The organism is Rhizobium sp. SRI_017 (genome assembly GCF_057586295.1).
This window is the reverse complement of sequence record NZ_JBYCZP010000007.1, coordinates 171,665-229,335: the sequence shown is the minus strand read 5'-3', so window position 1 is coordinate 229,335 and position 57,671 is coordinate 171,665. Positions and strand designations below refer to the sequence as shown.

General features: G+C 62.4%; 50 protein-coding genes (2 of these 50 running past the window's edge). 21 read left to right on the top strand and 29 right to left on the bottom strand.

Features of this window, described 5'->3' with window-relative positions; genetic code table 11:
- The 8 genes in view from AC2YI2_RS17550 to AC2YI2_RS17515 are tightly spaced (at most 39 nt apart) and all read right to left on the bottom strand, a layout consistent with a single transcriptional unit that may run on beyond the window.
- On the bottom strand, window positions 1–121 hold the beginning of the coding sequence (locus AC2YI2_RS17550; RefSeq protein WP_487387782.1) for a hypothetical protein. The gene continues 1,070 nt to the left of window position 1, outside the view; 121 of the gene's 1,191 nt are visible here — the first part of the coding sequence; the start codon lies at window positions 119–121; its stop codon lies beyond the left edge, outside the window.
- Between the two features lie 15 nt (window positions 122–136).
- Complete coding sequence (locus AC2YI2_RS17545) at window positions 137–1,726, bottom strand: N-acyl-D-amino-acid deacylase family protein (protein ID WP_487387781.1); 1,590 nt, start codon at window positions 1,724–1,726, stop codon at window positions 137–139.
- 12 nt (window positions 1,727–1,738) lie between these two features.
- A complete protein-coding gene (locus tag AC2YI2_RS17540) occupies window positions 1,739–2,083 on the bottom strand; it encodes a RidA family protein (RefSeq protein WP_487387780.1) in 345 nt (114 codons plus the stop codon).
- A gap of 39 nt (window positions 2,084–2,122) precedes the next feature.
- Window positions 2,123–3,433, bottom strand: coding sequence for an alanine racemase (locus tag AC2YI2_RS17535; protein WP_487387779.1), 1,311 nt, complete (start codon window positions 3,431–3,433; stop codon window positions 2,123–2,125).
- Between the two features lie 14 nt (window positions 3,434–3,447).
- Window positions 3,448–4,398: an ABC transporter permease gene (locus AC2YI2_RS17530; RefSeq protein WP_487387778.1), complete on the bottom strand. Its 951-nt coding sequence runs from the start codon at window positions 4,396–4,398 to the stop codon at window positions 3,448–3,450.
- Entirely contained in the window at window positions 4,395–5,354 is a 960-nt protein-coding gene (locus AC2YI2_RS17525) for an ABC transporter permease (RefSeq protein ID WP_487387777.1), read from the bottom strand. The genes AC2YI2_RS17530 and AC2YI2_RS17525 overlap by 4 nt, the downstream gene beginning before the upstream one ends.
- Entirely contained in the window at window positions 5,351–6,856 is a 1,506-nt protein-coding gene (locus AC2YI2_RS17520; protein ID WP_487387776.1) for a sugar ABC transporter ATP-binding protein, read from the bottom strand. The genes AC2YI2_RS17525 and AC2YI2_RS17520 overlap by 4 nt, the downstream gene beginning before the upstream one ends.
- Window positions 6,857–6,888: 32 nt before the next feature.
- Window positions 6,889–7,956: a substrate-binding domain-containing protein gene (locus tag AC2YI2_RS17515; protein WP_487387775.1), complete on the bottom strand. Its 1,068-nt coding sequence runs from the start codon at window positions 7,954–7,956 to the stop codon at window positions 6,889–6,891.
- Between the two features lie 188 nt (window positions 7,957–8,144).
- On the opposite strand from AC2YI2_RS17515, the gene AC2YI2_RS17510 reads away from it, so the two are divergent.
- Together AC2YI2_RS17510 and AC2YI2_RS17505 are read left to right on the top strand one after the other, a co-directional pair.
- A complete protein-coding gene (locus tag AC2YI2_RS17510) occupies window positions 8,145–8,936 on the top strand; it encodes an IclR family transcriptional regulator (protein ID WP_487387774.1) in 792 nt (263 codons plus the stop codon).
- Window positions 8,933–9,670, top strand: a complete 738-nt coding sequence (locus tag AC2YI2_RS17505; protein ID WP_487387773.1) for an MBL fold metallo-hydrolase — start codon at window positions 8,933–8,935, stop codon at window positions 9,668–9,670. The genes AC2YI2_RS17510 and AC2YI2_RS17505 overlap by 4 nt, the downstream gene beginning before the upstream one ends.
- 8 nt (window positions 9,671–9,678) lie before the next feature.
- Here the strand turns inward: AC2YI2_RS17505 and AC2YI2_RS17500 are convergent, their stop codons facing one another.
- From AC2YI2_RS17500 to AC2YI2_RS17465, 8 genes are all read right to left on the bottom strand, one after another.
- Complete coding sequence (locus AC2YI2_RS17500) at window positions 9,679–10,848, bottom strand: M20 family metallopeptidase (protein WP_487387772.1); 1,170 nt, start codon at window positions 10,846–10,848, stop codon at window positions 9,679–9,681.
- Window positions 10,849–10,967: 119 nt separating this feature from the next.
- The gene (locus tag AC2YI2_RS17495) at window positions 10,968–12,884 is read right to left on the bottom strand and encodes a beta-N-acetylhexosaminidase (RefSeq protein ID WP_487387771.1); all 1,917 of its coding nucleotides are present in this window, start codon (window positions 12,882–12,884) and stop codon (window positions 10,968–10,970) included.
- A gap of 47 nt (window positions 12,885–12,931) precedes the next feature.
- Window positions 12,932–13,405 carry a GNAT family N-acetyltransferase gene (locus tag AC2YI2_RS17490; RefSeq protein WP_487387770.1) on the bottom strand — a complete coding sequence of 158 codons (474 nt, stop codon included), beginning with the start codon at window positions 13,403–13,405 and terminating at the stop codon, window positions 12,932–12,934.
- Window positions 13,398–14,363: an ABC transporter ATP-binding protein gene (locus tag AC2YI2_RS17485; protein WP_487387769.1), complete on the bottom strand. Its 966-nt coding sequence runs from the start codon at window positions 14,361–14,363 to the stop codon at window positions 13,398–13,400. The genes AC2YI2_RS17490 and AC2YI2_RS17485 overlap by 8 nt, the downstream gene beginning before the upstream one ends.
- Window positions 14,363–15,172 (bottom strand): ABC transporter ATP-binding protein, encoded by an 810-nt coding sequence (locus AC2YI2_RS17480; RefSeq protein ID WP_487387768.1) that lies wholly within the window; start codon window positions 15,170–15,172, stop codon window positions 14,363–14,365. The genes AC2YI2_RS17485 and AC2YI2_RS17480 overlap by 1 nt, the downstream gene beginning before the upstream one ends.
- A 1-nt stretch (window position 15,173) precedes the next feature.
- Complete coding sequence (locus AC2YI2_RS17475) at window positions 15,174–16,082, bottom strand: ABC transporter permease (RefSeq protein WP_487387767.1); 909 nt, start codon at window positions 16,080–16,082, stop codon at window positions 15,174–15,176.
- Window positions 16,083–16,085: 3 nt separating this feature from the next.
- Complete coding sequence (locus tag AC2YI2_RS17470) at window positions 16,086–17,063, bottom strand: ABC transporter permease (RefSeq protein ID WP_487387766.1); 978 nt, start codon at window positions 17,061–17,063, stop codon at window positions 16,086–16,088.
- Between the two features lie 125 nt (window positions 17,064–17,188).
- A complete protein-coding gene (locus tag AC2YI2_RS17465; RefSeq protein ID WP_487387765.1) occupies window positions 17,189–18,859 on the bottom strand; it encodes an ABC transporter substrate-binding protein in 1,671 nt (556 codons plus the stop codon).
- 250 nt (window positions 18,860–19,109) lie between these two features.
- Between AC2YI2_RS17465 and AC2YI2_RS17460 the strand changes: the two genes are divergently transcribed.
- Window positions 19,110–22,508, top strand: a complete 3,399-nt coding sequence (locus tag AC2YI2_RS17460) for a response regulator (protein WP_487387764.1) — start codon at window positions 19,110–19,112, stop codon at window positions 22,506–22,508.
- 227 nt (window positions 22,509–22,735) lie between these two features.
- Here AC2YI2_RS17460 and AC2YI2_RS17455 read toward each other — a convergent pair whose 3' ends face one another.
- The 4 genes from AC2YI2_RS17455 to AC2YI2_RS17440 form a co-directional block, all read right to left on the bottom strand.
- The gene (locus AC2YI2_RS17455; RefSeq protein WP_487387763.1) at window positions 22,736–23,635 is read right to left on the bottom strand and encodes an amino acid ABC transporter substrate-binding protein; all 900 of its coding nucleotides are present in this window, start codon (window positions 23,633–23,635) and stop codon (window positions 22,736–22,738) included.
- Between the two features lie 39 nt (window positions 23,636–23,674).
- Entirely contained in the window at window positions 23,675–24,568 is an 894-nt protein-coding gene (locus tag AC2YI2_RS17450) for an amino acid ABC transporter substrate-binding protein (protein ID WP_487387762.1), read from the bottom strand.
- Window positions 24,569–24,617: 49 nt separating this feature from the next.
- Complete coding sequence (locus AC2YI2_RS17445) at window positions 24,618–26,978, bottom strand: putative bifunctional diguanylate cyclase/phosphodiesterase (protein ID WP_487387761.1); 2,361 nt, start codon at window positions 26,976–26,978, stop codon at window positions 24,618–24,620.
- Window positions 26,979–27,219: 241 nt separating this feature from the next.
- Window positions 27,220–28,152 (bottom strand): SMP-30/gluconolactonase/LRE family protein, encoded by a 933-nt coding sequence (locus AC2YI2_RS17440; RefSeq protein WP_487387760.1) that lies wholly within the window; start codon window positions 28,150–28,152, stop codon window positions 27,220–27,222.
- Between the two features lie 223 nt (window positions 28,153–28,375).
- On the opposite strand from AC2YI2_RS17440, the gene AC2YI2_RS17435 reads away from it, so the two are divergent.
- Together AC2YI2_RS17435 and AC2YI2_RS17430 are read left to right on the top strand one after the other, a co-directional pair.
- The gene (locus AC2YI2_RS17435; protein ID WP_487387857.1) at window positions 28,376–29,368 is read left to right on the top strand and encodes a LacI family DNA-binding transcriptional regulator; all 993 of its coding nucleotides are present in this window, start codon (window positions 28,376–28,378) and stop codon (window positions 29,366–29,368) included.
- A gap of 15 nt (window positions 29,369–29,383) precedes the next feature.
- Window positions 29,384–29,803, top strand: a complete 420-nt coding sequence (locus AC2YI2_RS17430; protein WP_487387759.1) for a GlcG/HbpS family heme-binding protein — start codon at window positions 29,384–29,386, stop codon at window positions 29,801–29,803.
- Here AC2YI2_RS17430 and AC2YI2_RS17425 read toward each other — a convergent pair.
- Both AC2YI2_RS17425 and AC2YI2_RS17420 read right to left on the bottom strand, forming a co-directional pair.
- Window positions 29,800–30,831: an L-idonate 5-dehydrogenase gene (locus AC2YI2_RS17425; RefSeq protein ID WP_487387758.1), complete on the bottom strand. Its 1,032-nt coding sequence runs from the start codon at window positions 30,829–30,831 to the stop codon at window positions 29,800–29,802. The genes AC2YI2_RS17430 and AC2YI2_RS17425 overlap by 4 nt on opposite strands.
- A gap of 9 nt (window positions 30,832–30,840) precedes the next feature.
- Entirely contained in the window at window positions 30,841–31,782 is a 942-nt protein-coding gene (locus AC2YI2_RS17420; protein ID WP_487387757.1) for a 2-hydroxyacid dehydrogenase, read from the bottom strand.
- A gap of 164 nt (window positions 31,783–31,946) precedes the next feature.
- Between AC2YI2_RS17420 and AC2YI2_RS17415 the strand changes: the two genes are divergently transcribed.
- The 9 genes from AC2YI2_RS17415 (at window position 31,947) to AC2YI2_RS17375 (ending at window position 42,792) form a co-directional block, all read left to right on the top strand.
- The gene (locus AC2YI2_RS17415) at window positions 31,947–32,708 is read left to right on the top strand and encodes an SDR family oxidoreductase (RefSeq protein ID WP_487387756.1); all 762 of its coding nucleotides are present in this window, start codon (window positions 31,947–31,949) and stop codon (window positions 32,706–32,708) included.
- Window positions 32,677–33,243 (top strand): gluconokinase, encoded by a 567-nt coding sequence (locus tag AC2YI2_RS17410; RefSeq protein ID WP_487387755.1) that lies wholly within the window; start codon window positions 32,677–32,679, stop codon window positions 33,241–33,243. Before AC2YI2_RS17415 ends, AC2YI2_RS17410 begins: the two co-directional genes overlap by 32 nt.
- The gene (locus AC2YI2_RS17405; RefSeq protein WP_487387754.1) at window positions 33,224–34,120 is read left to right on the top strand and encodes an NAD(P)-dependent oxidoreductase; all 897 of its coding nucleotides are present in this window, start codon (window positions 33,224–33,226) and stop codon (window positions 34,118–34,120) included. Before AC2YI2_RS17410 ends, AC2YI2_RS17405 begins: the two co-directional genes overlap by 20 nt.
- 96 nt (window positions 34,121–34,216) lie before the next feature.
- Entirely contained in the window at window positions 34,217–35,713 is a 1,497-nt protein-coding gene (locus AC2YI2_RS17400; protein ID WP_487387753.1) for a sugar ABC transporter ATP-binding protein, read from the top strand.
- Between the two features lie 14 nt (window positions 35,714–35,727).
- The gene (locus tag AC2YI2_RS17395) at window positions 35,728–36,780 is read left to right on the top strand and encodes an ABC transporter permease (protein WP_487387752.1); all 1,053 of its coding nucleotides are present in this window, start codon (window positions 35,728–35,730) and stop codon (window positions 36,778–36,780) included.
- Between the two features lie 50 nt (window positions 36,781–36,830).
- Complete coding sequence (locus AC2YI2_RS17390; protein ID WP_487387751.1) at window positions 36,831–37,928, top strand: substrate-binding domain-containing protein; 1,098 nt, start codon at window positions 36,831–36,833, stop codon at window positions 37,926–37,928.
- A gap of 128 nt (window positions 37,929–38,056) precedes the next feature.
- A complete protein-coding gene (locus tag AC2YI2_RS17385; RefSeq protein WP_487387750.1) occupies window positions 38,057–38,389 on the top strand; it encodes a hypothetical protein in 333 nt (110 codons plus the stop codon).
- A gap of 246 nt (window positions 38,390–38,635) precedes the next feature.
- Window positions 38,636–39,916, top strand: a complete 1,281-nt coding sequence (locus AC2YI2_RS17380; RefSeq protein ID WP_487387749.1) for a glucoamylase family protein — start codon at window positions 38,636–38,638, stop codon at window positions 39,914–39,916.
- Between the two features lie 293 nt (window positions 39,917–40,209).
- Window positions 40,210–42,792 (top strand): EAL domain-containing protein, encoded by a 2,583-nt coding sequence (locus tag AC2YI2_RS17375; protein ID WP_487387748.1) that lies wholly within the window; start codon window positions 40,210–40,212, stop codon window positions 42,790–42,792.
- Between the two features lie 153 nt (window positions 42,793–42,945).
- Here AC2YI2_RS17375 and trpA read toward each other — a convergent pair whose 3' ends face one another.
- From trpA to AC2YI2_RS17340, 7 genes are all read right to left on the bottom strand, one after another.
- Window positions 42,946–43,785 (bottom strand): tryptophan synthase subunit alpha, encoded by an 840-nt coding sequence (gene trpA / locus AC2YI2_RS17370; RefSeq protein WP_487387747.1) that lies wholly within the window; start codon window positions 43,783–43,785, stop codon window positions 42,946–42,948.
- Between the two features lie 2 nt (window positions 43,786–43,787).
- On the bottom strand, window positions 43,788–44,966 hold the full coding sequence (gene trpB, locus AC2YI2_RS17365; RefSeq protein WP_487387746.1) for a tryptophan synthase subunit beta: 1,179 nt from the start codon (window positions 44,964–44,966) through the stop codon (window positions 43,788–43,790).
- Window positions 44,967–44,971: 5 nt separating this feature from the next.
- A complete protein-coding gene (locus tag AC2YI2_RS17360; RefSeq protein ID WP_487387745.1) occupies window positions 44,972–45,904 on the bottom strand; it encodes an ABC transporter permease in 933 nt (310 codons plus the stop codon).
- Entirely contained in the window at window positions 45,901–47,415 is a 1,515-nt protein-coding gene (locus tag AC2YI2_RS17355) for a sugar ABC transporter ATP-binding protein (RefSeq protein ID WP_487387744.1), read from the bottom strand. Before AC2YI2_RS17355 ends, AC2YI2_RS17360 begins: the two co-directional genes overlap by 4 nt.
- 16 nt (window positions 47,416–47,431) lie before the next feature.
- Window positions 47,432–48,346, bottom strand: coding sequence for a sugar ABC transporter substrate-binding protein (locus tag AC2YI2_RS17350; RefSeq protein ID WP_487387743.1), 915 nt, complete (start codon window positions 48,344–48,346; stop codon window positions 47,432–47,434).
- Between the two features lie 37 nt (window positions 48,347–48,383).
- A complete protein-coding gene (locus AC2YI2_RS17345) occupies window positions 48,384–49,841 on the bottom strand; it encodes a xylulokinase (RefSeq protein ID WP_487387742.1) in 1,458 nt (485 codons plus the stop codon).
- Window positions 49,842–49,993: 152 nt separating this feature from the next.
- Window positions 49,994–50,944 (bottom strand): AraC family transcriptional regulator, encoded by a 951-nt coding sequence (locus AC2YI2_RS17340; RefSeq protein WP_487387741.1) that lies wholly within the window; start codon window positions 50,942–50,944, stop codon window positions 49,994–49,996.
- Window positions 50,945–51,206: 262 nt separating this feature from the next.
- Here AC2YI2_RS17340 and AC2YI2_RS17335 point away from each other — a divergent pair, with 262 nt between their 5' ends.
- The 7 genes from AC2YI2_RS17335 to AC2YI2_RS17305 all read left to right on the top strand — a co-directional run.
- Window positions 51,207–52,025, top strand: a complete 819-nt coding sequence (locus AC2YI2_RS17335; RefSeq protein WP_487387740.1) for an SDR family NAD(P)-dependent oxidoreductase — start codon at window positions 51,207–51,209, stop codon at window positions 52,023–52,025.
- An 81-nt stretch (window positions 52,026–52,106) separates the two neighbouring features.
- Window positions 52,107–53,405 (top strand): ABC transporter substrate-binding protein, encoded by a 1,299-nt coding sequence (locus AC2YI2_RS17330; protein ID WP_487387739.1) that lies wholly within the window; start codon window positions 52,107–52,109, stop codon window positions 53,403–53,405.
- Between the two features lie 86 nt (window positions 53,406–53,491).
- Window positions 53,492–54,220 carry an ABC transporter ATP-binding protein gene (locus AC2YI2_RS17325; RefSeq protein ID WP_487387738.1) on the top strand — a complete coding sequence of 243 codons (729 nt, stop codon included), beginning with the start codon at window positions 53,492–53,494 and terminating at the stop codon, window positions 54,218–54,220.
- Window positions 54,217–54,948, top strand: a complete 732-nt coding sequence (locus tag AC2YI2_RS17320; RefSeq protein WP_487387737.1) for an ABC transporter ATP-binding protein — start codon at window positions 54,217–54,219, stop codon at window positions 54,946–54,948. The genes AC2YI2_RS17325 and AC2YI2_RS17320 overlap by 4 nt, the downstream gene beginning before the upstream one ends.
- Complete coding sequence (locus AC2YI2_RS17315) at window positions 54,935–55,792, top strand: branched-chain amino acid ABC transporter permease (protein ID WP_487387736.1); 858 nt, start codon at window positions 54,935–54,937, stop codon at window positions 55,790–55,792. Before AC2YI2_RS17320 ends, AC2YI2_RS17315 begins: the two co-directional genes overlap by 14 nt.
- A gap of 4 nt (window positions 55,793–55,796) precedes the next feature.
- A complete protein-coding gene (locus AC2YI2_RS17310; protein ID WP_487387735.1) occupies window positions 55,797–56,846 on the top strand; it encodes a branched-chain amino acid ABC transporter permease in 1,050 nt (349 codons plus the stop codon).
- Window positions 56,843–57,671 carry the 5' portion of a zinc-dependent alcohol dehydrogenase gene (locus AC2YI2_RS17305; RefSeq protein WP_487387734.1) on the top strand. 185 nt of this gene lie beyond the right edge of the window, so the window shows 829 of its 1,014 coding nt (coding positions 1–829); its start codon is at window positions 56,843–56,845; the stop codon falls past the right edge of the window. Before AC2YI2_RS17310 ends, AC2YI2_RS17305 begins: the two co-directional genes overlap by 4 nt.

Genomic DNA, 57,671 nt, shown 5'->3' with positions numbered 1-57,671 from the left:
CGTGATAGGATGTCGCAAGGCTGATCGTGTTGAGCCCCGCGCGGTCGCGAAGGTCCGCGACGGTGCCGGCGATGCTCTGGTCCTGGATGTCCCAGGGATAGGTCCACATGGAATGCTGCATCGCGTCCTTATTCCTCTAGATCAGCCGCCCCGGCCGGTTTTTCGTCTGCTGCCGATCGCGGATCACCGCCACGCCATTGACCCAGAGATCGGAAACTCCAGACGCCAGTTGCGTCGAATCCGAGAAGGTTGCACGGTCGCTGATCGCATCCTCGAAAAGAACGAGATCGGCGGCGAGGCTCGGCCGGATCAGCCCCCTGTCATGCAACTGAAAACGCTGCGCCGCGACCGAGGTCATGCGTCGGACGGCATCCTCGAGGCTGAACCATTTCTTCTCGCGCCGCAGCGGTCCGGCGATGCGCGGGAAGGTGCCGAAGGCGCGCGGATGCGGCTTGGAACCCGGCCGCGGCAGGCCGTCCGACCCGGCCATGTAGAGCCGGTTGCAGCAGGCGGCGTGCAGGTCTGCTTCGTCGAGCTGGAACAGGATGATGCCCGTTTGCCCGGAATCTTCTTCGATGAAGCGCAGCATCAGGTCGAAGGGCGTGGTGCCAAGCGTTTGCGCCGCCCCGCCCATGTCGCTGCCTTCGAGATGCTTGAGCGCCGGCACACCTATGGCCGAGAGGCGCACGTTCTCCCAGCCGATCAGGTTGACCTTGCTCTCGCCGGGAAAAGCCTCGCCGCCATTTTCCACCCACTCGCGGATTGCGGCGCATTGTACGGGATCGGCGAGCCGGCGTTTCAAACCCTCCAGCCCGCCATCCATCACCGCCGGCGGCAGCAGTTGCAGCAGCCAGGTGCTGCCGGCCGGATAGGGATACATGTCGAAACTGATGTCCACACCTTCGTCCCGCATCGCCTCCAGCCGTTCGATGGCACGCGGGATCTGACCCCAATTGGGCCGACCCGCCGACTGCAGATGCGAGAGCAACCCTGCCGAGCCGGATTGCCGCAGCAGATCGCCGAATTCCTCGATCGCGTCGAACAGGCCCGCCTCATAGGAGCGGACATGGGCAGCCAGCAATTTGCCATGCGCAGCCACGGTCTTCGCAAGCGCCACCAGTTCAGAGTGGTCGGCAAAGGCGCTCGGCGGGTAGACCAGCCCGAGCGACAGGCCGCAAGCGCCCTGCCGCAGCTGTTCGCCGAGCAGTGCGCACATGGCCTCGATCTCCCGCGCTTCGGCCGGGCGCCGATCGAAGCCCATCACTGCCAGTCGCAGCGCGGCATGGCCGACCAGCGAGACAAGATTGAGGGCGGTCCCCTCGCCCTCCAGTGCGTTTCGGTAGCCATCCAGATCGGCGAATATCTCACTGTCTTTCGTCTCTCCGAGCAGTCCCGCGAAATGGTCGCGCAGCATCGGCGCGGATGCATCATTCGAGGGATAGAGCGAGAAGGAACAATTGCCGACAACAATGCTGGTGACCCCCTGCATCGCCTTTTCGGTGCGGCCCCGCTCGCGCAGGAAGATCAGGTCGTCATGGCAATGCGCGTCGATGAAGCCCGGCGCCAGATAGCGCTCGTCCGCATCGACAACCTCGGCATCCGGTCCAGCCTGCAAGCCATAGCCGATCTGCTGGATCTTTCCGCCTGCGATGAGAAGGTCGCCGCGATACCACGGGGCTCCTGTTCCATCGACGATACGCGCATTGCGAACCAGCGTTTCCGACATCGCGCTCTCCGGTCAGACCGCCGCGACCGCGGTCATTTCGACGCGCAGGTCGGGATCGGCAAGCCGTGCCTCTACGCAGGCGCGCGCCGGAGGATGGGCCTTATCGATCCACTTGTCATAGACAGAGTTCATCGCCTCGAAATCTGTGATCGCCGGCAGGAAGACATTGACGGCCAGCAGCTTCGATTTGTCGGTGCCGGCTTCCTTGAGGAGCGCGGCGATGGTCTCGAGCACATCGAGAGTCTGCTCTTCGATCGATCCCTTGCGATTACTGGCTACCTGCCCGGCAATATAGACCGTGCCGGCATGCACCACGGCCTGGCTCATCCTCGGTCCCTTCTGATAGCGGTCGATCATGTCTTTTCCTTTTCTTGTGCTTGGGAGTTTGGGCGCGATTCAGCCGAAATGCGTGGCATAGGCAGCGACGACCCGGTGCTCCGGATCGAGCCCATAGAGGATGCCATGGCGGTCCAGGCAGGTGCAGGGATGCGAAATGCCGAATTCCACGACATCGCCGATCCTGACTTCCCTGTTGCCGCCGAGTTCGACGAAGGCATGCTGGTCGTTGAGCTTTGTGACCTTGGCTTCAGTCAGGTCGGCGATCTCTCGGCCGTCGCGATAAAGCGCGAGCGGCCTGGGCAACCCCTGGTCCATGGCCACGTCGCGCAAGCCCATGCCGCAGATCGCAAGCCCGGGTTCGGGCCGGGACAGCACCTCGGCCCAGACGCGCAGGGCAGGTTTGAAGGTCGAGGCCGCCGGCATCACCTTGCCGCTGATCTCGAAACCCTGCCGCCCATCGAGTGCCGACAGGCCGCGCTCGTAGACGCCATGGTCATGAAAGAAGATCGCGCCACTGCGCAGAACGAGCTTCGACTGGGGATCATCCGCCACGATCGGGCCAAGCGCGGCGGCGACGAGATCGAAATAGACCGACCCGCCGGCAGTCACCAGCAGTTCGCGTTCGGCGCCGACCCGTTTGCGCAGGCCGCGGTGCAGGTCGGCCATCTCGCCCATAAGGTTCTCGATGCGCGACCTGGTTTCCGCCGGATCGGCCGTCGCAGCGGCCCCCTCGTAGCCGCCTATGCCCGTCAACTTAAAGCGTTCGGTCTCGCGCGAAAGAATGTGTTCGGCGATATCAAGCGCGGCTTCGGCCGAGCGACTCCCGCCGCGGGCGGCACCGAGCTCCGGCAGAAGGCCCAGCATTGGGAGCCCCTCACACTCACGCCAGGCTGTCGAAAGCGCCTCGGCGAGATCGATCGAATCCACGAAAATATGGACCTCGGCCTGGGGGTATCCGGCCAAGAGTGCTGCAAGCCGCCGCGCTGCGGCCACGCCGCCGATCTCGTTGGCGAGGATCAGCCGCGTCATGCCGGCTTTCAGCATCACGGATGCCTGGCGGATGTCGGCGACGGTTGTCCCCCAGGCACCGGCCTGCAGCAGGCGCTGCGCGAGCGCCGGTGACATGGGCGTCTTGGCATGCGGTGCGATCCCGCATCCATGGCTCCTCACATAGGCCATCATCGCCTCGGCATTGGCGGCAAAGGCAGACTCGTCGAGCGAAATCAGCGGCAGGGACATGCTTCCATCGAACGGCTTCCAGCCCTGTTGGCCGATCTCGTCCAGCGGCACCGGCGCATGGCCGGCAGGAAAGCCGCGGATCCGGTCGTCGAGAATGGCTGGTTCGCAGGAAAGCGAGGGGGCTGGCATGGTAGAGGTCTCCTTCATCGCGTACGTGCCTCCCGGCCGGAGATCAGCAGCAGCGCCAGGATGAGCGCTCCGAACATGATGTTCCGCCACCCGGGCGAGGCATTGATGACTGTGATCAGCGCTGTCGTCGTGACCAGAAGAACAGCACCGGGAATCGTACCCGCATAGGTGCCCCGGCCGCCGAGGATCGAGGTCCCACCGAGCACGACGGCAGCGATCGAGGTCAGCACATAGGGCTCACCGATACCGACATAGCCCTGCCGGTTCATCCCGAGAATGAGAATGCCCGCCAGCCCCGAAAAGAGACCCGATAAGGCATAGAGTATCAATGTATGTTTCGTCACGCTGACGCCCGACAGCCGCGCCGCCAGCGGATTTGCCCCGAGCGCGAGGAACCGCGCGCCAATCGGCAGGCGGTGGATCAGCAGCAGCACGAAGACAGACACGATCGCCCAGAGGATGACGCCGGCGGGGATACCCAGCGGCCGCGCCTGCCCGAGCCAGATGACGGCGGCATTGGTCACCGATACCGCACTGCCGCCGGCGACGATCACCAGCAGCCCCTGCAGGAAGGTCGCCATGGCAAGTGTCATGATGATCGGTGGCACGCCGAGATAGGCGGCCCCTGCCCCGTTTCCGAACCCGATCAGGGTCGCAATGCCGAGGATGAGCACGATGCCGCTGATCCCGGTCGGATCGAAGACAGGCGACAGGACGGGCAGAAGGATCGCACAGACTGTCATCACCGCTCCCGCCGAAAGATCGATGCCACCCATCAGGATGACCAGCGTCTGGCCGGCCGCGACGATGCCGATCACTGCGGCAAGTTCGAGCAGGTAGCGTAGATGGCCAAAGGAACCGAAGCCCCGGATTCCGAGGCTCGCCGCAATAAGCACGAGCAGAACCAGCAGCGTCGTCAGCAGCGGCGGATTGCGCATTAGTCTCGCAAGCATGCCCGTATTCATGGCGTTCTCCAGCGCGCCGCGAGACTTGGAATGGCAACGGCACCGACGATGATCAGTCCCTGCGCCACATATTGCGCCACCGGCGGAAAGCCCAGGAAGAACATAACGTTGATCATCAACGACAGAAGCAGGCTGCCGCAGACCGCGCCCCGGATCGTGCCCTTGCCGCCGAGAAAGCCAACGCCGCCGAGCACCGCCGCGGCGATCGAATTGAGCGTGAATGGCGTGCCGATCACCGGATCGCCCGAGCCGGTCTGCGCGGCAACGAAGAGGCCGGCCAGCGCGGTCAGCAGTCCCGAGAGTGCAAAGGCCGCGAGCTTCACCCGGTCCACCGCAACGCCCGAGCGATAGGCGCCGACGGGATTGTCGCCCGCCGCATAGATGCCGATGCCATCAGGCGTCATCAGATAGAGCTTCCACGCCGCAAGCGTGGCCAGCAGCAGCAGGAAGGCGACGGGCGTATTGCCGGCCAGCAGATCGGAGAACCAGGCGGGGATGGCGCCACCTGGTCTTGGGAGGATGATCAGCGCAATCCCTGAAATGATGAAGGAGCTCGCCAGCGTCACGATGATCGCCGGCAACCTCGCACGGATGACGACCGCACCCATCAGCCCGCCTGCGACGATCCCGATTGCGGCCACGGCGACGATGCCGCCGGCAGTTCCGAACGGCCCGCCCATCGTGGTCGCGGCAATCACCGCGCCGAGGCTCACCAGCGGTCCGATCGCCAGCGTGATACCGCCATTCAGCATCAGCAAAGCCTGTGCGATGGTGACGAGCGCCAGCGGAAACCAGTTCTGTGTGAATTTCGAGAAGCCGCCCACACTGATGATACCGGGAAACAGGATCGCATAGAGCAGGACCAGCGCGCCGACCACCGCATAGATGCCGCCGAGACCGTGATTTCGCCGGCGCTGCACCGCGAGATAGAGATTTGACTGTGCTGCCATGCTCATGCCGCTTCGCGCCTCTTGATGCCCATAGCCGCGCCAACGATCGCCTCTTCGGTGATCGCACGGCGCTCCAATGTCTCGACAACCCGGCCCTCGCTGAACACCAGCACGCGATCACAGAGATGCACGAGTTCGGGCGTATCGGAGCTCAGCAGCACGACGAGCTTGCCCTCGGCAGCAAAGCCCGTGAGCATCGCATAGATTTCCCGCTTGGTTTCAATGTCGACGCCGCGTGTCGGATCGTTGAGCAGCAGTACCGAGGGGTCCTTCGGCAGCCACTTGGCGAGCGCGACCTTCTGCTGGTTCCCGCCAGACAGCGCTTGCACCGCGCGCGACGTATCGCCCCTGATGCTCAGGCGTGCGGCCAGGCTTTCGACCAGGCTCCGTTCGCCAGCGCGGTCGCGCATGCCGTTCTTCAACGCCTTGCCGAGCGAGGGGAGGATCAGGTTGGATGCGATCGAATGAGTCAGCACCAGGCCCTCCTTCTTGCGGTCGGCCGGAACATAGGCGATCTGCCGGGCATTGGCGGCGCCAACGGAAGCGGGCAGCCCGGGCTGGCCCGATATTTCGGCCTCCTCGGCGGCCGCTGGAATGGCGCCGTAGAGTCCGAGCAGAAAATCCTCCTGCCCCTGCCCAACCAGTCCACCGATGCCGATGATTTCGCCGGCACACGCCTCGAGATCGATCCCGCGCGCGGCACCCGCCGAAAAACCCTTGATGCGGATCCGCGTTTCTCCGGGAGATCGAGCGCCCCGTTCGGGAAACAGGTCGCCGGGATCCCGGCCCACCATCAGCCGCACCAGACTTTGACCGTCGACGCCCGCAAGGCTCTGGTCTGATGTCACGATGCCGTCCTTCAGCACCGTCACATGCTCACAGAGCGAGCGCACTTCATCCAGCCTGTGCGAGATATAGAGGATCGCCGTGCCCTGCGCCGCAAGCGTCCGGACAAGCCCGGAAAGGACCCCCGCCTCATGGGCGGAAAGCGACGAGGTCGGCTCGTCGAGGATCAGCACGCGCGGCTTGCGATAGAGCGCCTTGGCGATCTCCACCATCTGCCGGCGGCCGAGCGACAGATCGCCCACCGGCATGTCGAGCGGCTCGGTCAACCCGACCATTTCGGACGCCTCCGCGGCCCGTAGTCGCAAGGCGCCATAGTCGATCAGTCCGAACCGGCGCGGATAGGCGCCAAGCCCGATATTCTCGGCGATGGAGAGCTCGGCGGCGAGGCTGAGCTCCTGTTGGACGACGGCGATGCCGGCGGCGCGCGCCGAAGCGGGACTATGGCGCGCGACGACCTTGCCGTCGATCAGGATGTCGCCGCTATCGGGCGCGAGAGCCCCCGACAGCAGATTGATGAGCGTCGACTTGCCCGCGCCGTTCTCGCCGAGCAGTGCATGGATCCGGCCCGGCACGAGGCCGATGCTCACGCCCTTGAGCACGGGATTGCCATAGAAGCCGCGGGATACGCCGCGGGCTTCGACCACGGGCGGACGATCGCTCATCAGGTCACCTCATTCGGATGGACGTCAGGAACTTACTGCGCGAGCAACTTGTCGAACAGCGCCTTGTCGTAATCCGAATAAATGTAGCCATCGGCCGGGAACTTGTCGGCCCGGGCGAGATAGCTGTCGATCGTGCTGTCGTCGATGACGGGCAGCGGCACCTTGACAAAGGCGGGAACATCCTTGCCTTCAAGCGCCTGCACGGCGGTATAGACCGAGAGCGCGCCAAGCCAGTTTGGCTGCATCGTCGCCCAGCCCTTGAGCCCCTTCTCCTTCCAGAGTTCGAGGAACTGCCGGGCATTTTCACCCGATGTCGGCACCTGCGCGCGGCCCTGACGATCGAAGGCGAGGACGGAGCCAGCCGACAGCGCACCGCCGAGCGACAGCACACCGTCGATCTCCGGATTGGCGAACAACAGGCTGGTCATCGCTTCCTGGGCCGGGGCGACATTGTACTCTGTATTGGTCTCGGTGATGACCTTCAGGTCCGGATTGGCATCGAGCACCGGCTGGGCACCTTTGCGGCGATCATCGCTGACCGAGATGCCAGCAGGACCATTCATGATGATGATCTTGCCCTTGCCCCCGAGTTGGTCGACCATCCATTTGGCTGCCGTCGCGCCCCACTCGTTGGAGTCGGTATTGATCTTGGCGGTCACGTCGTCGGTGTTCACGAGACTGTCGAAGTTGACCACCGCGATGCCCTTGGCGCAGGCATCGGAAATGACACGATCGAGTGCCGTCGACGAGCCGGCGATGACGACGATCGCATCGATATTGGCGTCGATCATCGACTGGATCTGCTGGATCTGCGTCTGGGCATTGCCCTGCGCATCCGTGATCATCAGGTCCTTGACCAGGCCCGCCTTCTTCAACTCCTCGACCTCGGCGGTGATCGTGCCTTCGGTCTGCTTCATCCAGGTCGGAACGGAATAGATATTGGCCCATCCGACCGTATAGGGCGCCTTGCGATCGCCCTTGATGCATTTGGCCGCGGCCGCGGCTGTCTCGGCATAGCCGCCGAGCGCCAGAGCGAGCAACCCGGCGCCGGCGAGCAACGCGCGGCGGCAGGAAAGAAAATTCGAATTCTCGGCTTTCATTGTTTCGTTCCCCTTTTTTGAGTTGCCGCTTGCGCGGCCATCCCATTTTGTGTATGTCTATTATATTGGACATATGATCACAATAATGGACAATTGGAACTATATGCCAAAATCTTGCGCTGGCAAGCCCGTTGCCAAATTTTTCCCGCTGGGCCAAAACCGATCTCATCAGTGAAGGAGTCGCGGGCATGAACGTGGTTGATATCCAGGACGATGCACTTGTCTCCAAGCGTGCGCGCGGCCTCGATCGCGCCTTCGAAATTCTGGACTTCCTGAGGGTCCGGCGCGAGCCGGCCAAGCCCAACGAGATTGCAGCCCAGATCGGCGCGCCGCGATCCTCGGTCTACGAACTGGTCAACTTGCTGCTGCGCAACGGCATCATCGAATATGCCGGCGACGAGGGACGCGTCTATCTCGGCCGCAAGCTCTATTTCCTCGGCGCGGCCTACGAGGAACAGTTCGATTTCATGCGCGAATGCGACCGCGTGCTCGACCAGCTTGCGGCGGTGACGCGCGAGACCGCGCAATTCTGCATGCTCGACGGCAACAAATATGCGGTCGTGCGCATGCGGGAGGGCGCGCGGCCCTTCCGGATCTCGGCCGACGTCGGCCGGCCGGTGCCCATTCCTTGGACGGCCTCGGGCCGGCTACTTGTAGGCCATATGAGCGATGAGGAAATCCTCGGCTTCATTCCGCACGAGGATTTCCACTTGCCGAATGGCGACTGGCTGACGCCCGAACGCTTCATCGCCGAGGTTCGCGCCGCCACCCAGGCCGGAGAATTCACCTTCAACAGCATTGTCGACAGCTTCACGCACTGCTTTGCGGTGCCGATAAAGGGCACGGATGGTCGCCCAATCGCCACGCTCTGCCTGGTCGCGCCGCGCGATGATGGCTTGAGGCACCGTCAGCAATATCTCGACAGCCTCAAGCAGGCAGCAGCGGAGCTGCATTACAAGGACAGTAGGCGGAACCCATGAAAATCGTCGAAGGGCTGCATCTCGTCGCGAGCGGCGGCTCCGGTTTCGACCTGACGGATTCTCTTGATTGCAATGTCTTCCTGCTGACCGACGGCCGAGAGCATCATATATTCGACGCCGGCGCTGGCCGCGATATCGATGGATGTTTCACGGAAATGCGGAACGACGGCCTCGATCCGATGGCAATACGGACGCTGTTCCTCACGCATGGCCACGCCGATCATTCCGGCGGCGCAGCGGAACTCGTAGCGCGCGTCCCCGGCCTTACCGTCGTGGCCGGCCCACTGACAACTGCGATCCTATCCAGGAATGACGAAAGACTGATCAGCCTCGACCGCGTGCGCGGCAAATTCTATCCCCTGGACTATGCTTGGACTGCGCCGCGGGTCGACCGCGTGCTCAAATCGGGCGAAAGCCTCGAGCTGGGACTGTTCCGGATCACGCTTCACGAAACGCCGGGCCATAGCGATGACCACTGCTGCTATCTTGTCGAGTCAGGTGGTGTCAGGAGCCTGATCGCCGGCGATGCGCTCTTTGCTGGTGGGCGTGTCATCCTGCAGGACATAGAGGATTGCAGCGTCGCGAAGACCCTGTCCTCGATCCGCATGCTCGCGGGCCTGGATTTCGAGCGCTTCCTTCCTGGTCACGGCCGCTTCTCGCTCCGCAACGGCCGGCGGCATGTCGATGCGGCCCTCCCCTATGTCGAAGCCGGCACGCCGCCGCCGCAACTCTGACACCTGTCTCAGAGCCGGCTCGCCAGTTCCACCAGCATTTCGGCGCCGCGCACCACTTCATCCATGTCGACATATTCGTCGATTGCATGCGCCTGTTCGATCCGGCCCGGGCCAAAGATCACGCAAGGCGTTCCCGCCCGCGTCAGCTTGCTCGCGTCCGACCCATAGGGCACGCCGATGACTTCAGGGGAATAGCCGGCTTCTCCCACCACTCTCGCGAGCTCGGCGACGACCGTGGCATCATGCGGCACCTCCATAGAAACCGAGTCGATGAAGGGCCGATGCACGATGACCTCGGCGCCTTGTGCTTTCGTTTCGGCAAAGGCGCGCACCACGCCCACGATCTCCATCCAGGCTTCATCGCCCGTCTGGTCTGGCAAAGTGCGGAAGTCAAACGTCATTGCAGCGCGCGGTGGCACGGTGTTGGGTCCCTCCCCCGCCTGCATCATCGTGCAGGTCAATGTCCGCCGGCCGAGCAACGGATGGCTGCGTTCCGTAGACGCCATGTGGTCCGAGAGATGCGCGATGAGCGCGGAGCCGATCACCAGCGCGTTGATGCCTTCTTCAGGCCTGGCGGAATGCGCACTCCGCCCTTTCACCTCGATCACGAAACGGATCACGCCTTTGCAGGCGCTGACGACGGCAAGACCGGTCGGCTCGCCGGCGATCCCGAGGTCATAGGGACCATGATTGCGAATATGGTGCTGGACACCCTTGAAGGTCACCTCCTCGTCGATTGCAGCGACGAAGGTCAGGTCGCACCGTGTGCCGCGCCGCTTCACAGCACGCATCGCCAGCATGAACATCGCCAGGCACCCTTTGTCGTCCACTGAACCGCGCCCATGGAGGCGTGATCCCTCGATCAGGGGCGTGAAAGGGGCCTCCATGCCGTCGACCTGCACCGTATCTGTATGCCCTTCCCAAATCATGCGCGGTGCGTCCACAGCGCCCGCAAGTCGCGCCACGACGTTCGGCCGTCCCGGCAGAACTTCCTCGATCTCGGTCTCAATCCCCTCGGCCTTGAGCCAATCGGCAATGAATGCGGCGACCCGCGCTTCACCGAACCACTCCGCAGGCAGGTCCGGCTTCTGGAATGCGGGATTGATGCTTGGGATCGCAACCATGTCGCCCAGAAGGCTGGCGACGTCATCCCGCGTGATCCTGCCCTGCACCACCATTCCTGATCCTCAATTGTCTGCCCGACCCCAGGCGCTGGGCGAATTCCTAGAACGAGTCTCGCCCGAAAGGAACCGCCCGCCCCCAAACGACAGCGCCCGTTCGCGCCGGCATGTGCGGCTCAAAGGATCGGACTGAGCCGGCTGATCGCCGCGAAGCGCTCCCAATTCTTCCTCGCCGCTGGCGTCCAGGCCGCTTCCGCGATCGCATTCAGCCGTGGAAAGACCAGATGGTTGAAATAGGCCCTGGAGATGAAATTCTCGCTCCAGATACAGGCTTGGATGCCCTTGAGGCGGCTCTTGAGCGATTCAGGGAAATCGCCTTCGGCTTCGTAAGTGTAGGTCAGATGCGGCGGCACGGTGCCGGCCCAGCTTGCGCCGGGCTCCAGCCAGTCCTCGGCCTGCACCATGTCGAGATAGTAGGCCTGGCCGGGCGTGATCACCACGTCATAGCCCTCTTCCGCAAGCTCGATGCCGACCTTCTGGTTCTCCCAGGCCATCAGCAGCGTATCTTTGGGATCAACGCCGCCGCCATGGGCGACCTCGTTCCAGCCGGCGAGCTTCTTGCCGCGCGCATCGAGCATCGCCTTGACCTTGCTGAGAAAATGGGACTGAAGGCCGAAGGTGCCGTCGATCCCCTGCTCTTCCATCAGCTTGTGGCAGAGCGGCGAGGCAAGCCAGGAATTCTTGGCCACTTCGTCGCCGCCGACATGGATGTGGTCGGACGGGAAGAGCGTCACCAGCTCGTCGAATACCTTGCCGAGGAAATCATAGGTATAGGGGATGGCCGGGTTAAGCGCATTGTTGGGATAGCCCTGCACCGAGCGATAGCTGTCCGGCGCCTCCTGCCCGTCAACGAGTTCGGGAACCGCGAAAAGCGCAGCCGTGCAATGGCCGGGAATGTCGATCTCCGGGACGATCTCGACATGGAGTGCTGCGGCATGCGCAACGATCGCCCGCACCGTCTCCTGCGTGTAGAAGCCCTCGCGAACCTCGGCGCCATCACCGAGCTGGGGTACCAGAACCTCGCTCGGGCCCCGGCGCGCACCGATCGTGGTCAGGGCTGGATAGGCCTTGATCTCGACGCGCCACGCCTCGTCGTCGGTCAGGTGCCAATGGAAGATGTTGAGCCGGTTCCAGGCCAGGATGTCGATCAGGCGCGACACGTCCTCGGCCGGATAGAACTGACGGGAGACGTCGAGATGGCAACCGCGCCAGCCGTAACGCGGCCGGTCGGAAATGCGCCCCTGCCTGGGAAACTTGAACTTGGCGGAATCGGTTCGCGCGCCCTGTAGCAGTTGCGCCAGCGCCGTCAGGCCATATTGCAAGCCGGCCGCATCCCCGCTCGTCAAGCGAATGCCGTCCGCCGCGAATTCGATCTCATAGGCCTCCTTGGCCAAGGGCGACGATGCGAAGGTGAGCGGCAACCCGCCGTCGACCGCGGCGAGCGTGAAGGGAACGTTCGCCACCGGCAACAGCCGCCGGTGAAGCTGAAGCACCGCCGCCATCGCTTCGAGGCTCGCGGAGCTTGTGCCCTCTGCTGGATAGAGCGCCACCGGCACGGCTTCTGCCGCCGTGAGGCTCGCCTCGGCCGGCCACGGCAATAGCGCGAAGGGCTCGGTGAGCCGACCCTCGGGCAACAGCGGCAGCGCGCTGGTGCTCCTGGCCCCTTTCAGCATCAGGTCACCAAAGCCAACGGGACGGACGCGTCCGTCACTCAAGGTCAGATAGGTGGATTTCACGCCGTCGGTGCAATGCTTGGCCGGCCGGGTTAGGCCGGAGACCCGGAAAGTCCAACGCTCGCCGGGCGCGAGGGCCACCTCGGCCGGCGGGGCATATTCGTGGAAGTTGGCGTTGCGGCGCAGCAGCTTGGCTCCCTCGCAGACATGGGTATCGGCTGTCCGTGTCAGCGATGTATAGGCGAGCCGAAAGCCCTGAATGGTTTCGCCGCTGAAATTGAACAGCGTGAATTCGAAGCGGCCGGTCGTGCCTTCGATGGGTTCCCAGGAGGCTTCAAGATGGAACGGCATGGAGGTCATGTGAAATGCTTTCCGATTGCGAATGAAGAGCGAATTGGGGGCGGAGATCAGGAGGAACTGCCGATCATGCCGCGATAGATGCCAGGCCATGATCCGGGGATTTCGAGCGCATCGAGCCGTTTGCGATAGAACTCGACCGGACCGGGATCGCCGATGATGGCATAGGCATAACCCGCCTCACGCAATCCCTCGAGCACCGCAAAAAGCAGCGCCTCACCGATGCCCTTGCCGCGTTGACCCTCGGCGACGCCGGTCGGACCGAAGAAGCCTTTGGCGGTCGCGTCGCCACAGGCAAAGCCCAGCATCCTTCCATCCTTGACCGCGATCCAGGTCATGATGGGATGCGATCCAAAACCCGTCTCGCTTTCGGCGGCCCATTTGGAACCGAAATGTTCTTCGATCCAGCCGAGCACCTGGCGCCGCTCCGGCGTCAGGGCGCGGCGGATCTCGATGCCGTGGGCCTCCACTTTCGTGATGTCGTGGGCTGGCAGGTCGTAGAGACGGACCAGAAGATCAGGCATGAAGGGCAGGCTCCCGTGAGGATTGATGCATCTCCACATGATGATAGACGAAATGGCCGGGGGCAACTTCCCGCGCCTCCGCGACCGGCCGGCGCGCCGCATCGCGAACGCTTTCGGCATGCTGGGAGAAGGACCGACCGGCCGCGCCGCCGCCGGCGGTGATCCTCGCAGCCGGATCGGGCACGGCTGACAGCAGCAGTCGCGTATAGGCATGTTGGGGATTGCGGATGACGCTTTCGGATGGACCATATTCGACGATCTGGCCCGCGAACATCACAGCCGTGTCCTCGGCGATATAATTCGCCGTCGCGATATCGTGGGTGATGTAGAGAAAGCTGATGCCACGATCGACCTTTAGCCGGCGCATGAGATCGAGCACCGAGCGACGGATCGAGACATCGAGCATCGAAGTCGGCTCGTCGGCCACGATCAGTTGGGCGTCGACGGCGAGCGCGCGGGCGAGATTGACGCGCTGCCGCTGGCCGCCCGAGAGCTCATGCGGATATTTGTCCTGCGTCATGTCAGGATCGAGTTCGACTTCGGCAAGCGCCCCGCGCGCCGCTGCTTCGAGCTGATCACGCTTGAGGCCCCGATGCAGCATCAGCGGCCGGACGAGGTGATGGCGGATCTTGTGCGCCGGATTGAGCGCGGCGAACGGATCCTGGAACACCATCTGCACCATGCCCAGATAGTTCATCTGCTCGGCGCGTGTCGTAAGCCCGGCAATATCCCGCCCGCCGAACAAGATGCGGCCGGCCGTGAGTCCAAAGAGACGTGTGACGGCCCGGCCGACGGTCGACTTGCCGGATCCCGACTCGCCGACAACAGCCAATGCCCGTCCTGCCTCGAGCTTCAGCGACACGTTCCGGAGCGCCTCCACGCGTTTCTCCGCGCCGAAAAGCGGCTTCAGCGTGAAGGTCTTGGTGACGTTCTGGAGTTCCAGAAGCGGGCTCTCCATCACACGGCCTCCATCGCATGACCCAGCCGCGGCATCGCAGCCCAGAGCCGACGCGTATAGTCATGCCTTGGTGCGCGGACGATGTCGGCAACCGGCGCGGTTTCCACGATCTCACCCTTCAGCATGATCGCGATCCGGTCGGCGAATTGCGCCATCAGCGCGAGGTCGTGGGTGATGAAGAGGATGGAGAAGCCGAGCTTGTCCTTCAGCATCATGATCTCCTGCAGGATCTCCCGCTGCACGACGACGTCGAGCGCAGTCGTCGGCTCGTCCATGATCACCAGCTTGGGTTCAAGGGCGAGTGCGATCGCCAGCACGACACGCTGGCGCATCCCGCCCGAGAGCTGGTGCGGATAGTCGTCGAGCCGACCGGCTGGGATCGACACCAGCCGCATCAGCACTTCGGCCCGTGCCCGCGCCGCATCGCGACCCAGACCCTCGTGCCGCGCCAGCACATCGCGAAACTGCTCGAAGATCGTCAGGACCGGGTTCAGCGAACTCATCGCACTCTGGAACACCATGGATGCCTTGCGCCAGCGCCATTGCTCCAGTGCCTTCGACGTGAGCGCCAGAACATCGACGCCGTCGATCCGGATATCGCCCTTCGAAATGATCGCTGGCGGGCGATGGAGCCGCATGAGCGCGAAGGCGATGGTCGATTTCCCGCAGCCGCTTTCGCCGGCGAGCCCCATGACTTCGCCGCGGCCAATATGGAAATCGACGCCCTTCACGGCTGTGAAGAGACCGTTCTGGGTGAGGAAGTCGACCTGCAGGCCGCGCACGTCCACGAGATTGGAGGAGGTGTCCATTTCAGGCTTCCTGCACGGCGGCGCGGGCGCGATCCAGCTTGCGCTGTTTCCTGACCGCCTCGTTGACGGTGCCGAGAGTGCGCAGCCTGGGATTGGAGATCTCGTCGACGGCGAAGTTGATCATCGACAGGCCGATGCCGATGACGGCAATCGCGGTTGCCGGCGCGAACACTTCCCACCAGGCGCCGACGCTCATCGCCGATGCGGTCTGGGCATTGTAGAGCATGGTGCCCCAGGACACCGCGAGCGGATTGCCGAGCCCCAGGAATTCGAGCGTTGCCTCGGTAATGATCGTGTAGATGACCGAACCGATGAAATTGAAGCCGATGATCGACAGCAGGTTGGGCATGAGTTCGACCACGATCATCCGCCATTTCGGTTCGCCGATCAGCTCGGAAGCAAGGATGAAGTCGCGTTGCCGGAGCGTCATGGTCTGCGCCCGCGTGACGCGCGCGCCCCAGGCCCAGGAGGTCAGGCCGATGATCAGCGCGATCACCAGCGGGCTTGCCTCGCCGACAAAGGCGGCGATCACCAGCAGCAGCGGCAGTTGCGGAATGACGAGCGCGATATTGGTGACGAAGTTGACGGCCTCGTCGATCCAACCGCCGAGGTAGCCGGCCATCACCCCGAGCGTCACCCCGATGATCGTGACGATCGAACCCGCCAGCAAGCCGATGAACAGCGAGGTGCGCGTGCCCCAGATCAACTGGGTGAAGACGTCGCGGCCCATGCGGGTCGTGCCGAGGATGTGGGGGAGCGACGGCGCCTCATGCGGCCGGCCGACCCGCTTGATCGGATCGTGGCCGGTAATGACCGGCGCGAGCAGCGCCACAGCGACATAGACGAGAAGGATGGCAAGGCCGATCATGGCCTTGCGATTGCGGAGGATAGGCGTGAGCAATCTCTGCATCGGTCAGGCCTTCCTCAGTCGCGGATCGAGCAGAACGTAGACGAGGTCGACGATCAGATTGGCCGAGAGCATGGCGAGCGTCATGACCAGCAACTGGCCCTGGATCAGTGGGTAATCGCGGGCGACGATGCCGAGATAGAGGAGATGGCCGAGGCCCGGATAGTTGAACACCACCTCGGTCACCAGCGAGCCGCCCATGACGGCGCCAAGCGTGATGGCGAAGGCGGTCACGCTCGGCAGCAGCGCATTGCGTGCCGCATAGTTGAACATCACCCGCCTGTCGGAGAGGCCCTTGGCCATGCCCATCACGACATAATCCTCGCCGAGCTGGCCGATCATGTTGTTGCGCATGGTCACGAGGTAGCCTCCGATATGCACGAAGGCGAGCGACATGACCGGCATGACGGCGTGGTAGAGTGCACTCGACAGAAATGTCGGCGTCAGGCCGGGGTCGAGCTGCGGATCGAAGGCAAAACCGGTCGGGAACCAGGCGAGCAGCAGGCCGAAGACGTAAAGGCCCGTTAATGCCACAACGACAGCCGGGATCGACTGCAAAGCCAGCGCCCCTGGCGAGGCGACCGTGTCAAGCACGCTTCCACGCCGCCAGGCAGTGTGAACACCGAGCAGCGAACCGGTGAAGAAGGCGAGGACGGAGGCCGTGCCCGCAAGCGTGATCGTCCAGGGCAATGCGTGGCCGAGCACCTGACCCACCGTCAGCGGATAGAATTTGATCGAGAAGCCGAGATCCCAGGTGAAGACGCTCTTCATGTAATCGAGAAACTGCAGATGCAGCGGACCGGAGGCAAAGCCGAAGGTCTCGATGAGCGCCTCACGGGCTTCCGTCGGCAGCGACGAATTTGCGCGCGCGAACATCGCATCGATGGGATTGCCGGGCATCAGCCGCGGAATGAAGAAATTGATCGTCGCAGCCGTGAAGAAGGCGGCAATGTAGAAGGCCAGTCTACGCAGGATGAAGGACATCGATCTGTCTCCGGCAGCATCCGAACAGGATTATCAGTCGGCAATTCGGTTCAGGACTGAGCCTGAACCGAATGTGCATGTCCGGGAGGGAGAGACCGGACGCGCCAAGGGCTGTTGGTCGACAGTTACTGCGCGACAGGCTTCGGAGCGACCGGCCGCAGGGCGAGCAGGTGCAGCAGCCGTTCCGGCACGCCGCCATAGACGACCGGACGGGCGACCGGATTGTCCGCGTTGAACCAGCCGGTGAAGCGCTTGGTGTTGTATTCGTACCAGAGCGGATTGTTGAACACCGCGACGAACGGCAGGTCGGCGCCGAGGAGGTCCTGAATCTTGTTCATGATCTCGACCTGCTGGGCATGGTCGTTGGTCTCGTAGAACGAATTCAGCAGCTTATCGAGTTCCGGGTTGCTGTAATGCGGCGAGGCATAGCGCGTCTTGCCCTTGTTGCGGGAATTGAGCGCCTCGTCATACATGAAATGCGGGGTGACACCGGTGCGGAAGGAATTGACGGCCACGTCGTACTTTCCCGATATCAGCGCGTCGGTCCAGCCGGGAACGTCAGGCGTTGAAAGCTTGGCCTGGATGCCGACTTCGGCAAGTCCCTCGATCGCAAGCTGGCCAGTATTGACCCAATCGGTCCAGCCGTTCGGCACGATGATGTCGAAGCTGATCTTGCTGCCATCAGGATTTTCGATGAAGCCGTCACCGTCAGCGTCTTTGAAGCCGGCCTTTGCGAGCTCCGCCTTGGCACCCTCGATATTGTATTTCGAGTAGACGCCATATTTCTCGTCCACCTTTGGATTGTTCCAGGAATGAAAGGCGCGGCCAAGACCCGAGGGATATTCGTTGAGTGTCGGATAGCCGTAACCGGCAATATCGACCATGGCCTGCCGGTCCATTGCCATCGAGAAGGCACGACGGAAGGCCAGATCATGGAAGGCCTTGTTGTTGCCCTCGTTTGCCGTCTCCCAGTTCAGAGAAAACACGACCATGGAGCCAGCCGGGAACCAGTAACCGTGATGCTTGGGATCGGTGCCGACATAGGTCTTCTCGATATCGGGCAGAAAGGATCCGAACCAGTCGAGTTCACCCTTGGCGGCGAGCGCAATCGTCTGGTCGTTGCCGGCCACCTGCGGGAAGCGCATGCAGTCAACTTTGAGGGTGGCGTTGTCCCAGTAGTTCGGGTTGCGGCACTGGACATATTCCTGCGGGGTGAAGCGGCGCACATCGGTCAGCGGACCGCTGCCCACAGGCTTCGGATTGGTGAAGGTCACGGGATCCTTGACCGATGCCCAGACATGTTCCGGCACGACATAGACCTGCACGATCTTGAAGATTAGGCCGCTATTGGCGGTCTTGTAGCTGATCTTGACCGTGTGCTCGTCCGGCGCCTCGATGCCCTCGATCTGGTCCCAGATCGCCTGCAGGTCGAGCGCCTTGTGCTCCTTGATCATGTTGAAGGTGAAGACGACGTCCTTCGCGGTGAAGGGCTTGCCGTCAGACCATTTCGCATCGCGCAGCTTGAAGGTGACGCTTTTGAGATCGTCCGAATAGGCGAAGGATTCCGCCAGCCGAAAATTCGGCTCGCCGTCCTTCAGCGCGTTGAAGATCACCAGCGGCTCATACATGAAGTCTTCCGCCGAGGGCACGCGGGTGGTCGTGTTGAAGGGATTGAAATTCTCCACCCACGCCGTCGTTTCATCCGGCAATGCGGTCAATATCACTTCTGCCTTTGCGGCGGCCGGCGCCATGACGCCAGCGAGCAACGCTACCTTCAGGATCGTCTTGATGTTCATGTCCGTTCCCCATCCATGGGACGCGGGTTCCTCCCCCGGTCCGGTTAGCGGCGTCATATCAGCGTAGGACTTCAGGCAAAGTCACCCTGCAATACCGGCAAGAACCGCGGCAAAATCGTAAAAACCGGAAATTCCGCTGAAGTCGAAAAAACCGGCTTCGCTTTCTCCGCAATTGTATAGATTGGCGGCAACTGTCCTCGATGGGGAGACTGCAGGGAGGCATGCCGGATACGATGCATGAACGCGAACAATGCTGAGGGCATTGTCGCCAGCCGGATTTCGCGGTCGCCTGCTGCTCATCCTGCTCGCGATCAGCCTGCTGCCGCTTTCGGCCACCGCCTTCGCTTTCTTCTATATCCTCAATCGCAGCGTCACGGCGGAGACTTCGGCCAAACTCGCCTTCGTGCGAGACGCCAAGCGCAGCGAGATCGAGCAATATCTGACCTTCGCGACGCGCCAGGCCGAGAGCCTCAGCCAGTCGAATGCCGTCAAATACTCGATCGGCGACTTCTACGGCTTCGCCTATGCCTTCCGCCAGATCGATCCCTCGCCCGAAAAGGCGACCGCGATCCTGCACCAGATGTTCGGCATCGATCATGATGGCGGCGCCGAAGCGCAACTGCCCAAAGACAACGACCTGATGCTACGGGCCGCACTCGAATATGCCAATGCCCACCAGCAGTTCCACGACGATTTCGTGAGCTTCGTCACCACCTCGGAATTCGAAAACCTCTATCTCATCACACCGGATCAGCGCGTCGTCTATTCGGTCGAGAAGGATCGCTATCTCGGCACGGACCTCAAGACCCTGGTCGCGCCGACCCCGCTCTCACGGCTCGCGCGGGCCATGGCAGGCGCTCCGAGTGGGCGCCGCATTCTGGTAGGCGATTTCACCACGGATCCGGTCACTGGCAAGTTTGCCGCTTACATCGCCGTCCGCGTCGCCTTCTACAACAAGGTGCGCGGCATGGTCATCTTCCGCCTGGGTATCAAGGGCCTGAACGGCATCGTCCAGGCGCAGAAGGGGGAGACCGGCAGCCTCTATCTTCTCAACTCCGGAGGGCTTTATATTTCCGCACCGCCGGGGCGAAAGCCGGGGAACAAAAGCGATGGGTCGACCATCGATCCCGCGGCCACGCCGTCCGGCGCGGCACTGGTCCAGAATGGACTCGGTGGCGTGCCGGCGCTTGCCGCCGGCACGCAGCTCTATTTCGGCTCGGTGCCCTGGAGTCTCGTCGCCGAAGTGCCGGAATCCGTGGCCTTTGCCGACAGCAATGCGCTCAGGAGGATCGTTCTGACGCTGGCGCTCGTCCTGCTGCCAGTGCTTGCCGGCATCGTCTACTATCTCTCGGGCACGATGACGCGGCCGGTGCAGCGTCTGACTGATGCTGCAGGTGCGATCGCCGACGGCAATCTCGATCACGCCATGCCGGCGATCCGCAATCCCTCCGAGCTCGGCCGCCTGACTGCAAGCTTCACCCGCATGCGCGATGCCGTCAGCGAACAGCTCAACCTCATCAACCAGAAGAATGCGGAGCTCGAAAAGCAGGTCGGCCTGATCGAGGAGAAGAACAAGGCGCTCGAAGAAGCGGACCGGATGAAGGATGCCTTCGTCGCCAACACCTCCCATGAATTGCGCACGCCGCTCAACGGCATCATCGGCATTTCGGAGACGCTTGCCGCAGGCGTCGCGGGCGAGCTGACCTCGGCCCAGCGCAGCCAGCTTCAACTCATCAGCTTCAGCGCGCGACGGCTCTCGCGCCTGGTGGACGACCTGCTCGATCTCTATCGCATCCGCCAGGGCCGCATGCGGCTCGATATTCATCCGGTCCATATCGCGACCAGCGTCAGCAATGTGCTGAAGATGTGCGAACCTCTGCTCCGCGGCGAGCCGGTCGCCCTCAAGGTCGATATTCCCGAGGATATCCCCTTCGTGCTGGCCGATCCTGTGAGGTTCGAGCAGATCCTCTACAATCTGCTCGGCAATGCGATCAAATATGCCGGCCAGAGCACGATTTGCCTGGCAGCGGAGTCCATCGGCAAGGACATCGCCATCAGTGTCGAAGATACGGGCGTCGGCATTGCCAGCGACAGTCTCGAACGCATCTTCCAGCCGCTCGAACAGGCCGCCTTCGGCGACGGGACGCGCGGCCCATCCGGCACTGGTCTCGGGCTGACGATCGCCCGCCAACTCGCGACCTTCCTCAACGGCAAACTGACGGCCCATTCGGTGCTCGGCGAAGGATCCCGCTTCATGCTGATCTTGCCGGCGGCGACCGTCGAGCCATCCTATATCGACTATTTCGGCGAGGAGCTCGACCAGAAGCGCCTGCACGAGACCGTCGACATGATCGCGCGGAGCCAGATCGTTGCGGACGTGCCCGCGGTACCGGGGGTGCCGCTGGTGCTGGTCGTCGACGATGAGCCGATCAACATCCAGGTACTCCGCAATGTTCTACAGCCGGTCGGCTACGCCGTCCGCGCGGCAGAGAGCGGCGCCGACGCGCTGGCCTTCATCGACCGCATCAAGCCTGATCTCGTCGTGCTCGACGTGATGATGCCCGGCATGAGTGGTCTCGAAGTCGCCAAGGCGATCCGCGAGCGCTACGACCTCCTCGATGTGCCGATCGTGATGGTGACGGCGCGCAGCCGCACGCGCGACGTGATTGCCGGTTTCGAGCACGGTGCAAACGACTATGTGGTCAAGCCCTTCGTCAAGGATGAACTCCTGGCGCGCGTAGCGACCCTGCTCGAGGCAGCGCGCGCCCGCAGCCAGCTACGCGAAAACTCGTCACTGAAGGCCGAGATCGACCGGCGCGTTCATGTCGAAGAGGCATTGCGCCTGTCGCAACAGCGTATGGCGAGGCTGCTGGATATTTTTGAGGTCGCGATTCTCTGCACCGACCGGCAGAGCCGGATTACCTATGCCAACCAGACGGCACTGCGCCTGTTCGACCTGCCGGCGGTCCCCGAGGAAAGCTCGCTTTCCGGGCTCCTTGGAAACGAACTAGCCAGGCAGATGCAGCAGTCGATCGCCCAGGAGGGCGAATTCTTCACTGGCGACCTCCGTCTTGGCGGCCATGCCTCGAGCCTCAATGTTTTCGAGCTCGATAGCAGCAATGGCGGCGGTCTCGCTCTCGTCATCCAGCCGGTCGTCGACGGCGATGTCAGGCAGAATGCGCGCACGGTCCGCCACGTCCTCGGCGCGATCGACAGCGTCGGAGCCGACCTTGCCCTGGCGGCAACGGAGCCCGAAAGCATTGAGCCCGCCTTCGTCGAACTTCAAACCGTCAAGGTAGGCCAGGGGACATTTCGGCCGATCCTCGTTGAGGTCATGAAGCACAGTCTGGAACTCTGGAAGGCGGCAACTGGCAAGGGCAAGATCGATTTCGCCGAACGCAGCGGAATCTGGCGCGTGAGCTTCGACCGCTCCTCCCTCCAGGCCAGGACGCTCGACAAATATCTTCTCATCGAGACCCTGCCGCTTAAGCCACGCTGGCGCGATGTGCTTCGATCCGGCGAGTTCGTGTTGGCCCATGTATCGAAAAAGGGTGGGCAGGATGGCGAATACAAAGAACTGGAGCACATCCTGCACCGGGATCTCGAGCAGCTTCGCTCGCTCCTGCGAGATGGGCGGAATTCGTACTGAGCGTATGTACGGGACACCGTAGACCTAACGGTCGCGAGGCAATAGCAACCCGCCGTCGCCGTTCATGCGCGAGAGATTTGCAACCACAGGGTCATCAGTGGGCACGCAGGTCGCGATGACGGCTTGCGATAACCTCATGGCCCGTCCTCTGATATCGATATCCTTGCTCCGCTAAAGTGGTCATGCCACGTCGACTGCGGAGCCGTTGCGACAGTCCCCCGAAAGTGTCAATCAGCAATGTCGACTGGATTTTCGAAGGCGTTCTTCATTGCCACCGACATGGGGATGCGCAGGTTGATGCCGTGGGGCACAATCGGAGTCATGAACCACTTGGTATAGATCTTCTCGATCTCTCCACTCCTATAGATCTTCGAAAGCGCGGCATTTACTGCCGTCTTGAAAGGAATGTCGTCATGACGCATCATAAGGCCGTAGGGTTCCGGCGGCCGCAGGGCATCATCGGAAATCAGATAGGCATCTGGTTTTGCCGAACTGGCCACCATGGTCGCCAGAAGGATGCCATCCATCACGAAAGCCGAGGCGCGCTGCTCCGTGACCATGGCGAAGGCGGCCTTGTGGCTGGCCGACGGGATCACCGCAAGATGAAGCCCCCGCTCACGGTTGACGGCATTTAGCTGACCGATATTCACCGTTCCCGATGTCGAGGTCACCGTGCGTCCGGAGAGATCGGCGATTGTCCTCAGGTTGCTCTCCTTCAGGGCGACAAACTGCGTCGCCGTCATGAAGTGGCTATAGGAAAAGGCAAAATTCCTGCGCCGTTCAGCATTGTTGGTGCTTGCTACACATTCCAGGTCGATCGAGCCGGTCTTCAGCAGTGCGAAGCGGTCGCTCGGCGTTCGCAGGACGTATTCGATCTTCAGGTCTGACGGGCCGATCGACTGCCGGATCTCGTCGACGACCCTGACACAGATATCGATCGAATATCCGATAACGCTGCCATCCTTGTCCAAATAGGAAAATGGCGGGTCATCTGCCGCATAGCCGATCCGGATCGTATGGGTTTCAGCCAATCTATCCAATGTCGACGACGGCGTGCCCGCGAAACAACCACTTGCAAACAAGGACGACATGAGCGCCATGGCAACGGACAAGATAAGACGTTTCATCGATTTTCCCTCGATTTGGCGGGTTGGCACGCGCGTGGATCAGTCCATGAACTCCATGGGATGAGCGAATGCCTGCTTGAGTACCGGAGACATAGGCAAATTGAGATTCATGCCATCGGGCGGTATCGGAGACGTAAACCATTTTGCGTAAAGAGGTTCGATCTCGCCACCGGTGAACAGTTGATGCAACGTGTCGTTGACTACTGTCTTGAACGCCTCATCGCCGCGCCGGATCATGAGACCATAAGGTTCCGGCTTGCTCAGCATGTCACTGGACAGCTGGTATTTCGATGGATTGGGCGTGTTGGCGACCATGGCAGCCAATAGAATACCATCCATGACAAAGGCGGACGCTTTGCCCGATACCACCAGGGCGAAGGCTTCCTCATTCGTCTTGGTAGGGACGACGGCGATATTCAATTTCCTTTCCTTATTGAGCGCGTTGATCTGGTCGATGTTGACCGTTCCCGATGTCGAAGTGACGGTACGGCCGGCCAGGTCCGCTATGCTTTTGATATCATCCTCGCGCCGGGTCACGAATTGCGACGCCGTGAGAAAATCTGGATAGGAGAAAGCTACGGTCTTGCGCCGTTCGGCATTGTTCGTCGTCGCGGCGCATTCGATATCGATCTTCCCGGTTTTCACGAGGATGAATCGTGTCGCCGGTGTCGCGAGGACATATTCGACTTCCAGCGTGTCGAGCTTCAAGTGCCGTTTCACGCCTTCGACAACCCTTTGGCATAGATCCATCGAGAAGCCGATAATGGCGCCATCCTTGGTCTTGTAGGAAAAGGGCGGCTCCGCGTCGCGATAACCGAGCGTGATTTTGCCGGTTTTCGCAATCTTCTCCAGAGTGCCCTCGGCGCTTCGAGCGGGCTCTGCTAACGCGAGCAGGCTCGCGAGCAGGCAGAAAGACCGTATCAAGTTTCGCATCTGCTTTTCCTCGATTTCAGATAATGTTGCGGATCAACATCCTGTCTAATCATGCCAAACCAACACGCCTTGGCGCTGCTGGAGCTTCGATTTCGTAACTGATGTCTTCGAGAGGTCGGGGTCTCGCAAAATGATAACCCTGTGCGGTGCCGCAGCCTGCCGCTCTAAGCAGCACAAGCTGCTCCTCCGTCTCGACGCCTTCGGCGGTGACGTCCATATCCAGCTGTCGGGCCAAGCCGATAATGGCTCCGACAATGGCGCGGCATGCTGGTCGTGTTGCCAGATCGGCCACGAATTCCCGATCGATCTTGACCTTGCTGAAGGAGATATTGGCAAGGTAATGCAGCGACGCATAGCCGGTGCCGAAATCATCGAGCACGATGCTGATGCCCATGTCGCGCAGTGCGTTCAGGGCGGTATTGCTGGCAGGTCCGGCGAGAAGCGCCGTTTCGGTTATTTCCAACTCCAGCCGAGATGCGCGAAGCCCCGAAAGCTGCAGCACGTCAGCAACGGTTTTGGCGATCTCCGGCAGGCGGAGCTGGACCGCCGACAGATTGACCGCCAGCTTGAGATGTTCCGGCCATGAGACAGCATCTCGGCATGCACGGTTGAGAACCCATTCTCCAAGCGGCGCGATAATGCCGGTTTCCTCTGCAAGAGGGATGAAGCGGTCCGGGGGGATAAAGCCATGCTGCGGATGGCGCCACCGGACCAAGGCTTCGAAACCGCAAACGGCATTGTCGGCCAAGTTGATGATCGGCTGATAGTGGACTTGGAACTCTTCGCGCTGCAGGGCCAGACCAAGATCGATCTGCAGGGCATGCTGATCCTGAGCGATCATGTCCATGCCTTCCTCGTAAACGATGAATGTGCCGCGCCCGGCAGCCTTGGCACGGTAAAGCGCCAGATCGGCGCCCTGAAGCAATTGAGTAGCAGACGCGCCATGCCGCGGAGAGCAGGAAATACCGATGCTTGTGCCGACGATCACCTCATGCCCGTCGAGAGTGAAGCCGGCTGCGATGGTCTCGAGGATGCGAGACGCCAGCTTACGTGCCTCAAGTTCTGCATCGCGCGCGACACGCTGGATGACGGCAAATTCATCGCCACCCAGACGGGCAGCAATATCACCGGGTCCGAGCACCGAACTGACCCGTTGCGCGGTTTGAACCAGAAGGGCGTCACCACAGGCATGGCCCAGTGTGTCGTTGACGGCCTTGAAGCGATCGAGGTCCAGCATCATGACATTGAATGCGTCTTGGGAGGTATCTGCCAGGACCTCGTCAAGCGATTTCATCAGCAAGGCCCGGTTCGGCAAACCGGTGAGCGCGTCGTGATGGGCCATATGCTCCATCTGCACCGCCATGTCGCGAATCTGCCGTAGCCGGCCGCGCTCGACGACCGCCTCGCGCAGTGTTTCGATCGCGACCGCCATGTCGCCCAGTTCGTCCTTGCGATCTTGAAATGGCGTGGCGATGTCGGTCTGCTCGTCGGCGATCCTGAGCGTCGCCTGCACCAAGACCGGCACCGGCCGGAACAGGCGCTTGACCAGCGACGTGACCGCAACGCTCGTTAGTATCAACACAACGAGAAGCATGATCAGCGAGTTGCGGATCAGTTTCCCCTGGGCGCGGTAAAGCTCTTCGGCGCTGCCGATACTGACAGCCAGCGCGCCAAGCACTTTCCCTTGCGGGGAGACGATGGGCAGCAGACCAAGATAGTGTTCCTGCCCGCCGATCGTCGCAAACCCGGTGGCGAAGCGGCCCTGCTTGCCCTCGACGCCGAACAGTGTTTCGTCTTCTGGAGGCAGCGGCGAAGCGCCCGCTTCTTGATCTTGGGCGGATGTGGCGATCGTGACAAAAACGCCGGCGGTGCCATCGTACTGAAACAGCCAAGTGTCGTTCTTCGTTTGCGCACTGATCAGGGCAAGAACGTCGACGGGATTGTATCCGGTCGCCAGAACGGAATCGTCGTCTCCCACAGGCAGGCTGGTGACGATGCCGTTGACTTGCCCGCTTTCATCCGCATTCACCGCCACATAAGTGTAAATGCCTCTGAGCGTGGCGCTCGCGATCTGGGTGTTGATGCGCGCCTGGGTGTTCCACTGCTCCTTGGCTGCGTCGACGAACATCGACCAGCCGACAAGCGCCCCGATGACATAAGCAAACATCACTCCGGCGAGGAAGAGGAGCGTGAGTTTGCCGAGAAGCGAACGCCGCCATCGCGCTATCCTTTTGGAAAGTGCGGTCGCTCCACCAGTCTCTCTCACCGGTTCATTGCCCGGCTCTGGAATAGTCGCTGGGACGTGAACATGATTTGCACCACTTATGGTCAAAGAAGGACACTTCCCCAAAGTGAACGGCAATCCGACGATGATCAATCGTTCACCATCGTCCGGATCAATGCGTGGCATCGGCGCACGGACCTGATTTGGGACCTTAACTGTTAGCGCATTGAAGAGTGATTAACTTGCGACGGCGTGACGAGCCGATATTATGGCCGAAATCGACGGCAAACTCCCAAGAAGGCGGCGTCACCATACTGGCTTGGGGGATGCCTTCGCCAAGATCGACATGTGCGGCGCGCGACCGGAAAGTCGGGTTGGGCCGCGAATTCGTGAAGCAGTTCGTGCATTGCCCGGCGCCTGCCCGGCATCAGGCGCCGGGCAACTTGATGCCTGTCACCGTAACATAGACTGCATAGAGCGATGTCGTCCCGGTGATGAACAGCCGGTTCCGCTTTTCGCCGCCGAAGGTGAGGTTCGAAACGAATTCGGGGATGTGCACCTTGCCGATCAGGGTGCCGTCCGGATCGTAGCAATGCACGCCGTCGCCGGCGCTGGTCCAGATACGTCCCTTGGTATCGACCCGGAAGCCGTCGAACATGCCCACCGTCGCCTCGGCGAAGACACCGAGTGAGGTGAGCGAATTGTCGGCGTTCACGGCGAATTTGCGGATGTGCTTCGGCCCATCCTTGAGGTGCGAGGCGCCGGTATCGGCCACGTAGAGCAGGCCCTCGTCAGGAGAAAATGCAAGGCCGTTGGGCTTCACGAAATCGGCGGCGACGCGTGTGATGGCGCCGGTCGAACCATCGACCCGATAAACATGGCAGCCATCCACCTCCTGGACGCCATAATCGCCCTCGTAGTCATGCAGGATGCCGTAGGACGGATCGGTGAACCAGATCGAGCCGTCGGATTTCACGACGACGTCGTTCGGCGAATTGAGCCGCTTGCCCTCGAACCTGTCTGCGATCACCTCGATCCGGCCGTCATAACCGGTGCGCGTCACCCGCCGGCTGAGATGTTCGCAGGAGACGAGCCGCCCGGTCCGGTCGACCGTATTGCCGTTGGCGTTGTTCGAAGGCTCGCGAAACACCGAGACACGGCCCGATGTTTCGTCATAACGCAGGATGCGATTGTTCGGAATGTCCGAGAAGACGAGATACCGGCCTGCGGCGAACCAGGCCGGACCCTCGAGCCAGCGTGCTCCTGTCCACAGGCGCTCGACCCGCGCATGGCCGACGAAGCAGGCTTGGAAACGGTCGTCCAGCACCTCGAAGCCCGTGCCCTCTATTTCTCCGAACATCCCCTTGCCTCCCATGCTTTGCAAATCTATGTTATCGATAACAAATGTAGGGCTCGGATCAAGTGATTTCGTCGCCGGACTTTTCCAGCGATAAGCAGACTTTTCAACCAGCGAAGAGTCTGCAAGATCAAAGCATGCCAGGCTCAGGAGATTCAAGGGAAGTCAGGTGGCCGCGAACAACTCTCAGGATGGAAAGTCGAGAGAACTCGGCAACCAGGCGACCATGGCCGATGTCGCGCGCCATGCCGGCGTCTCGACCATGACCGTATCTCGTGCCCTTCGTCATGACGGCGTCGTTTCCAAGGCTACGCGGGAGAAGATCGAAGCGGCGGTCAATGCGCTCGGCTACGTGCTCGACCAGTCGGCCGGCAGCCTGTCCTCGGGTCGCACCGGTTTCATCGCCGCACTGGTGCCATCGATCAACAATTCGAATTTTTCCGATACCGCACGCGGCATAACGGACGCTCTCGAGAACAGCGGGCTGGACCTGCTGCTCGGCTACACCGACTATTCCATGGAGAAAGAAGAGAAACTCGTCGAATCCATGCTCCGCCGCCGGCCCGAGGGGATGATCCTGACCGGCGGCACGCATTCGCAGCGGGCGCGAAAACTGTTGCGCAATGCCGGCATTCCGGTCGTCGAGACCTGGGATATCCCGCCGGACCCAGTGGACCAGGTCGTGGGCTTCTCCAACAAGGAGGCGATGGCGCTGCTGGTCCGGACGCTCGCAGCCGAGCGCGGCTATCGCCGTTTCGGCTATATCGGCGGCACGACCGAGCGCGACACGCGCGGCAATCAGCGCAAGGAGGGTTTCCAGCAGGCGCTTGCTGAACTTGGCCTGCCGCAGGGTCGCGTCATCTCCTTCGGCATCCCGCCGATTTCCACCGAACAGGGCGGCCAGGCGATTGTCTCGATGCTGGAGCGCTGGCCGGATACCGAAGTCGTGCTCTGCGTTTCGGACCTCTCGGCCTTCGGCGCGCTGATGGAGTGTCAGCGGCGCGGCATGAAAGTGCCCGGCGACATTGCGATTGCCGGCTTCGGTGATTACGAAATCTCGGCCTCCTGTTATCCGCGCATCACGACGATCAATGTCGGATGCTATGACATCGGACAGCTTGCGGCCGGCCGCGTGCTGCAAGCGCTGCAGGGCAAGGGCCGCGGCTCCGACGAAATGACATTGACACCTTATCGCGTCGTCCTCCGGGACAGCGCCTGACACTTCGAGGCCACCATGACCAGCTTTAGAGAGACCATTGCCCTAACCCACCGCGGAGCCCTTGACGCGCTGGCCGCAGCCGTCGCCAAGGCCGAGGAAATCGGCGTGCCACAGAATATTGTCATCGTCGATGCGAGCGGCGTGCTGGTGGGCAGCGTCCGGATGGATGGCGCAAAATATCTGTCGATCGAGACCGCCACCGGAAAGGCGCGCTTTTCGGCATCCCACAATGCACCGTCGGGCAACCTGCCCTTCGAGGCGGGCGTGACATTTGCCGTCGTGACCAAGGGCACGGCGACCAACCTGCCCGGCGGCCTGCCGATCCGCTTCGGCGGAAAGCTCGCTGGCGGCATCGGCGTCGGCTCGGGAACCGGCGATCAGGATCTGGTCGTCGCACGTGCAGCCCTTCAGGCGATCGGCGCAGACGAAATCTAGAAAGCGATCTGAACCTTCATCGACCTGTTGCGATCACCGGCAGTCTCGAATGCCGCAACGGCATCGTCCAGCGCGTAGACGCCCGTCAGCAGCGGCTTCAGGTCGACCCTCTTCCTGTTGATCAGGTCGACAGCCAGTCCGAATTCCTGATGGAAGCGGAACGTGCCGCGCATCTCGATTTCCTTCGCGACAATCATGTTCTGCGGGATCGCGATATCGCCGCCAAGGCCGAGCTGCACAAGAACCCCGCGCGGCGCCAGCACCTCTAGCCCGGAACGCACTGCGCGCTCGTTGCCCGAGGCTTCGAACATTACGTCGAAATATCCTTTGTTGGCACCATAGGCGGCAAGCTGCTCGGGGTGCTCGGCGACATTGATCGTCCGATCGGCGCCGATCTTCGCGGCAAGTTCGAGCACGCCGTTCATGACGTCGGTCGCCACGATCTCGCGGGCGCCATGTGCACGGGCCGCGATGATCGCGAGTGCGCCGATCGGGCCGCAGCCGGTGACGAGCACCCGCTTGTTGAGCAGCCCGCCGGCGCGATTGACCGCATGCAGCGTGACGGCAAAGGGCTCTGCCATCGCCGCCTCGTTGATCGAGACGCCGTCCTCAACCTTATGGCACTGCCAATCCTCGGCGACGAGGGTCTGGCGAAAGGCGCCCTGGATGTGTGGAAAGGGCATGGCCGATCCATAAAAGCGCATGTTGAGGCACTGGTTCTGCTGCCCCTTCAGGCAATAGAGGCAGGTGTTGCAGGGCCGGCTCGGCGATATCGCAACCCGATCCCCGACGGCGAGATTCGAGACGCCAGATCCCAATGCTGTGACACGCCCGGCCACTTCATGGCCGAGGATCATCGGCTCCTTGAGCCGCACCGTGCCGAAACCGCCATGGTTGAAATAATGCAGATCGGAGCCGCAGATGCCGCCGGCTTCGAGCGCGATCTCAACCTGGCCCGGACCGGCTCGCTCTGGTTCGCGTTCCTCGATCCGGAGGTCATGGGCTGCGTGGATGACGATGGCTTTCATGACTGGGCCTCAGACGACGGGAGTAAGGAGCGGTTGGCCGGCGAAATGGGCTGCGAGATTATCCCGCACCAGCCTACCCATGGCGCGTCGCGTCTCCTCCGTGCCCGAACCATGATGCGGATAGAGAACCACATTGTCGAGCGCGGCGAAGCGGCTGTCGATATTGGGCTCGCCCAGAAAGACGTCGAGGCCGGCGCCCTTGATCGCGTTGGTTTCCAGCGCCTTGAGCAGCGCCGCCTCGTCCACTGTCGTGCCCCGCGCGATGTTCACGAGAAAGCCATCGGGGCCAAGCGCATCCAGCACTTTGGCGCTGACGATACCTGACGTCGTCGGGCCGCCCGATAACGTGACCAAGAGAAAATCCGACCACTTCGCCAGTTCGACCAGATCGGGTTCGAAAGCCCAATCGAGTGCCTCGCGGCGATTGCGGGCGAAATAACGGATCTCGCAATCGAAGGCAGCGACCCGACGCGCAAGCGCCTCGCCGATCCTTCCCATGCCGGCAATGCCCACCTTCTTGCCGAAGAACCGCGTGGCAAGCGAAAAATTGCCCTTCGACCACTGCCCGCTGCGCACATGCGCATCGCCAGCCGGAACCTGTCGCGCAATGGCGAGTGCGAGCGCGATACCGATGTCGGCGACATCGCCAGTCAGCACATCGGGCGTATTGGTGACGCGAATATTGTTTGTCCTTGCATAGGCGAGGTCGATGCCATCGGTCCCCACACCATAACAGGAGACGATTTCCAGGTTCGGCAGCCGCTGCATCAGATCTGCCTTGGCGCCGAGTTCGCCACGCGTGGCGATGGCGCGAATGTCCGCGGCATGCGCCTCGATCAGAGAAACCTTGTTGTCGTCCTGCCATAGCTTGTGGACGCAATAAGCGTCTTCCAGCGGCGCCATGTCCCAATCCGGGTATGGTCCGATCATCAGGATTTCGGGCTTCGACAATGGATCCTCCAAAAATTTCCGCTTGGCACGGCTTGAAAATGTTATCGATAACATATATTCCGAACCCAACTTGTCAAGCTTGCCGACGTCAGGTTTGACATCCCGCCGACAAGATCGCAGGAAGCAGATCGAAACGGTCACGCGGGCGATGGAGGATCAGAATCATGTCACCGCTTTTCGATCTCGGCGGCAAACGCGCGCTCGTCACCGGCTCCAGCCAGGGCATCGGTCTGGCGCTTGCCGAGGGCCTCGCCGCGCATGGCGCCGGCGTCGTGATCAATGGCCGCGATGCCGCAAAGGTCGAGAAGGCCGCGCAGGATCTCACGGCGAAGGGCTATGTTGCGCATGGCCTGTCGTTCGATGTCACCCTGCCCAGCGTCGCCGAGAGCATCGACCGGATCGAGGCCGAAATCGGCGCGATCGATATCCTCGTCAACAATGCCGGCATGCAGTTCCGCACACCGCTCGAGGATTTTCCCGCCGAGAAGTGGGAGGAACTGTTGCGCACCAACATTTCCAGCGTCTTCTACACCAGCCAGGCGGTCGCCCGTCACATGATCAAGCGCGGCGCCGGCAAGATCATCAATATCGGTTCGGTGCAGAGCGAACTCGCCCGGCCCTCGATCGCCCCCTACACCGCCACCAAGGGCGCAGTGAAGAACCTGACACGTGGCATGGCGACCGACTGGGCGAAATATGGCCTGCAGATCAATGGCATCGGCCCCGGCTATTTCCGCACGCCGCTCAACCGGGCCCTTGTGGACAATCCGGAATTCTCGGCATGGCTTGAAAAGCGCACCCCGGCCGGTCGTTGGGGCGAGGTCGAGGAACTCGTCGGCGCCGCCGTCTTCCTGGCAGGCAAGGCTTCCTCCTTTATCAATGGACACATGCTTTATGTTGATGGCGGCATCACCACTTCGCTCTGAGGCCACGATCTATGTGATCATGGGCGTCTCGGGATGCGGCAAGAGCCTCGTCGGCGAGGCGATTGCCGCCAAGCTCGGCATGCCCTTCGTAGAAGGCGACACGCTGCATCCGGCGTCGAATGTCGCCAAGATGGCGCAAGGAATCCCGCTGACCGACGACGACCGCTTTCCTTGGCTGGACAAAATCGGCGCGGAAATCGGAGACGCTGGCCCTGAAGGTCTCGTGGTCTCGTGCTCCAGCCTGAAGAAGATCTATCGCGACCGCCTGCGCAGCTTTGCCGACGGTCGCGTGGTCTTCGTCTTCCTGAGCGGCTCTGAAGCCATGCTTGCCGAGCGGATGGCAGCGCGGCGCGGCCATTTCATGCCGGCCTCGCTTCTGAAGAGCCAGCTTGCGACGCTCGAAGACCCGACCGGCGAACCCGGCGTCATCACCATCGATGTTTCACCTCCCCATGGGCAGGTGATAGCGTCGGCACTGGCAGCCATTGCCATCAGGCAAGCAGACGAGGAAAGCAATGTCATCCGAAAGGCTTAGCACGGTCGCAGTCATCGGCGCCGGGATCATGGGATCGGCGATCGCCACGCGCCTGCTGGAGACCGGTCACGCGGTGCGGGTCTTCGATCTCGACAGCCAGAAGGTTGCCGCTCTCGTCGAAAAGGGCGCGCTGGCCTCTGCGAGCGCTGCCGAGGCAGTGGCTGCCTCGCGCTTCTGCATCCTCAGCCTCAACCACGCAAACATCGTCCGTGCGGCCGTGTTCGGCAAGGACGGCGTCGCGACCGCAGCCGCACCCGAGAAGCTCCTGATCGATATGTCGTCGATCGATCCGGCTGATACGGCCGACATGGCGGCGCGGCTCAAGGCCGACAGCGGCATGGCCTGGGTGGATTGCCCGCTCTCGGGCGGCATGCCCGGCGCTCTGGCCGGTAAATTGACCATCATGGCCGGGGGGGCGCCCGAGGATTTCGAGCGTGCCCGCGAGGTCATGCAGCATCTCGCTGCAAACTACACCCTAATGGGCCCGTCCGGCGCTGGCCAGACGGTGAAGCTGATCAACCAGTTGTTCTGCGGCGTGCTGTTCCAGGCGGTCGCCGAGGCCGTCAAGCTCGCCGAAGCCGGCGGCGTCGATCCCGCACTGATCCCCGCGGCGCTGGCCGGTGGACGGGCCGACAACCGCATCATGCAAGAATTCATGGCGAAATTCGCCGCCCGCGACTACGCGCCGACGGGGCGCATCGACAACATGCTGAAGGACCTTGATTCCCTCCAGGCCTTCGCGATGAAGACGAAGACCCCTATGCCGCTGACGGCGCAGGCAGTCGAGATCAACCGGCTGCTCTGCATGGCGGGGCTCGGACCGAGGGACTCGGCCGAGGCGATGCGCCTGCTGGATGGCTTTCAGACCAATCGGTGATTTGAGGCAACGATAGGCACGTCGCCTTTTGCACTTGACTCGACCGAAAATGTTATCGATAACATATAACTGAACAGGCCTTTGGGAGGAGTGACCGTGGCAGAGGACAGGCTTTTGGAGTTCCGCTCCATCACCAAGTCGTTCGGCGGCACGCGTGCGCTTTCCTCCGTTTCGGTCGATCTCGGCAAGGGTGAGATTCTTGCTCTCCTTGGCGAGAACGGCGCGGGCAAGTCCACCCTGATCAAGACGCTGGCCGGGATCTACAAGCCTGATAGTGGCGAGATCCTGTTCAAGGGTGCGCCCTATCACCACCGACCGCCGCAGCCGAATACGCGCCAGCCCGTCGCCTTCATCCACCAGGACCTTGGGCTGATCGACTGGATGACGGTCGGTGAGAATGTCGGGCTCGCCCAGGGCTTCTCGCTGCGTTCGGGCCTCATCAACTGGCGGTCCACCGAAGCCCGCGCCACCGAAGCGCTCCGCCTGGTCGGATGCGATTTCGATTCCTCCACCCGCGTGTCGCAGCTGACCCGGACCGAAAAGTCGCTGGTGGCGATCGCCCGCGCGCTTGCCGTCGAAGCCGATGTGCTGGTGCTCGACGAGCCCACGGCAAGCCTGCCGGCCGACGAGGTGGAACGGCTCTTCGCCGCGATCCGCCCGCTCAAGGAGCGTGGCGTCGGCATGATCTATGTCTCGCACCGCCTCGACGAGATCTTCCGCATCGCCGATCGCGTCGCGGTGCTGCGCGACGGCAAGCTCGTCGGGCAGAAGCCCGTGGCCGATACCAATCCCAACGAACTGATCGAGATGATCGTCGGCCGCTCGGCGTCCGAACTCTTCGTCCGCGCCCATACCAAGGTCGGAGAGCCGGTGGTCAAGGTGCGCGAGCTCACTTGCACCGACACCGCGCCGATCTCCTTCGATATCAGGCGCGGCGAACTCCTGGGCCTCGTGGGATTGCGCGGCGCAGGCCAGGAGCTGGTCGGCCGCGCGCTGTTCGGCAGCGAACCCTTCACCGGCGATGTTGCGATCCACGGCAGGGTGCCCGACCTCTCGTCCTCGATCTCGGCCATGAAATCGGGCGTCGGCCTGATCGCGCGTGATCGCACGGAGGAGTCGGCCGCGATGTCGCTGACGATCCGCGAAAACACCTTCCTCAATCCCGGCGCCACGGGACGCGGATTATTCTCTCTTCTGTCGCCATCGCAGGAGGCCGCCAATGCACGCGCCATCGGCGAGAGCGTCGGGCTCCGGCCCAACGATCCCGACATCGCCATCGAAGCGCTCTCCGGGGGCAACCAGCAGAAGGTCATCGTCGGCCGCTGGCTGGCGACCGGCCGCCAGTTGCTGATCGCCGAGGACCCAACAGCTGGTGTCGATGTCGGCGCCAAGGCCGATATCTACCGCCTCATCGCCCGCGCACTCGAATCCGGCCTCGCGGTCATCGTCGTTTCCACCGACTTCGAGGAAGTCGCCCATATCTGCCACCGCGCACTGGTCTTTTCGCGCGGCGCCATCGTCCGTGAACTCGAGGGAGCGGAGCTCAGCGTCCAGTCCCTGATATCGGCGGCTTCGGCCTCCGAAGCCGCCTGAGAGGAAGTCCGACCATGCAGTCCATCCAATCCACCGCGCTCGAGCCGACCCGAAGCGAATTGCAGGGCCTGACGACCGGCCAGAAGATTGCCCGCTTCATTCCGGTCTACGGCCTGGTCCTGCTGACCGTGTTCCTCATCCTGCTGTTCTCGATCCTGCTGTCGGACACGTTCCCGACGCTGCTCAACCTGCGCTCGATCATCTCCAACAAGGCGATCATCGCGCTCCTGTCGCTCGCGGCCATGATCCCGATGGCGGCCGGCCGCATCGACCTGACCATCGGCTACGGTATCGTGCTCTGGCACATCCTCGCGATTTCGCTGCAGACCATGTACGGCTTTCCCTGGCCGATTGCGGTCCTGGCCGTGCTCCTCCTCGGCGTGATCACGGGCTTCCTCAACGGCCTGCTGGTCGAGGTCGCCAAGATCGATTCCTTCATCGCCACGCTCGGTACCGGCACCGTGCTCTATGCGATCGCGCTGTGGCATACCGGCGGCCGGCAGGTCGTCGGCGTCCTGCCCGATGCCTTCTATGCGCTCAATGGCACAATGGTGCTGGGCCTGCCGATCACCGGCTTTTATGTGCTCGCCATCGCCATCGTCATGTATGTCGCACTCGAATACACGCCGATGGGCCGCTACGTCTATGCGATCGGCGCCAACCCGAAGGCAGCCGCGCTCAACGGCATTCCCGTGCGCAAGTTCGTGATCGGCGCCTTCATCTGCTCCGGCTTTCTTTCGGCGCTGGCCGGCGTGCTGCTCGCCTCAAAACTCCGGATCGGCCAAGCCAGCGTCGGCCTCGAATATCTCCTGCCGGCGTTGGTGGGCGCCTTCCTCGGCTCCACGACGATCAAGCCCGGTCGCGTCAATGTCTGGGGCACCCTTATCGGCGTCATCATTCTGGCCGTCGGCATCGCCGGCATCCAACAGTTCGGCGGTTCGTTCTTTGTCGAGCCGATGTTCAATGGTGTGACACTGCTGGTCGCCATCGGCATCGCCGGTTACGCCCAGCGCAAGAAGGGCGCCGTCATCAAGCGCCCGGCGCCCACCACCAAGGGCGCGGCGTGAGGAGCGCCGTCTGAGATTTCCATCATTTTGGTCTAACGGAGGAGGAACCAATGAACCGTAGACAATTCCTGCAGGGCAGCGTCGCCATTCTGGCGATGGTTGCCGCTACACCCGCGCTCGCCGACGCCATGGCCGACGCCAAAGCGGTGGTCGAAAAATACGCGACCAAGGTTGACAAGTGGGACGGCCCGACCACCGGCCCGAAGGCCCAGGCCGGCAAGAGCATCGTCATTCTCGCGGCCGACATGAAGAACGGCGGCATCCTTGGCGTCGTCAACGGCATCCAGGAAGCGGCCACAGCCATCGGCTGGACCGTGACCGTGCTCGATGGCGCGGGCTCGATCGACGGCCGCACCGGAGCCTTCGGCCAGGCCATGACGCTCAAGCCCGACGGCATCATCATCAATGGTTTCGATGCCGTCGAACAGCAGACGGCGATGGACGAGGCGAAGAACGCCAAGATCCCCATGGTGTCCTGGCATGCCGCCTCGGCCGTCGGCCCCGTGCCCGAGGTCGGCGTCTTCGCCAATGTCACGACCGATGCGATGGAAGTGTCCAAGGCCGCCGCGGACTACGCCTATGTCGATGCCGGCGGCAAGCCGGGCGTCATCATCTTCACCGATTCGACCTATGCGATTGCGATCGCCAAGGCCGACCGGATGAAGCAGGAGATCGAGACGCTGGGTGGCACCGTGCTCGAATATGTCGACACGCCGATTGCTGAAACCTCGCAGCGCATGCCGCAGCTGACCACGACGCTCCTGCAGAAATACGGAGACAAGTGGACGCACTCGCTGGCGATTAACGACCTCTATTTCGACTTCATGGGGCCTTCGCTTGCAGCGGCAGGTATCGCGGGCGACGGTGCGCCGATCAGCGTTGCCGCCGGCGACGGTTCGGAAAGCGCCTATCAGCGCATCCGCTCCAAGCAGTACCAGAAGGTCACTGTTGCCGAGCCGCTCAACCTGCAAGGTTGGCAGCTCATCGACGAATTGAACCGCGCGATTTCAGGCGAACAATGGTCGGGCTACGTGTCGCCGCTGCATGTCGTGACCTCTGACAATGTCGAGTTCGACGGCGGTCCGAAGAACACCTTCGACCCCGATAACGGCTATCGCGACGAATACAAGAAGATCTGGGGCAAGTAAGCCCCGGACGCCCTCTCTCGACATGCCCTGGCGGGCCGTGATCCGGCCCGCCTCCTTCTCAAGACAATCCGAGGCCTTCCAACCGGCGATGTCGTCCGCCGGCGGTGGCTCGCGCGCTGGAGTACCCGATGATCATCCGTTACGCACTGTTTGAAGGCAAAATCCTCGAGGGCCGCGAGGCAGAATTCCGAGCCTTCGTGAAGGCGCGTCTGGTGCCGCTCTGGACGCAGTTTCCCGGCGCGGAGGAAGTGAGGGTGCTCGACGGCACCGAGCGTGACGAGGGTGCCCCCGAATACGCCATGGCGCTCGCGATCCGCTATCCCGACATGGCGGCCGTAGAAGCGGCATTGCAGTCCGATGTGCGCTTCGAGAGCCGCAACGTGACTGCGGAGCTTCTCAAGCTTTTCATCGGCAAGGTTCACCACCATGTCTTCGAGGCCAACGAATATCTGCCGACCTGAAGCCGCTCTATTGCTGCTTCTCAAGGCGCCTGACTGTTGATTGCCACCGATAGCTGGCTCTGACGCGTGTGTGGAACGGCCCGGCTGGCAGGGTTTGTTCTGCGGAAATTGCTGTTGGACAACGAAGTCATATGTCCGACCTATCAGCGCGGCCATCAACCGCTGGCTACCACGTGTGCAACAACAAGATCATTTCGCTGTCATGTGGTACGAGGCCAAACCTCAACGCCGAGCTTCCCAGCTTCCATGACGAAGACGCCACCCCATGCAACGCCGCTCGAAGACCTGCTCGACCACGTCCAGAGGGCGACGATTGCCTATTTCTGGGAGGGTGCGCATCCCGTGAGCGGACTCGCCTATGATCGCCGGTTGACCTGGGGCGACGCGCGCAATGATCTCGTCTCCATCGGAGGCTCGGGCTTCTCGTTCCTTGCTATCATCGTCGCCGTCAGTCGTGGCTGGATCGGGCGCCGGCAAGCGATTGAGAGAATGCTTCGAATCGTCGCCTTTCTGGGAACAGTCCCACGCTTTCATGGCGCATTCCCGCATTTCATAAACGGTGCAACCGGACACGTTGTCCCGTTCTCGCGCTATGACGACGGCAGCGATCTCGTCGAGACCGCCCTCCTCCTGCAGGGCTTGATTTGCGCACGTCAATATTTTGATGACGACGATTTCGAAGAGCAGCTACTACGAACACAAATCCAGCAATTGGTCGATGACGTTGAATGGCATTGGTACACGCTCGGCCCATCCGAGGCGCTGTCCTGGCATTGGAGCCCAAAACACCAATGGAAGATGGGGCTTCCAATCACCGGTTGGAACGAGGGTCTGATAGCCTACATTCTCGCGGCCGGCGCGGGACAACACGCGATTGACGGCAACATCTTTCATCGCGGCTGGGCCGGAAATGGCGCCTTGCGAAATGGCAACAGCTACTACGGCCACATACTGCCGGTGGGCCGGCCGTTTGGAGGTCCTTTGTTTCTGGCTCATTGCTCATTCTGCGGCCTTGATCCGAGCCGGATGCTCGACGAATATTGCAACTACTGGGAACAGAACCTGGCCCATAGTTCGATTCACCATGCGCACGCCGTGGCCAATCCGAACGCGCATGCCGGCTATGGTGCGGCTTGCTGGGGGCTGACGTCGTCACATGGACCGAGGAGTTATGTCACCAGCGCGCCAGACAACGACCTCGGCATTATTGCCCCAACCGCGGCCCTTTCCAGTTTTCCATATCTGCCCGCGGCAGCCGAAGCCGCGCTGAGGCACTATCTTGCGATTGCCCATGGCCGATTGTGGGGTCGCTACGGCTTCGTCGATGCGTTCGCGGCCGATGGCCGGTGGATTTCCAAGAGCTATCTCGCCATAAACCAGGGGCCGATCGTGGCAATGATCGAGAACCATCGGTCGGGGCTGCTATGGGAGCTATTTATGGACGCGCCTGAGATCAAGCTTGGCCTCGAAAGGCTTGGAATTGGCTCGCCGATGGCTTCCGGTCGGGTTCGAAAGAACGCCTCATAGGCGCACCACATGAGTGGAGACTTTGCTGGCTTTGAGATTGGCCCCAGCCCTTCGGCACCAACCGCCCTATGGGAGACAACCAATGTGCGGTCTCGTACGCCGAACGCACGCTTGCTTTAGCAAGGCTTAATATTTCATTCATCCTCCACCGGCAATAGTCCACCATGTTGCCGATAAAGGAGGCATGAGTGTCTTTGGAACGAAAGTCGAAAACATCGACTCCGCGTTACACGTCCGATGGCTCAGCCGCTTCGGGCTCCGCCACGGATACCCTTTCTTTGCTGCCGACTCTGATGGCTCAGATGCTGCGCTACCAGACGGCGATGGACAACATTTCTCAAGGCGTGTGCGTTTTTGACGGTGAGCACCGATTGGTCCTCAGCAATGATCGATATGCCGAACTCTACCGTCTGGACCCCGAGCTGCTGCAACCCGGCATGGCGCTTCGGGAAATTATCGACCTTCGTTTTCAAAGCGGCATTTGTCCGATGGACCCGGCCGAGGAATACCATGCCTTTTGCATCTCAGCCGAAGTCGCCGGCCGCAGCCATGTGCGCAACGCTGAACTCAGCGATGGCAGGGTCATCCGCATTTGTCACCAGCCTATGGCTGACGGTGGATGGGTCGCCACCCATGAGGATGTTTCCGACAAGATAGCGAATGCGGCACTTGCCAATGAGCGCCTGTCGTTGCAGCATCTGATCGACACAGTGCCAGACTACCTTTGGGTCAAGGATCTGGAATGCCGCTTTGTCGTCGCCAACAAGGCGCTCGCGACTGATTGCGGCAGGACCCCAGCCGAAATGATCGGCCTTTCCGATGCAGACTTCCATTCGCCCGAATTGGCGAAGTCTTTTCGCGAGTCCGAACTGGCGATCCTGGCAACCGAAATACCGATGATCGATCGGGAAGAATGCGTTCTCGATGCGACCGGCACGCGCAAATGGCTTGCGTCAACCAAGATGCTATTGCGCGACGAAAACAATGTCGTTTTCGGCTTGGTTGGCATCGCCAGGGACATAACAGAACGCAAGCGTTCGGAAATGCTGGGCAAGGGCCAGGCAAAAGTTCTCGAAATGATCGCAACGGCGGCGCCGCTGCAGGATATTCTGACCGAGCTTGTTCATCTCATCGAGGGACAGCTAACGGGCATTGTCGGGTCCGTATTGCTGCTCGACGCCGACGGACTGCATCTATGGCATGGTGCTGCTCCAAGTCTCCATCCCGCCTATATTGACGCGATCAACGGCGTGAGGGTCGGACCAAATGTTGGTTCATGCGGCACTGCCGTTCATCGCCGTGAACCTGTCATCGTCGCGGACATCCAGGCCGACCCGCTCTGGGCCGACTATCGAGGCCTGGCGTCAACCTTCGGCTATCGTGCCTGCTGGTCGGCACCGATCATCTCGCATGCAGGCCCGGTGCTCGGTACCTTCGCGATGTATTCGGAGACCATACGCCAGCCTACCGATTCGGAGAGAGCCCTCATCGATGTCGCAACGCGCATCGCAGGCATAGCGATCGAAAGGAAACTCGCCGAGGAGCGCATCCAATATATAGCCACCCACGATGTGCTGACGAACCTTCCCAATCGTACGGTTCTGAGCGACCGGGTTTCCCAGGCGATCGAGCGCGCTGCAAGCCGCGATCAGAGTGTGTCTGTCATGTTCATTGACCTGGACAGGTTCAAGCTCGTGAACGACAGTCTCGGCCACGAGGCTGGCGACGAGCTTCTGCAAATTGTTGCCAAGCGGATGCAACAGCACGTGCAGGTATCCGACAGCGTCGTCAGGATAGGTGGAGATGAGTTCGTCATCCTTCTGCCGGATCGGCCGAAAGACACAAATGCTGCTGCCACCACTTGCCAAAGACTCATCGACGCCATCTCCGCCCCACTCCAGATCGGGGGGCACAAGCTTCAAGTGACCTGCAGCATCGGCATTGCCAACTATCCTGCGGATGGCGCCGACACTCAGACACTACTCGCCAACGCTGACGCCGCGATGTATCAAGCCAAGAACATCGGCCGCGACAATTTCCAGTTCTATTCTTCCGATTTGAATGCCAAGGCGCATCAGAAGCTGATGCTTCATGAACAATTGCGCAACGCAATTGCCCGCTCGGAATTGATCCTGGAATACCAACCACAGATAGACCTGCGAACTGGCGAGATCTTCGCCGCAGAGGCTCTGCTTCGCTGGAACCACCCAGTGATGGGCCGGATCTCGCCGGCGGAGTTCATTCCGCTAGCGGAAGAGACCGGCCTCATTGTGCCGATTGGCGAATGGGTGATCACCGAAGCGTGCCGACAGAACAAGGCATGGCAAGACGCCGGGCTTAGACCGACAAGCGTATGCGTAAACGTTTCGGCGCGTCAGTTCTCCGACAAGAATCTGGTAGCGCACGTTCGGAACGCGTTGAAAGCCAGCAATCTCGCAGCGAATCTTCTCGAACTGGAACTGACCGAGAGCCTGATCATGCAGGACATCGGTCAGGCTCTCGATACGATGTCCGAATTGCAGTCGCTGGGCGTGCAGCTTTCCATTGATGACTTTGGGACAGGGTATTCCAGCCTGAGTGCTCTGAAGAATTTCCCCGTCACACGTCTTAAGATCGACAAATCGTTTATCAACGATCTTGCCTCGAACGAGAGCGACCGGACGGTTGCCAGCGCGATCATTCTCCTCGGCCAAAAGCTCAACCTGAGAGTAATCGCCGAAGGCGTAGAAACCAAGGAGCAGATGCAGTTCCTACAGGACAACAACTGCGACGAAATGCAGGGATATCTGTTCAGCAAGCCCGTGTCGGCAGCGGAGTTCCAAGAGTTGGCACACAGGAGGTTGGAGTTCCCAACCCCGCAGGACATCGAAGAGTGACATCCGCATTCGGCGTGACTGTGGGTCGAAAGGGATTTGACGGTGTTATCAGGTCGACGTTGGGCCCACGATGAGTGTCGCCGGATCGCCTCGAGCCTGTCAAATGCACGCTCGTCCGGAATAACCCGACATCGGCCTTCAGCGCGATACTTCTCACTCACGAATGGCGAGAACTCCATCGATCCCGCGCCGATATTCCATGGTCAGGTCGCCCGCTGCGGCGGCAAAGCCCTCTCCGCCCCGTTCGATCCTCATCCGCTCGAATTCCTCGATAAGCACTGAAGCCACAACAACGCCATCGGCAATCTCGGCGACAGCGGCGGCCATTCGAGGGCTCTTCACGCCGAAGCCAACCATGACCGGGAGATCGCTCGCCAGCCGACACCGGGCGACAGCTTCGGCAATGGCCTGTGTGGAGGCGGAGGGACCGCCGGTCGGCCCGACCACGGGGATGCAATACAGGAAACCCCCGACGCCGGCATGGCGGGAAGTAAAGTCTTCCGCGGCGACCGTTGGCGCCGCGAGCGGGATGAAGAACAGGCCCTTGCGGGAAACAACATCGAGAAGGGGCTCTGCCTCGCGCAATGGCAGATCGGCGACGATGAGGCCGTCGATTCCCGCTGCGGCGGCGCGAGCCACGAACGCATCGTATCCCATGGTCACGATGGGGTTCGCATAGCCCATCAATATGATGGGTGTCATGTCGTCCTCGGCACGGAAGGCGGCGCAGAGGTCGAATGTGCGAGAGAGGCTGCCGCCCGCGGCGAGTGCCCGGCGGTTGGCCTTCTGGATCGTCGCACCATCGAGGATCGGATCGGAGAACGGATGTCCGATCTCGAGGAGATCGATGCCGTTTCGCACCAGCAGACGCAGGCGCGCGAGGCTTTCGTCGAAGGACGGGTCGCTGGACAGGGTGAAGGTCGCGAAGGCGCTGCGTCCCTCGGATTTGAGCCGGCGGAACATCAGGTCGATCCGGTTGCCTTTGCGTGCCATCGTCAGTCTCCGGGCCAGATCATGTCGAGGTCCTTGTCGCCGGCGGCGGGCACCATCACGACGATTGCGTGGTTGCGATCATAGAGCCTCGCGATGCGTTCGGCTGCCGCGACGGCGTGCCCTGCCTCGAGGGAAACGAGGATGCCCTCCCGGGCTGCGAGCCCAAGCACGGCCTGGCGTGCCTCGTCGTCGGCGATGGCGATGGTTTCCACGCGGCCGCGCTCGACGAGGTCGGCAATTTCAGGTGCAGAACCTGGATAGGCCAGCCCCGGCGCGACCGAAGCGACGGGCAGGATCTGTCCGTGTTCGTCAGCCAGTACGAGCGTTTCGGCGCCGTGGAATATGCCGCGCCGGCCTTTGCCGAGCCGCTCCGAATGCAGCGCACCATCACCGCCCGTTCCGCCAGCCTCGACCGCGATCAGCCGGATCTGCGGGTCACCGACGAATGCGGAAAAGATGCCGATCGTGGAGGAACCGCCGCCGACGGCCGATAGGATAGCCTTCGGCAGTATGCCAGCCTCGATCAGCTGCAGCCGTGTCTCGCGGCCGATCACCGCCTGGAAGGCGCTGACCATGGCCGGATAGGGATGCGGGCCGATGGGGGCGCCGGCCAGATAGGCTGACGTGGCGCTGTTGCCCATCCAGTGGCGGGTTGCGGCCGAGGTCGCTGAGCTCAATGTCCGTTCTGCATCCTCGACCACCTTCAGATCCGCGCCGAAAGCGCGCATTTTCTTGATCGTCGCGGCATGGCGCGCAGCATCGCGGCTGCCCATGTAGATCGTACAACCGAGCCCGAGCCTTGCTGCGACAGCGGCGGCTGCGACGCCGTTCTGGCCCGAACCCGTATCGGTGACAACGGAACGGAATCCCATCCGGGCGGCGAGAAGGCACTGGCCGAGGGCAGAGTTGGCATAATTGCCGCCATTGAAGGTCAGGTCGTCGCGCTTGAGGATGATGCGCGCGCCGCCATTGACCGAAGCGAACGTGGTGGTCTCGAAGATCGGCGTCGGCCGACCGACGAAGCGCGCGAGTAGGCCTTCGAGTTCACGGTGGAAGGACGGGTCGGACCAGGCATCGTCAAAGGCGGCCTCCAGCCGGTCAAGCACCGGGAGCAGCACCGGCGCCACGAACTGTCCGCCGAACCGACCATAGCGGCCCGGTCGCTGACGTGCTGTGGTCATCTCCATCATCCCGCCTGCTTGCCGATCCGGCGCACCAGCACGGCGGAGAGGATGATCGTGCCGGTGATGATGTCCTGCAGGAAAGTCGAGACACCGAGGATGGTCAGGCCGTTGCCGATCACGGCGATGATACCGGCGCCCACCACCGTGCCCGGCAGGTTCGCCTCGCCTTCGCGGAACGCCGTCATGCCGAGGAACACGGCGGCATAGGCGCTGAGCAGATAGCCTCCGCCGCCGGTGGGATTGGCGCTACCGATGCGGGCGGTGAGAAGGATGCCAACCAGAGCCGCGAGCATGGCCGAGACGACGAAGGCGGTCATCGTATTGGAGACGATGGGCACGCCCGCCAGCCGTGCGGCCTCCCTGTTGCCACCGATCGCATAGAGCCGGCGACCGATCTCCAGCTTGTCCAGCAGGACCCAGACCGCGAGTGCGATCACAATGAGCCACCATGTCAGGGTCGGTAGGCCCAAAGCACGACCGCGGGCGATATCGCGGAAACCAGCCGGGATGTCGCCGAGCAGGGTTGCGCCATCGGAAATCCAGAAGGTGATGCCGCCGATGATCGTGCCGGCGGCGAGCGTGGCGATGAAGGAGAGCACCTGGAAGCGGGAGACGATGTAGCCCGAGACTGCACCGAAAATGGCCGCAACCGTGAGCACCAGCAGGCAGGCAAGGGGCGCCGGCACGCCGAGCTTGAAGAGATAAACGACGAAGATGCCGCCGAAGGAGACGATCGCTGCCGTCGAAAGATCGAACTCGCCGACGGCCATCACCACCGTGGCGCCGATGGCGACGATCGCCAGCAGCGTCATCTGCTGGGTGATATTGATCAGGTTCGACATCGAGCCGAACGCACCTGGCGAGGCGATCGAGAAGACGACGATGATCGCGACGAGCGCGAACAGGGTCCCGTATTGTCTGGCAATGCCGGTCATGCGGCTGGAACTTTCCTGGTGTCTTGGTGGAATGCAGCGTCGATGATCCGGGGTGGGGTCAGTTCCCCGGATTCCAGGCGCGCGGTGACTTCGCCATTGGCGAAGACCACGACACGATGGGCGAGCGCGAGAAGCTCGTCCATGTCGCTGGTCGTCATAAGCACGGCCGCCCCTTCGGCCGCAATGCGCCTGACAATGGCGTGGATCTCCGCCTTGGCGCCGACATCGACGCCGCGGGTCGGCTCGTCCAGGATCAAGAGCCGGATGCGCCCGCCGAACCAGCGGCCGAACAGCAGCTTCTGCTGGTTGCCACCCGAGAGCGTGAGCGGCATGGCCCAGGGCGAACTCATCTTCACCGAGAGCTGCTTGCGGATATCCTCCGTTCGGGCGGCCAGCAGGCTGCGGCTGGTGAGCGGTAAGGCTGGATTGGAGCGGACGCGGCCGAGATCGCTGATCGCGAGGTTTTCGGCGATGGAACGCGCAGTCACCAATCCCTCATGTCGACGATCTTCCGGCACATAGGCTCCACCAAGGCGGATCCGCCCCCGGATGTCGCCCGGCTTCAGCGGCTGGCCATCGATCGCAATCGTGCCACCTTCGGATGATCGCGAACCCCAGACCATCTTCATGAAGGAAGATCGCCCGGCGCCGACGAGACCATAGAGGCCGAAGATTTCGCCTTCGGACACGGCGAGCGACACGCTGTTGCCGCGCCGGCCGAACGGCAGGTTCTTGACCTCGAGAACCGGCTTGCCAACCATGGTCGGCGACGGGCGACCGCTAGCGATCTCCTCATGGCCCGACATCAGGCGCACCAGATCGGCACGCGTCGTGCCCTGAATGGCGCCGGTGCCCGCGGTGGTCCCATTGCGCAGCACGGTGAAGCTGTCGCAGATCTCGGCGACCTCATCGAGACGGTGTGAAATGTAGATGATGGCGACACCGCGGGCGGCCAGTGCCCGCACCGCCTGGTGAAGCCGCCTTGCCTCGCCTTCGGAGAGCGACGCGGTCGGCTCGTCCATGACGACCAGCCGCGCCGGCTCGTTCATCAATGCCCGAATGATCTCGACGAGCTGCTTCTGGCCGGTGGTCAAGCGGCCGGCCGGTATGTCCAGTGGCAGATCGGGCGCGATCGCGGCGGCTGTTCCGCTGACCGCGCGCCACATGGCCGCGCGATCGATGAACGGCCCGCTCCGGGGATAAGCACGGCCGACAAAGGCATTCTCGACCGCGTCGAATTGCGGCACGAGGCTGAGTTCCTGGTGAATGAAGCGGAAACCCTGCGCCTCCGCCTGGCGCACGCCGTCGATCGACGTTGGCCGGCCATCGATGCGGAGCTCTCCGGCGTCCGGCCTCACGAGGCCGGACAGCGTCTTGATCAGCGTCGACTTGCCGGCGCCGTTTTCGCCGAGCAGGCCATGCACCGACCCGGCGGCGACGGAAAGGTCGGCGCCGGCGAGGGCACGCACACCGCTGAAGCGTTTCTCGAGTCCCCGGATCTCCAGCAGCATGGCGCTTACCCTTCGCTTATGGGCACTTCACGCCGAGCGACTCCGGCGTGATCATGACGGCCGGGACAAAGATCTCGTCCTTGTCGGCCTTGCCGCCGCCGAGGATCTTTTCGAGCTGCTCGGCGCCAACCGCCGCCATTTTCGGGAAGTCCTGGCGGAAGGTTGCCTTGTAGCGGCTGCAGGCCTTGATCATGTCGATCGCCTGCTGGCTGCCGTCGATGCCCATGATGATGAATTTGGCATCCGCCTTTTCCGACTCCGTCGCGAGCTCCGCGCCGACGCCCGGATCGTCCCAGGCAGCCCAGACGCCATTGATCTCGTCGCCGTGCTGTTTGAGGATGTTTTCCATTGCCACCCGGCCGTCGTCGATCGGACCGGGCACCTTGACGAAATGGTCGGCGATGACCTTCACATCAGGGTTCTTCTTCAGTGCCTCGTCGAGCGCCAGTTCACGCTGATGCACACCGGGATGGGCAGAATGGAAAAATTTCACGATGTTGCCCTTGCCGCCCAGCGCCTTGAACAGTGCGTCGGAGAGCTGTGCGCCGAGATCGAAATTGTTCGACGTCACGTTGACGGCAACGTTCGGATTCTTGGAACCGTCGAGCGAGATCACGGGAATGCCCGATTTCGCCGCCAGCTCGACCTGGTCGCCCACCTGCGCGGGATCGGTCGAGATCAGCACGATGGCCGAGGCCTTGGCATTGACGGTGTCTTCGAGGCGCGACGCCAGCTGGCCGAAGTCGTTGCGGGTGTCGATGATGGTCACGTTCCAGCCGCGCTTTTCGCCTTCGGCCTTGAAGCTCTGTGCCATTTCGTTGGTCGGCACCGAGCTGATATAGGGCGTCAGGATGGTGACATCCGTGGCAAACGCCGCGGAGGCCGATGACAGGAGTGCCGCAATGGCAGCTCCGATTGCAAGTCTTCTCATTGTCCTGCTCCTCTTCTGGAAATGATGGCTTCGTCTGTCATTGCGGCCCGCCCGTCCGGATCAGGCCGATAGGGCGAAGTGCGTCGACCGCGCTTCGATAGGCTTGGAACATCGCGTCATAGCGTCCGGCCCGTCGCGGATCAGGCTCGAAGACCCGCTCGACGCTGGTCATGGCGGGCACGGCGTCGGCGATGGTCTTGAACGCGCCGATGCCGACGGCGGCGAGAATGGCGCCGCCCAGGCAGCCGACATCGGTAAAGGCGAAGCGATGCAGGGGAATGCCGAGGCAGTCTGCCCGGATCTGGCTCCAGAGATCGGAGCGGGCACCGCCGCCGCCATAGAGCATGTGCTGCGGGGTGAATCCGGCGGCGTCGACAAGCGATCCCATGGCGTGGCGTGCCGCAAGTGCCACGCCTTCGAGCACGGCAAGGGCGAATTCCGGGCCGCCGGTGCGGCTATCGAGACCGATAAATGCGCCGCGAATCTCGGAATCCCAGAGCGGCGCGCGCTCGCCCTCGAGATGCGGCAAGAACAGGATTGGGTGGTCGTCGCGATTGGCGCAGGCGGCAAGCTCCGGGACTTCGCTTGGGTCGACACCTGCGGTCGCCGCCCACCAGCGTAGCGAATCCGCGCCGCTCTGCGTCGGGCCGGCATTGACGACAAGCCCCTCGATCGTGGCGAAGGTGACGATGCCGGGCGCGCCGATGCGCTTGGCGCCGGCGAGCGCAAGGATCTCGGACGTGCCGCTGACATACATGCCCTGACCCGGCCGGAAGACACCGCAGCCGAAAAGGTTGCCCCACGCATCCATCGTGCCGGTGACGACAGGTACCCGCCTTCCGGACGAGCCGAGTGCCATCTCGCCGGCGATTTCGGTGAAATGCCGGAGCGGCGGAAGCTTCCCGGCGGCACCGGGGACGCGATCGATGAGCGCGTTGATATAGCGATGGTCGAGGCCGACCTGGCCAAAGGAGGAGATCGGGTCTGATGCGGCCTGCCCTGTCAGATGCAGCAGGCAGAAATCCCGCGTCGACAGCACCTGATGGGTCTGTGCCCAGAGTGCGGGATGATGCCTGGCGAACCACATCATCTTGGCCAGCACATGGCTCGCGCCGATCGGCTGTTCCGCACCCCACCAGGTGCGCTTCTCGGCTGGATCGATCATGGCGTCGAGCCTGGCAGCCTCCTCGCCGGCACGGATATCCTGCCAGGTGATCGCCGGTGCCAAGGGCCTCCCGGACCGGTCGACGAAGACATCGGTGTTGACCTGGCTGCAGAGACCGACCGCACGGATGTCGGCCGGGTTGCGATAAACCAGCAGACCATCGATCGCATCGCGGATGCCGTCGAGCCAATGCTGCGGATTCTGCTCCACCATGCCCGCCGCGGGGCGCTCTGTCGGATAGGTGCGGCTCCAGTGGTCGAGCACGGCGCCGTTCATGTCGAACAGCGCAGCCTTGACTGAAGTCGAACCGATATCGAAACCGATGAGCATTCCATTCTCCCGCCGACCACCCCTTTTCGGTGATCAGGCGGACCTTAGGCGCGTGTCATGGAAGTGTCATGAGGGATGCGGGGCCGGAAAACCTCGGCTGTCACGAATTCTGCAGGATGTGGATAGTGCGACGGCCTGGCCAGCGCCAGACGCTAGTGATCGCGGCGGATATCCGCCGAGGGCAGCACGCCGAACGTGTCTTTGTAGGTCGCGGAGAATCGTCCGAAGTGATGGATGCCGACGTTGCGGGCGGCCTCCGCGGCAGGCCGTCCTTCCTCCGTGATCAGCCGCCGGGCGGCTTCCATGCGGATGCGCGTCAGGACCTCATGCGGCGTGCGCTGATAATAGGTCTGGAAGCCGTCATAGAGAGCTCGTTCCGAGACGCCAACCTCCCGGGCGATGGCAGGCATCAGCAGCCGTTCAGCGTAGCGGATCTTCAATGCATCCATCGCCTGCTTCACATGGCGCGGCGAGGCATGCAGCCGCTCGGGTACGATCGAAATGCCCGATGTGAATGCCATGTTGCGCAGGAGTTCGTCGACGACGGAGCCGAGCGCGGCATCGACCGACTCGGGCTCGATCGAACAGGCCGGATCGGAAAAAATCTCGGCGAAAGCCCGCAGGACGGAAGCAAGATGGCGGCCATACGGAGTCTCTAAGTCTATGATCGGATTGAAGATTGGATTGCCGGCAATGCGGCGGCGCGCGGCTCGGACAAGCCGGTCTTCGACGAGCTGGTGATCGATCTGAAGCATCCATTGCCGCGTTCCCTCCCGCCAGTGGGAGTGGAATTTCGGGCCGGGTGAAAGGATGAGCGCCTGGCCGGGCTTCGAGCTGATGCACTCCCTGCCGAAGGTGATGTCGACGCCGCCGGCCAGCGGCATTTCAAGCATGTAGAATTCATCGAAGCGGGAACTGACAGAGACCTTGTTACCATATTGCAGGAAGTTGAAACCCGACCCGCCGAACTGTATCCGCCGGTGTCGGAAATCGACTGCTTCGGTCTTGTCCTCGGGTGTCAGACGATGATCGCAATAGGAAGTCGCGAGATAGGCTTCCGCCTCTCCCAGCGCTGTCGCTCTTGCCTCCTTGACCTCCAACACCGAACTCTCCGCCAGCAGTCCGCCTCAGACGTAGAGCAGTATTGCAGCGAGTGATGATGGCGGCAAGAGCCGGATGGCGGGCGTGGCCCTTCCGTCCGGCATGCGCTTTGCCTTTCACACTGTCACTAAACCCGGAAAACATCGCGGCCCCAACATCGTGATCTGGGCATGAATCTTCATAACATTTCGGCATATTAATCTTGAAAAGAATTATCAAAACACGGATCGTTCACTGTTAGCCTTCTTGGAGGGAGGAGGCAGAATGGCGACATTGCAGGACATGTTCGACGTTCGCGGCAAGTCGGTTATCGTTACCGGCGGCGCCAGCGGCATCGGTCGAGCCTATGCGGAGGTCATGGCGGACAACGGCGCGCGGGTCTGCATTTTCGATCTCAATCCGGCAACGCTTGAAACCGTAGTGGCCGAAATCAAGGCCAATGGCGGCGATGTCTGGGGACAGGTCGTCGATGTCTCGGACCGACCGCGCATGCAGGAGGCGTTCGATGCGGTGGCCGAGCGCCACGGCCGGATCGACGTGGTCTTCGCCAATGCTGGCATCGATCCCGGCCCGGGCTTCCTGTCGACGGAGGGTGGACGCATCCCGGAGGGCGCTATCGACGCGCTCGACGACGCGCAATGGGATCGCGGCATCGAGGTCAATCTCACATCGGTCTACACGACGGTCAAGAATTCTGCCCGGCACATGAAGAAATCGGGCGGCGGCCGGATCATCGTCACATCCTCGATCGCCGCACAGATCAACGAGGCGATCGTCGGCACCTCCTATATGCCCGCTAAGGCCGGCGTCGACCATTTCGTCCGCCAGATGGCGATGGAACTGGGGATGTTTGGCATCCTCGTCAACTGCATTTCGCCGGGCCCCTTCATGACCAACATCGCCGGTGGACGGCTGAAGATCCCCGCCGATCGCAAGGCTTTCGAGGAACAATCACTGATCGGGCGGATCGGAGACCCCGAGGACATCAAGGGTCTCGCGCTCTACTTGGCGTCACCCTGCTCGTCCTACGTCACGGGCAGCCAGATCGTGATCGATGGCGGTGCGATGAACCGCATCAAGTAATGTGACTGCCGGCCAGGGAGGAACGGCCGGCCGTCACCGGTTTGCATGCAGACGACGAAACACCAGAGGGAGGAGACCAAGGTGGACCTGAATACGAAATTGATAAGACCATCGCGCCGGACCGTGCTCAAGGGCATGGGTGCCGGTCTGGCCGCGTCGGCGCTCGGCGCGCCAATGATTGCCCGGGCGCAATCTGCCGGAACGATCAAGCTCGGCTTCATCACGCCCGCGACGGGCCCGCTCGCGCTGTTCGGCGAGACCGACGGCTGGGCGGCCGACAAGATCAAGGCTCTTCTGAAGGACGGCCTGGAGACTGCGGCCGGCAAGTTCGACGTCGAGATTCTGATCCGCGACAGCCAGTCCGATCCGAACCGCGCCGCAGAAGTCGCCGGCGACCTGATCCTGAACGACGGCGTGCATCTGCTGCTGCCGGCATCGACGACCGATACTGTCAGCCCCTCGGCCGACCAGGCGGAACTCAACGAGTGCCCGTGCCTGTCGACCGGTGCGCCGTGGCAGGCGATCATCATGCCACGCGGCGGCGCCGACAAGCCGTTCAACTGGACCTATCACTTCTTCTGGGGCCTCGACGAGGCGCTCAACACCTTCGTCGGTCTGTGGAACACGCTCGACACCAACCGCAAGGTCGGCATGCTGTTTCCGCAGAACGCCGATGGCGAGACCTGGGGCAACAACGACTACGGCCTGCCGGTGCCGACCAAGAAGGCCGGTTTCGAGATCACCGTCCCGGGCTTCTTCCAGCCACGCACCAACGACTATTCGGCGCAGATTGCCGCCTTCAAGAATGCCGGCTGTGAGATCGTCGGCGGCATCACCTATCCTGATGACTTCAAGACCTTCATCAACCAGTGCGCCCAGCAAGGCTACAAGCCCAAGGCCATTACCGTGGCCGCTGCGTTGCTGTTCCCGGGTGGCGTGCAGGCGCTCGGGCCGCTCGGCGACGGCATGTCGTCCGAGGTGTGGTGGACACCCGCCTTCCCCTTCAAGTCGACGCTGACCGGCCAGGTGAGCCGCGATATCGCCGACCAGTGGGAGAGCGAGACCAAGAAGCAGTGGACGCAGCCGCTCGGCTACAGCCACGCAATCTGGGAAGTGGCGCTCGACATTCTCAAGCGTTCGTCCAACCCGCTCGACCGCACCGCAAACCGCGATGCCATGGTGGCAACCAAAATCGACACGTTGATCGGCAAGGTCGACTTCTCCAGCGGCCCGCACAAGAACGTTTCGACGACGCCGATCTTTGGCGGCCAGTGGGTCAAGGGCGATAAGTGGCCCTACGACTTGAGGATCGTCGACAACACCGTCAACAAGCTCTTCGAACCCGAACAGAAGATGAAGGTAATCCCCTGGGCGAGCTAAGCCCGGCGATCCGCAAGACTAACCCGAGTGCATGATGACCGGCGGGGGCGTGTTTCTATGCACGCTCCAGCCGGAAGTGGAGGCGCATGTTGGACGGCGTATTGCTAGAAGCGAGAGGGTTGAGCAAATCCTTCGGCGCCTTGCGCGTCCTGCACGACATTGGTTTCGATGTCCGGCGTGGCGAGGTGCTTGGCATCCTTGGTCCCAACGGAGCCGGGAAGACCACGCTTTTCAATCTGATCAGCGGCGACTTGAGGAACGATGCCGGCGAGCTTGTCTTCGCCGGGCAACGCCTCGTCGGCCAGCCTCCCCATTTGCGGTGCAAGATCGGCATCGGCCGCACCTACCAGATCCCCCGCCCCTATGTCGGCATGTCGACATTCGAAAACCTGCTCGTCGCCGCGACTTTTGGCGGCGGGCGTTCCGAGGCAGAGAGCTACGCGTTCTGCGCCCAGATTCTCCGCGATTGCGAACTTTCCGACAAGGCCAACCGCTCGGCGGGCTCGCTGACGCTGCTCGACCGCAAGCGGCTGGAATTGGCCCGTGCGCTTGCGTCGAGCCCGAGCCTGCTGCTGCTCGACGAGATCGCCGGCGGGCTGACCGACGAAGAAGGCAAGGCGCTGGTGCAGCTGATCCGGCGCATTCGCGACCGCGGTGTGACGATCGTCTGGATCGAGCATGTGCTGCATGCGCTGCTCGCCGTGGCGGACCGGATCATGGTGCTGAATTTCGGCGAGAAGATCGCCGAAGGCCTGCCCGACGAGGTCATCAAAAATGCTGAAGTCAGACGCGTCTATATGGGGATCGAGGTATGACGGGCGCTGCACTTCTCTCCACCCATCTACTCAAGGCGCGCTACGGCGACTTCCAGGCGCTTTACGGTGTTGATTTCGAGGTCGCCGCGGGTGAAGTCGTCGCCCTGATCGGCGCGAATGGCGCTGGCAAATCCACGCTTCTGAAATCGATCATGGGTCTGTTGCGCGTTGCGCCCGACATGGTGCGCCTCGATGGCAGGCCGGTCGGCGGCAGCCAGCCACACAGGATGGTGGCGGACGGCGTGGCCATCGTACCCGAGGGTCGGCGGCTCTTCGCGGGCATGTCTGTTGTCGACAATCTCCGCGTCGCCATGGACCACGCGGCACCGGCCCACGGTGAGGCCTGGACGATCGAACGCGTCTATGCGCTGTTCCCGATCCTGAAGGAAAAGCAGGTGGTCCCGGTGCAGTCGCTGTCCGGCGGCCAGCAGCAGATGGTCGCCATCGGCCGGGCACTGCTCAACCAGCCGCGCCTGCTGCTCTGCGACGAGATCAGCCTTGGCCTGGCGCCCAAGGTCGTCCGCGAAATCTACCAGTCGATCCCGTCCATCTCAAAGAGCGGCACTGCGGTCGTGGTGGTCGAGCAGGATGTCGGCCTGGCCAAGTCTGCTTCGGACCGGCTCTACTGCATGCTGGAGGGCCGCGTCACGCTGACCGGGCGATCGGCGGAGATGTCCCGCGAGGCGATCGGAGAAGCCTATTTCGGAGCATCCCATGCAGTGGCTTGATGGACTGGTTCAAGGCATCCTGCTCGGCGGGCTCTACGCGCAGTATGCGCTCGGCATGGCGTTGATGTTCGGGGTGATGCGCTTGGTTAACGTCACCCATGGCGACCTGATGATCCTGCTGGCGTTGATTGGCATCAGCCTCGCCTCGACCTTCGGGCTCGGCCCATGGTCGGTGCTGGTGATTCTCGTGGCGCTCGGCGGCGTCATCGGCGTCATCCTGCAGCGGCTGATTCTCGACCGGGTGGTCGGCGCCGACCCGCTGCCGTCGCTGATCGCGACCTTCGGACTGTCGATCGCGCTCCAGAATGCGATGTTGCAGGTGTGGTCGGCCGATACCCGTTCGCTGCCGAGTGGCGGCATCGCACAGGCGTCTTTCCAGGTCGGTCCGCTCTTCGTCGGCGTGCTGCCCATGATCGTTCTGATCACCGCGACTGTCCTGACGGCGGGACTCGCGAGCACGATGCGCTACACCCGCTTCGGCCGGTCGTTGCGCGCGGCCTCCGCCGATGTCGAGGCCGCGGCCATGACCGGCGTGAACCCCAAGACGGTTTATGCCGGTGCGACCGCGTTGGCCGTGGCGATTCTCGGTTTTGCCGCCGTGTTCCAGTCGATGCGCTCGACCGTCTCGCCTGCTGACGGTGCCTTCCAGCTGATCTACGCCTTCGAAGCGGTGATCATCGGCGGCATGGGCTCGATCTGGGGCGCATTCATCGGCGCGATGGTGCTCGGCATCAGCCAGTCGATCGGTTTCCGCATTGACCCTGGTTTCGGCATCCTGGCCGGTCACATTGTCTTCCTGCTCATTCTCGCATTGCGGCCGCAGGGCCTTCTCGGAAAGGAGTGAGATCGTGACCCATACGCTCGCAGCCGTACAAGGCCCGAATCCGGCCGATACCATGGATCTCCCACCGGTCCGCGTCCAGCGCCAGACCATGTCGGGCGTCATCGCGATGGCCATCGGCATTGCTGTGCTCTTCACCATCGCCTCGATGCCGATCTGGGCGAGCCAGGGCCTGATCCGCGACGTGGTCGAGCTCTGCTGCTACATTGCGGTCGCACAGATGTGGAACCTGCTCGCGGGCTATGCTGGCCTGGTTTCGGTCGGACAGCAGGTCTTTGTCGGCGTCGCCGCCTATATGATGTTCGTCATGGCGCAGCTCTGGGGCATCAATCCCTTCGTTGCCGTGGTGCTGGCGATGATCGCACCCGCGCTGCTCGCCATCCCGACATATGGCCTCCTGCACCGGCTCGACGGACCTTATTTCGCGATCGGCACCTGGGTCGTGGCTGAAGTGGTCCGGCTCGCGACCTCGGTTTTTGGCTATGTCAATGCCGGCGCTGGCATGAGCCTGCGCGTGATGACCACCTATTCGCCGACCGAGCGCGCCGTTGGCGTATCACTTCTCTGCGCGCTGATGTTGTTGGTGACGGTGGGCGGCAGCTATCTGTTGCTCCGCTCGCGTTATGGCCTTGCGCTGATCGCGATGCGCGACAATCCGGTCGCCGCGGCGAGCCAGGGCGTCAATGTCAGCCGGCTGCGCTTTCTGATCTGGGTGGCGGCGGCCGTCGGCACCGGCCTCGCGGGTGCCATCTATTTCATGGCCCAGCTCCGCATCACCCCGCCCTCGGCCTATGATCCCAACTGGGCCAACATTGCGATCTTCATCGTCATGGTCGGCGGGCTGGGATCGCTGGAAGGCGTGCTGATCGGGGCTCTCATCTACTTCTTCGCCGAGCGTTGGTTTGGCGAATATGGCGCGACCTATCTCGTGGTGCTGGGCCTGATGACCTTGTTCATGGCCCTCTTCGCCCGGGGCGGCATCTGGGGCCTGATCTGCAAAGTCGTCGATGCGCCCTGGTTCCCGACGCGACGGCGCTTGATGGAGGACCGGGTATGAAGGCAGTACTTTTCGACGGCGTTGGCCTGCCGCTGACAGTTGGCGAACGCCCCGTCCCCGAACCGGTCGAGGACGAAGTCCTGCTCAGGATCGTCGCCTGCGGCATCTGCGGCTCCGATCTGCACATGACCGAAGACCCGAAGACCTTCGGCCTCAAGCAATATGACGTGCTCGGCCATGAGTTTGCCGGTGAGGTGATACGCTGCGGCAGCACCGTCTCCGAGCTGAAGTCGGGTGACCGGGTGGCGGTGGCGCCGATGCGCGGCTGCGGACATTGCGATAGCTGCCGCCGCGGCGAGCCTGCCTGGTGCGCCGAAATGCGCCTGATCGGTGGCGGCTATGCGGAGTTCACCACTGTCGCCGCGCGCCAGTGCCGTGTTCTTCCCGATGACCTGCCGACATCAGAAGGCGCGCTGGCCGAGCCGGTTGCCGTGGCACTTCACTGCGTGATGCGGTCGGGTCTGAAACCGGGCGACCGTGTGCTGGTGCTCGGGGCCGGGCCGATCGGCCTGCTGGTCGCCTTCTGGGCGCGGCGGCATGGCGCCCGCGACGTCATCGTCGCCGATATCAATCGCCATCAGGAGGAGCGCGCCGCCGCCATCGGCGCGACAGGCTTCGCGCTCTCCGGTCCTGGTCTGGCGGACGAGTTCCGTGTCAAGGCCGGCGGCGAACCCGACATCGTGTTCGAATGCGTGGGAAAACGCGGCCTCATCGATTTCGCCTGCAAGCTTGTGCGGACGCATGGGACGGTGGTCGGCGTCGGCCTCTGCGTTGGTGGCGACGACTGGGATCCCTTTGCGGCATTGTCCAAGGAAATCCAGCTGA

Bases quoted from the DNA above. Each gene is read 5' to 3' on its own strand.
- AC2YI2_RS17545 (WP_487387781.1), bottom strand. From the start codon at position 1,726: ATGTCGGAAACGCTGGTTCGCAATGCGCGTATCGTCGATGGAACAGGA.
- AC2YI2_RS17540 (WP_487387780.1), bottom strand. From the start codon at position 2,083: ATGATCGACCGCTATCAGAAGGGACCGAGGATGAGCCAGGCCGTGGTG.
- AC2YI2_RS17535 (WP_487387779.1), bottom strand. From the start codon at position 3,433: ATGCCAGCCCCCTCGCTTTCCTGCGAACCAGCCATTCTCGACGACCGG.
- AC2YI2_RS17530 (WP_487387778.1), bottom strand. From the start codon at position 4,398: ATGAATACGGGCATGCTTGCGAGACTAATGCGCAATCCGCCGCTGCTG.
- AC2YI2_RS17525 (WP_487387777.1), bottom strand. From the start codon at position 5,354: ATGAGCATGGCAGCACAGTCAAATCTCTATCTCGCGGTGCAGCGCCGG.
- AC2YI2_RS17520 (WP_487387776.1), bottom strand. From the start codon at position 6,856: ATGAGCGATCGTCCGCCCGTGGTCGAAGCCCGCGGCGTATCCCGCGGC.
- AC2YI2_RS17515 (WP_487387775.1), bottom strand. From the start codon at position 7,956: ATGAAAGCCGAGAATTCGAATTTTCTTTCCTGCCGCCGCGCGTTGCTC.
- AC2YI2_RS17510 (WP_487387774.1), top strand. From the start codon at position 8,145: ATGAACGTGGTTGATATCCAGGACGATGCACTTGTCTCCAAGCGTGCG.
- AC2YI2_RS17505 (WP_487387773.1), top strand. From the start codon at position 8,933: ATGAAAATCGTCGAAGGGCTGCATCTCGTCGCGAGCGGCGGCTCCGGT.
- AC2YI2_RS17500 (WP_487387772.1), bottom strand. From the start codon at position 10,848: ATGGTGGTGCAGGGCAGGATCACGCGGGATGACGTCGCCAGCCTTCTG.
- AC2YI2_RS17495 (WP_487387771.1), bottom strand. From the start codon at position 12,884: ATGACCTCCATGCCGTTCCATCTTGAAGCCTCCTGGGAACCCATCGAA.
- AC2YI2_RS17490 (WP_487387770.1), bottom strand. From the start codon at position 13,405: ATGCCTGATCTTCTGGTCCGTCTCTACGACCTGCCAGCCCACGACATC.
- AC2YI2_RS17485 (WP_487387769.1), bottom strand. From the start codon at position 14,363: ATGGAGAGCCCGCTTCTGGAACTCCAGAACGTCACCAAGACCTTCACG.
- AC2YI2_RS17480 (WP_487387768.1), bottom strand. From the start codon at position 15,172: ATGGACACCTCCTCCAATCTCGTGGACGTGCGCGGCCTGCAGGTCGAC.
- AC2YI2_RS17475 (WP_487387767.1), bottom strand. From the start codon at position 16,082: ATGCAGAGATTGCTCACGCCTATCCTCCGCAATCGCAAGGCCATGATC.
- AC2YI2_RS17470 (WP_487387766.1), bottom strand. From the start codon at position 17,063: ATGTCCTTCATCCTGCGTAGACTGGCCTTCTACATTGCCGCCTTCTTC.
- AC2YI2_RS17465 (WP_487387765.1), bottom strand. From the start codon at position 18,859: ATGAACATCAAGACGATCCTGAAGGTAGCGTTGCTCGCTGGCGTCATG.
- AC2YI2_RS17460 (WP_487387764.1), top strand. From the start codon at position 19,110: ATGCTGAGGGCATTGTCGCCAGCCGGATTTCGCGGTCGCCTGCTGCTC.
- AC2YI2_RS17455 (WP_487387763.1), bottom strand. From the start codon at position 23,635: ATGAAACGTCTTATCTTGTCCGTTGCCATGGCGCTCATGTCGTCCTTG.
- AC2YI2_RS17450 (WP_487387762.1), bottom strand. From the start codon at position 24,568: ATGCGAAACTTGATACGGTCTTTCTGCCTGCTCGCGAGCCTGCTCGCG.
- AC2YI2_RS17445 (WP_487387761.1), bottom strand. From the start codon at position 26,978: ATGCCACGCATTGATCCGGACGATGGTGAACGATTGATCATCGTCGGA.
- AC2YI2_RS17440 (WP_487387760.1), bottom strand. From the start codon at position 28,152: ATGTTCGGAGAAATAGAGGGCACGGGCTTCGAGGTGCTGGACGACCGT.
- AC2YI2_RS17435 (WP_487387857.1), top strand. From the start codon at position 28,376: ATGGCCGATGTCGCGCGCCATGCCGGCGTCTCGACCATGACCGTATCT.
- AC2YI2_RS17430 (WP_487387759.1), top strand. From the start codon at position 29,384: ATGACCAGCTTTAGAGAGACCATTGCCCTAACCCACCGCGGAGCCCTT.
- AC2YI2_RS17425 (WP_487387758.1), bottom strand. From the start codon at position 30,831: ATGAAAGCCATCGTCATCCACGCAGCCCATGACCTCCGGATCGAGGAA.
- AC2YI2_RS17415 (WP_487387756.1), top strand. From the start codon at position 31,947: ATGTCACCGCTTTTCGATCTCGGCGGCAAACGCGCGCTCGTCACCGGC.
- AC2YI2_RS17410 (WP_487387755.1), top strand. From the start codon at position 32,677: ATGTTGATGGCGGCATCACCACTTCGCTCTGAGGCCACGATCTATGTG.
- AC2YI2_RS17405 (WP_487387754.1), top strand. From the start codon at position 33,224: ATGTCATCCGAAAGGCTTAGCACGGTCGCAGTCATCGGCGCCGGGATC.
- AC2YI2_RS17395 (WP_487387752.1), top strand. From the start codon at position 35,728: ATGCAGTCCATCCAATCCACCGCGCTCGAGCCGACCCGAAGCGAATTG.
- AC2YI2_RS17390 (WP_487387751.1), top strand. From the start codon at position 36,831: ATGAACCGTAGACAATTCCTGCAGGGCAGCGTCGCCATTCTGGCGATG.
- AC2YI2_RS17385 (WP_487387750.1), top strand. From the start codon at position 38,057: ATGATCATCCGTTACGCACTGTTTGAAGGCAAAATCCTCGAGGGCCGC.
- AC2YI2_RS17380 (WP_487387749.1), top strand. From the start codon at position 38,636: ATGACGAAGACGCCACCCCATGCAACGCCGCTCGAAGACCTGCTCGAC.
- AC2YI2_RS17375 (WP_487387748.1), top strand. From the start codon at position 40,210: ATGGCTCAGATGCTGCGCTACCAGACGGCGATGGACAACATTTCTCAA.
- trpA (WP_487387747.1), bottom strand. From the start codon at position 43,785: ATGGCACGCAAAGGCAACCGGATCGACCTGATGTTCCGCCGGCTCAAA.
- trpB (WP_487387746.1), bottom strand. From the start codon at position 44,966: ATGACCACAGCACGTCAGCGACCGGGCCGCTATGGTCGGTTCGGCGGA.
- AC2YI2_RS17360 (WP_487387745.1), bottom strand. From the start codon at position 45,904: ATGACCGGCATTGCCAGACAATACGGGACCCTGTTCGCGCTCGTCGCG.
- AC2YI2_RS17355 (WP_487387744.1), bottom strand. From the start codon at position 47,415: ATGCTGCTGGAGATCCGGGGACTCGAGAAACGCTTCAGCGGTGTGCGT.
- AC2YI2_RS17350 (WP_487387743.1), bottom strand. From the start codon at position 48,346: ATGAGAAGACTTGCAATCGGAGCTGCCATTGCGGCACTCCTGTCATCG.
- AC2YI2_RS17345 (WP_487387742.1), bottom strand. From the start codon at position 49,841: ATGCTCATCGGTTTCGATATCGGTTCGACTTCAGTCAAGGCTGCGCTG.
- AC2YI2_RS17335 (WP_487387740.1), top strand. From the start codon at position 51,207: ATGGCGACATTGCAGGACATGTTCGACGTTCGCGGCAAGTCGGTTATC.
- AC2YI2_RS17325 (WP_487387738.1), top strand. From the start codon at position 53,492: ATGTTGGACGGCGTATTGCTAGAAGCGAGAGGGTTGAGCAAATCCTTC.
- AC2YI2_RS17320 (WP_487387737.1), top strand. From the start codon at position 54,217: ATGACGGGCGCTGCACTTCTCTCCACCCATCTACTCAAGGCGCGCTAC.
- AC2YI2_RS17315 (WP_487387736.1), top strand. From the start codon at position 54,935: ATGCAGTGGCTTGATGGACTGGTTCAAGGCATCCTGCTCGGCGGGCTC.